The sequence below is a fragment of the Pseudomonas sp. S04 genome (assembly GCF_009834545.1).
In the GTDB taxonomy this organism is placed as follows: domain Bacteria; phylum Pseudomonadota; class Gammaproteobacteria; order Pseudomonadales; family Pseudomonadaceae; genus Aquipseudomonas.
Genome location: NZ_CP019427.1, coordinates 765,001 through 822,671 on the forward strand (window position 1 = coordinate 765,001; position 57,671 = coordinate 822,671).

At 62.5% G+C, this 57,671-nt stretch carries 44 protein-coding genes, 2 rRNA genes and 1 pseudogene (2 of these 47 only partly in view); 29 read left to right on the plus strand and 18 right to left on the minus strand.

What is annotated here, in order from left to right:
* From PspS04_RS03280 to PspS04_RS03315, 8 genes are all read left to right on the plus strand, one after another.
* Nucleotides 1-1,550, plus strand: a 23S ribosomal RNA gene (locus PspS04_RS03280); it begins 1,342 nt to the left of the window's first position.
* Nucleotides 1,551-1,720: 170 nt separating this feature from the next.
* Nucleotides 1,721-1,836, plus strand: a 5S ribosomal RNA gene (gene rrf / locus PspS04_RS03285).
* A 156-nt stretch (nt 1,837-1,992) separates the two neighbouring features.
* On the plus strand, nt 1,993-5,442 hold the full coding sequence (recC, locus tag PspS04_RS03290; protein WP_159993623.1) for an exodeoxyribonuclease V subunit gamma: 3,450 nt from the start codon (nt 1,993-1,995) through the stop codon (nt 5,440-5,442).
* The gene (gene recB, locus PspS04_RS03295) at nt 5,442-9,131 is read left to right on the plus strand and encodes an exodeoxyribonuclease V subunit beta (RefSeq protein WP_159993625.1); all 3,690 of its coding nucleotides are present in this window, start codon (nt 5,442-5,444) and stop codon (nt 9,129-9,131) included. The genes recC and recB overlap by 1 nt, the downstream gene beginning before the upstream one ends.
* Complete coding sequence (gene recD / locus PspS04_RS03300) at nt 9,128-11,230, plus strand: exodeoxyribonuclease V subunit alpha (protein WP_159993627.1); 2,103 nt, start codon at nt 9,128-9,130, stop codon at nt 11,228-11,230. Before recB ends, recD begins: the two co-directional genes overlap by 4 nt.
* 146 nt (nt 11,231-11,376) lie before the next feature.
* Entirely contained in the window at nt 11,377-11,952 is a 576-nt protein-coding gene (locus PspS04_RS03305) for a YfiR family protein (protein WP_159993629.1), read from the plus strand.
* Nucleotides 11,949-13,217, plus strand: a complete 1,269-nt coding sequence (locus tag PspS04_RS03310; protein WP_159993631.1) for a diguanylate cyclase domain-containing protein — start codon at nt 11,949-11,951, stop codon at nt 13,215-13,217. Before PspS04_RS03305 ends, PspS04_RS03310 begins: the two co-directional genes overlap by 4 nt.
* Nucleotides 13,218-13,221: 4 nt before the next feature.
* Entirely contained in the window at nt 13,222-13,725 is a 504-nt protein-coding gene (locus PspS04_RS03315) for an OmpA family protein (protein WP_095171300.1), read from the plus strand.
* Here PspS04_RS03315 and PspS04_RS03320 read toward each other — a convergent pair.
* A complete protein-coding gene (locus PspS04_RS03320) occupies nt 13,722-14,669 on the minus strand; it encodes a LysR family transcriptional regulator (RefSeq protein WP_095171298.1) in 948 nt (315 codons plus the stop codon). The two genes, PspS04_RS03315 and PspS04_RS03320, sit on opposite strands and share 4 nt — an antisense overlap.
* Before the next feature lie 149 nt (nt 14,670-14,818).
* Here PspS04_RS03320 and PspS04_RS03325 point away from each other — a divergent pair, with 149 nt between their 5' ends.
* Together PspS04_RS03325 and mmsB are read left to right on the plus strand one after the other, a co-directional pair.
* The gene (locus PspS04_RS03325; RefSeq protein WP_095171296.1) at nt 14,819-16,345 is read left to right on the plus strand and encodes a CoA-acylating methylmalonate-semialdehyde dehydrogenase; all 1,527 of its coding nucleotides are present in this window, start codon (nt 14,819-14,821) and stop codon (nt 16,343-16,345) included.
* 13 nt (nt 16,346-16,358) lie between these two features.
* On the plus strand, nt 16,359-17,246 hold the full coding sequence (gene mmsB, locus PspS04_RS03330; RefSeq protein WP_095171294.1) for a 3-hydroxyisobutyrate dehydrogenase: 888 nt from the start codon (nt 16,359-16,361) through the stop codon (nt 17,244-17,246).
* A 283-nt stretch (nt 17,247-17,529) separates the two neighbouring features.
* Here the strand turns inward: mmsB and PspS04_RS03335 are convergent, their stop codons facing one another.
* From PspS04_RS03335 to PspS04_RS03345, 3 genes are all read right to left on the minus strand, one after another.
* Complete coding sequence (locus PspS04_RS03335) at nt 17,530-17,874, minus strand: cupin domain-containing protein (protein ID WP_095171292.1); 345 nt, start codon at nt 17,872-17,874, stop codon at nt 17,530-17,532.
* 104 nt (nt 17,875-17,978) lie between these two features.
* Entirely contained in the window at nt 17,979-18,350 is a 372-nt protein-coding gene (locus PspS04_RS03340; RefSeq protein WP_095171290.1) for a MerR family transcriptional regulator, read from the minus strand.
* Nucleotides 18,351-18,405: 55 nt separating this feature from the next.
* Nucleotides 18,406-18,981: an NAD(P)H-dependent oxidoreductase gene (locus PspS04_RS03345; RefSeq protein ID WP_095171288.1), complete on the minus strand. Its 576-nt coding sequence runs from the start codon at nt 18,979-18,981 to the stop codon at nt 18,406-18,408.
* 223 nt (nt 18,982-19,204) lie between these two features.
* On the opposite strand from PspS04_RS03345, the gene kynB reads away from it, so the two are divergent.
* Both kynB and kynA read left to right on the plus strand, forming a co-directional pair.
* Nucleotides 19,205-19,870 (plus strand): arylformamidase, encoded by a 666-nt coding sequence (gene kynB, locus PspS04_RS03350; RefSeq protein ID WP_095171286.1) that lies wholly within the window; start codon nt 19,205-19,207, stop codon nt 19,868-19,870.
* Entirely contained in the window at nt 19,867-20,721 is an 855-nt protein-coding gene (gene kynA, locus PspS04_RS03355) for a tryptophan 2,3-dioxygenase (protein ID WP_095171285.1), read from the plus strand. Before kynB ends, kynA begins: the two co-directional genes overlap by 4 nt.
* Before the next feature lie 78 nt (nt 20,722-20,799).
* On the opposite strand, the gene PspS04_RS03360 is transcribed toward kynA, so the two are convergent.
* The 4 genes from PspS04_RS03360 to antA form a co-directional block, all read right to left on the minus strand.
* Nucleotides 20,800-22,203: an amino acid permease gene (locus tag PspS04_RS03360; protein ID WP_159993633.1), complete on the minus strand. Its 1,404-nt coding sequence runs from the start codon at nt 22,201-22,203 to the stop codon at nt 20,800-20,802.
* A 77-nt stretch (nt 22,204-22,280) separates the two neighbouring features.
* A complete protein-coding gene (antC, locus tag PspS04_RS03365; protein ID WP_159993635.1) occupies nt 22,281-23,303 on the minus strand; it encodes an anthranilate 1,2-dioxygenase electron transfer component AntC in 1,023 nt (340 codons plus the stop codon).
* A gap of 112 nt (nt 23,304-23,415) precedes the next feature.
* Nucleotides 23,416-23,907 carry an anthranilate 1,2-dioxygenase small subunit gene (antB, locus tag PspS04_RS03370; protein ID WP_159993637.1) on the minus strand — a complete coding sequence of 164 codons (492 nt, stop codon included), beginning with the start codon at nt 23,905-23,907 and terminating at the stop codon, nt 23,416-23,418.
* A 2-nt stretch (nt 23,908-23,909) separates the two neighbouring features.
* Complete coding sequence (antA, locus tag PspS04_RS03375; protein ID WP_095171278.1) at nt 23,910-25,298, minus strand: anthranilate 1,2-dioxygenase large subunit; 1,389 nt, start codon at nt 25,296-25,298, stop codon at nt 23,910-23,912.
* 399 nt (nt 25,299-25,697) lie between these two features.
* On the opposite strand from antA, the gene PspS04_RS03380 reads away from it, so the two are divergent.
* Nucleotides 25,698-26,711: an AraC family transcriptional regulator gene (locus tag PspS04_RS03380; protein ID WP_095171276.1), complete on the plus strand. Its 1,014-nt coding sequence runs from the start codon at nt 25,698-25,700 to the stop codon at nt 26,709-26,711.
* A gap of 12 nt (nt 26,712-26,723) precedes the next feature.
* Here PspS04_RS03380 and PspS04_RS03385 read toward each other — a convergent pair whose 3' ends face one another.
* The gene (locus PspS04_RS03385) at nt 26,724-27,197 is read right to left on the minus strand and encodes an Lrp/AsnC family transcriptional regulator (RefSeq protein ID WP_095171274.1); all 474 of its coding nucleotides are present in this window, start codon (nt 27,195-27,197) and stop codon (nt 26,724-26,726) included.
* A 186-nt stretch (nt 27,198-27,383) separates the two neighbouring features.
* Here PspS04_RS03385 and kynU point away from each other — a divergent pair, with 186 nt between their 5' ends.
* Nucleotides 27,384-28,634, plus strand: a complete 1,251-nt coding sequence (gene kynU, locus PspS04_RS03390; RefSeq protein WP_159993639.1) for a kynureninase — start codon at nt 27,384-27,386, stop codon at nt 28,632-28,634.
* A 183-nt stretch (nt 28,635-28,817) separates the two neighbouring features.
* The gene (locus tag PspS04_RS03395) at nt 28,818-30,221 is read left to right on the plus strand and encodes an amino acid permease (RefSeq protein ID WP_095171271.1); all 1,404 of its coding nucleotides are present in this window, start codon (nt 28,818-28,820) and stop codon (nt 30,219-30,221) included.
* 8 nt (nt 30,222-30,229) lie between these two features.
* Here the strand turns inward: PspS04_RS03395 and PspS04_RS03400 are convergent, their stop codons facing one another.
* A complete protein-coding gene (locus tag PspS04_RS03400) occupies nt 30,230-31,114 on the minus strand; it encodes a LysR substrate-binding domain-containing protein (RefSeq protein ID WP_159993641.1) in 885 nt (294 codons plus the stop codon).
* A 139-nt stretch (nt 31,115-31,253) separates the two neighbouring features.
* Between PspS04_RS03400 and PspS04_RS03405 the strand changes: the two genes are divergently transcribed.
* A complete protein-coding gene (locus PspS04_RS03405; protein ID WP_095171267.1) occupies nt 31,254-32,018 on the plus strand; it encodes a sulfite exporter TauE/SafE family protein in 765 nt (254 codons plus the stop codon).
* Here the strand turns inward: PspS04_RS03405 and PspS04_RS03410 are convergent.
* Nucleotides 32,008-32,322, minus strand: a complete 315-nt coding sequence (locus PspS04_RS03410) for a putative quinol monooxygenase (RefSeq protein ID WP_159993643.1) — start codon at nt 32,320-32,322, stop codon at nt 32,008-32,010. The two genes, PspS04_RS03405 and PspS04_RS03410, sit on opposite strands and share 11 nt — an antisense overlap.
* Before the next feature lie 203 nt (nt 32,323-32,525).
* On the opposite strand from PspS04_RS03410, the gene PspS04_RS03415 reads away from it, so the two are divergent.
* The 4 genes from PspS04_RS03415 to PspS04_RS03430 all read left to right on the plus strand — a co-directional run bounded on the left by PspS04_RS03415 (nt 32,526) and on the right by PspS04_RS03430 (nt 36,420).
* Complete coding sequence (locus PspS04_RS03415) at nt 32,526-33,122, plus strand: NAD(P)H-dependent oxidoreductase (RefSeq protein ID WP_159993645.1); 597 nt, start codon at nt 32,526-32,528, stop codon at nt 33,120-33,122.
* 44 nt (nt 33,123-33,166) lie between these two features.
* Nucleotides 33,167-34,078: a LysR family transcriptional regulator gene (locus PspS04_RS03420; RefSeq protein WP_159993647.1), complete on the plus strand. Its 912-nt coding sequence runs from the start codon at nt 33,167-33,169 to the stop codon at nt 34,076-34,078.
* A 139-nt stretch (nt 34,079-34,217) separates the two neighbouring features.
* Nucleotides 34,218-35,885 (plus strand): gamma-glutamyltransferase, encoded by a 1,668-nt coding sequence (gene ggt / locus PspS04_RS03425; protein WP_159993649.1) that lies wholly within the window; start codon nt 34,218-34,220, stop codon nt 35,883-35,885.
* A gap of 67 nt (nt 35,886-35,952) precedes the next feature.
* The gene (locus PspS04_RS03430) at nt 35,953-36,420 is read left to right on the plus strand and encodes a Fic/DOC family protein (protein WP_159993651.1); all 468 of its coding nucleotides are present in this window, start codon (nt 35,953-35,955) and stop codon (nt 36,418-36,420) included.
* 36 nt (nt 36,421-36,456) lie between these two features.
* Here the strand turns inward: PspS04_RS03430 and PspS04_RS27490 are convergent, their stop codons facing one another.
* A complete protein-coding gene (locus PspS04_RS27490; protein ID WP_174244563.1) occupies nt 36,457-36,618 on the minus strand; it encodes a hypothetical protein in 162 nt (53 codons plus the stop codon).
* Nucleotides 36,619-36,771: 153 nt separating this feature from the next.
* Here PspS04_RS27490 and PspS04_RS03435 point away from each other — a divergent pair, with 153 nt between their 5' ends.
* A complete protein-coding gene (locus tag PspS04_RS03435; protein WP_159993653.1) occupies nt 36,772-38,241 on the plus strand; it encodes an N-acyl-D-amino-acid deacylase family protein in 1,470 nt (489 codons plus the stop codon).
* A 517-nt stretch (nt 38,242-38,758) separates the two neighbouring features.
* On the opposite strand, the gene gliR is transcribed toward PspS04_RS03435, so the two are convergent.
* Nucleotides 38,759-39,787, minus strand: a complete 1,029-nt coding sequence (gene gliR, locus PspS04_RS03440; RefSeq protein WP_095171252.1) for an AraC family transcriptional regulator GliR — start codon at nt 39,785-39,787, stop codon at nt 38,759-38,761.
* A 211-nt stretch (nt 39,788-39,998) separates the two neighbouring features.
* On the opposite strand from gliR, the gene PspS04_RS03445 reads away from it, so the two are divergent.
* The 7 genes from PspS04_RS03445 (at nt 39,999) to PspS04_RS03480 (ending at nt 52,012) form a co-directional block, all read left to right on the plus strand.
* The gene (locus tag PspS04_RS03445; RefSeq protein WP_095171250.1) at nt 39,999-41,594 is read left to right on the plus strand and encodes an FAD-binding oxidoreductase; all 1,596 of its coding nucleotides are present in this window, start codon (nt 39,999-40,001) and stop codon (nt 41,592-41,594) included.
* Nucleotides 41,595-41,598: 4 nt separating this feature from the next.
* Nucleotides 41,599-43,182: a glycerol-3-phosphate dehydrogenase/oxidase gene (locus tag PspS04_RS03450; RefSeq protein ID WP_159993655.1), complete on the plus strand. Its 1,584-nt coding sequence runs from the start codon at nt 41,599-41,601 to the stop codon at nt 43,180-43,182.
* A 75-nt stretch (nt 43,183-43,257) separates the two neighbouring features.
* Nucleotides 43,258-44,826 carry an FGGY-family carbohydrate kinase gene (locus tag PspS04_RS03455; RefSeq protein ID WP_095171246.1) on the plus strand — a complete coding sequence of 523 codons (1,569 nt, stop codon included), beginning with the start codon at nt 43,258-43,260 and terminating at the stop codon, nt 44,824-44,826.
* Nucleotides 44,827-45,157: 331 nt separating this feature from the next.
* A complete protein-coding gene (locus PspS04_RS03460) occupies nt 45,158-46,333 on the plus strand; it encodes an integrase core domain-containing protein (protein ID WP_159993658.1) in 1,176 nt (391 codons plus the stop codon).
* Nucleotides 46,334-47,256: 923 nt separating this feature from the next.
* Nucleotides 47,257-48,573 (plus strand): phospholipase, encoded by a 1,317-nt coding sequence (locus PspS04_RS03470; RefSeq protein WP_159993662.1) that lies wholly within the window; start codon nt 47,257-47,259, stop codon nt 48,571-48,573.
* Nucleotides 48,574-48,623: 50 nt separating this feature from the next.
* Complete coding sequence (locus tag PspS04_RS03475) at nt 48,624-50,579, plus strand: DUF1302 domain-containing protein (RefSeq protein WP_159993664.1); 1,956 nt, start codon at nt 48,624-48,626, stop codon at nt 50,577-50,579.
* Between the two features lie 59 nt (nt 50,580-50,638).
* Nucleotides 50,639-52,012 carry a DUF1329 domain-containing protein gene (locus tag PspS04_RS03480; protein ID WP_095169523.1) on the plus strand — a complete coding sequence of 458 codons (1,374 nt, stop codon included), beginning with the start codon at nt 50,639-50,641 and terminating at the stop codon, nt 52,010-52,012.
* A 51-nt stretch (nt 52,013-52,063) separates the two neighbouring features.
* Here PspS04_RS03480 and PspS04_RS28035 read toward each other — a convergent pair whose 3' ends face one another.
* Both PspS04_RS28035 and PspS04_RS28040 read right to left on the minus strand, forming a co-directional pair.
* Nucleotides 52,064-52,927, minus strand: coding sequence for a methyl-accepting chemotaxis protein (locus PspS04_RS28035; RefSeq protein ID WP_401129984.1), 864 nt, complete (start codon nt 52,925-52,927; stop codon nt 52,064-52,066).
* Nucleotides 52,928-52,969: 42 nt separating this feature from the next.
* Nucleotides 52,970-53,983: pseudogene (locus PspS04_RS28040) on the minus strand (methyl-accepting chemotaxis protein); the annotation flags it as partial.
* Nucleotides 53,984-54,246: 263 nt separating this feature from the next.
* Between PspS04_RS28040 and PspS04_RS03490 the strand changes: the two are divergent.
* Entirely contained in the window at nt 54,247-55,080 is an 834-nt protein-coding gene (locus tag PspS04_RS03490; RefSeq protein ID WP_159993666.1) for a phosphatase PAP2 family protein, read from the plus strand.
* A 100-nt stretch (nt 55,081-55,180) separates the two neighbouring features.
* Here PspS04_RS03490 and PspS04_RS03495 read toward each other — a convergent pair whose 3' ends face one another.
* The 3 genes from PspS04_RS03495 to PspS04_RS03505 all read right to left on the minus strand — a co-directional run.
* Complete coding sequence (locus PspS04_RS03495) at nt 55,181-55,564, minus strand: hypothetical protein (protein WP_159993668.1); 384 nt, start codon at nt 55,562-55,564, stop codon at nt 55,181-55,183.
* 232 nt (nt 55,565-55,796) lie between these two features.
* Nucleotides 55,797-57,251, minus strand: coding sequence for an ArnT family glycosyltransferase (locus PspS04_RS03500; protein ID WP_159993670.1), 1,455 nt, complete (start codon nt 57,249-57,251; stop codon nt 55,797-55,799).
* Between the two features lie 230 nt (nt 57,252-57,481).
* Nucleotides 57,482-57,671, minus strand: the 3' end of a protein-coding gene (locus tag PspS04_RS03505; RefSeq protein WP_159993672.1) for a DUF2252 domain-containing protein. It continues 1,220 nt past the right edge of the window; the window shows 190 of its 1,410 coding nt (coding positions 1,221-1,410); the start codon falls outside the window, past its right edge — the gene reads right to left on this strand; it ends in the stop codon at nt 57,482-57,484.

Below are 57,671 nucleotides of genomic sequence, written 5' to 3' on the forward strand. Positions count from 1 at the left end.
GGCGAGGCTGAAAAGCGTAGTCGATGGAAAACAGGTTAATATTCCTGTACTTCTGGTTATTGCGATGGAGGGACGGAGAAGGCTAGGCCAGCTTGGCGTTGGTTGTCCAAGTTTAAGGTGGTAGGCTGGAATCTTAGGTAAATCCGGGATTCTAAGGCCGAGAGCTGATGACGAGTGTTCTTTTAGAACACGAAGTGGTTGATGCCATGCTTCCAAGAAAAGCTTCTAAGCTTCAGGTAACCAGGAACCGTACCCCAAACCGACACAGGTGGTTGGGTAGAGAATACCAAGGCGCTTGAGAGAACTCGGGTGAAGGAACTAGGCAAAATGGCACCGTAACTTCGGGAGAAGGTGCGCCGGTGAGGGTGAAGGACTTGCTCCGTAAGCCCACGCCGGTCGAAGATACCAGGCCGCTGCGACTGTTTATTAAAAACACAGCACTCTGCAAACACGAAAGTGGACGTATAGGGTGTGACGCCTGCCCGGTGCCGGAAGGTTAATTGATGGGGTTAGCTAACGCGAAGCTCTTGATCGAAGCCCCGGTAAACGGCGGCCGTAACTATAACGGTCCTAAGGTAGCGAAATTCCTTGTCGGGTAAGTTCCGACCTGCACGAATGGCGTAACGATGGCGGCGCTGTCTCCACCCGAGACTCAGTGAAATTGAAATCGCTGTGAAGATGCAGTGTATCCGCGGCTAGACGGAAAGACCCCGTGAACCTTTACTATAGCTTTGCACTGGACTTTGAATTTGCTTGTGTAGGATAGGTGGGAGGCTTTGAAGCGTGGACGCCAGTCTGCGTGGAGCCAACCTTGAAATACCACCCTGGCAACTTTGAGGTTCTAACTCAGGTCCGTTATCCGGATCGAGGACAGTGTATGGTGGGTAGTTTGACTGGGGCGGTCTCCTCCTAAAGAGTAACGGAGGAGTACGAAGGTGCGCTCAGACCGGTCGGAAATCGGTCGTAGAGTATAAAGGCAAAAGCGCGCTTGACTGCGAGACAGACACGTCGAGCAGGTACGAAAGTAGGTCTTAGTGATCCGGTGGTTCTGTATGGAAGGGCCATCGCTCAACGGATAAAAGGTACTCCGGGGATAACAGGCTGATACCGCCCAAGAGTTCATATCGACGGCGGTGTTTGGCACCTCGATGTCGGCTCATCACATCCTGGGGCTGAAGCCGGTCCCAAGGGTATGGCTGTTCGCCATTTAAAGTGGTACGCGAGCTGGGTTTAGAACGTCGTGAGACAGTTCGGTCCCTATCTGCCGTGGACGTTTGAGATTTGAGAGGGGCTGCTCCTAGTACGAGAGGACCGGAGTGGACGAACCTCTGGTGTTCCGGTTGTCACGCCAGTGGCATTGCCGGGTAGCTATGTTCGGAATAGATAACCGCTGAAAGCATCTAAGCGGGAAACTAGCCTCAAGATGAGATCTCACTGGGACCTTGAGTCCCCTGAAGGGCCGTCGAAGACTACGACGTTGATAGGTTGGGTGTGTAAGCGCTGTGAGGCGTTGAGCTAACCAATACTAATTGCCCGTGAGGCTTGACCATATAACACCCAAGCAATTTGACTTCTTCGAAAGAAGCATCAGATTGCGGTGTGTGAAGACGAAACGAACCGAAAGTTCGAATCTGCTCAAAGCAACGCACAACACCGAAAGCTATCACCTACCCAATTTGCTGAAGCGAGGCCATCTGGCCACGACTCAGTACCCGAATTTCTTGACGACCATAGAGCATTGGAACCACCTGATCCCATCCCGAACTCAGCAGTGAAACGATGCATCGCCGATGGTAGTGTGGGGTTTCCCCATGTGAGAGTAGGTCATCGTCAAGATTAAATTCCGAAACCCCTATCTGCGTATGCAGGTAGGGGTTTTGTTTTTGTCCGCGAGAAAGTGCGCACCCTACTGTGCCCGTTTCGGGCGGCACCAGGCTGCCACAAAATGCTAAGGTTCGGCCCTGGCTCAGGCACTTATCCAAGGAAGCATTCATGGCGGACGGCTCGCTACTCAGTACTGGTTTTATGGTGGTTCACGGCAACCGCCTGGATGAACTGCGTAGCCTGGTGGTCAGTTGGATGCGGCGTTATCCGCTGGCGCCCCTGGAAAACGAAATCGCCCTGGTGCAGAGCAACGGTATTGCCCAATGGCTGAAGCTGGCATTGGCCGAAGACCCGGAAGAAGACGACATGGGCGGTTGTGGCATTGCCGCAGCCATTGATGTGCAATTGCCCGGCAGCTTCATGTGGCAGTTGTACCGCCTGGTCCTGGGGCGTGCCGAGATTCCCGCCAAGTCCTTGCTGGACAAGGCCCCGCTGACCTGGCGCCTGATGCGCCTGCTGCCCGAACTGATCGATCAGCCACATTTCGAACCGCTGCAGCGCTTCCTGACCCACGATACCGACCTGCGTAAACGCTACCAACTGGCCGAGCGCCTCGCCGACCTGTTCGACCAGTACCAGGTGTACCGAGCAGACTGGCTGGAAGACTGGGCCGCCGGGCGCCATCAATTACGCAACGGCAGAGGCGAGAGCAAGCCGCTGACCCCCGCCAACTGCTGGCAGGCGGAGTTGTGGCGTGCGCTATTGCTCGACGTCGGAGCGCAAGGCATGGCGCAGAGCCGCGCCGGGGTTCACCAACGTTTCATTGAGACCATCACCCGGCTCGACACCGCGCCTGCCGGCCTGCCGTCCAGGGTGATCGTTTTTGGTATTTCCTCGCTGCCGGCCCAGGCCCTGGAAGCACTCGCCGGGCTGGCCCGTTTCAGCCAGGTGCTGCTCTGCGTACATAACCCTTGTCGACACCATTGGGCGGACATCGTCGCCGATAAAGACCTGTTAAGGCATCAATACAAGCGCCAGGCGCGCAAGGCCGGGATGCCGGTGGTGCTCGATCCGCAAACCCTGCATCAGCACGCGCACCCGCTGCTGGCGGCGTGGGGCAAGCAAGGCCGCGACTACATCAACCTGCTCGACAGCTATGACGATCCCAACAGCTATCGCTCGGCCTTTCGCGACGGACGTATCGACCTGTTCAGCGAAAGCCAGCCACTGACGCTGCTCAACCAACTGCAGGACGACATCCTCGAATTGCGTCCGCTGAGCGAAACCCGCGAACTATGGCCAGTCGTGGATCTGGCGCAGGATGAGTCGATCCGTTTTCACATAGCCCACAGCGCGCAACGGGAGGTCGAGATCCTCCATGACCAGTTGCTCGCGCGCTTTAGTGCCGACCCCCAGTTGCGCCCGCGGGATGTGATCGTGATGGTGCCGGATGTCGACAGCTATGCGCCGCACATCAGCGCGGTATTCGGGCAGCTGGAGCGCACTGATCCGCGCTTCATTCCGTTTACCCTCACCGACCAGGGCCAGCGCGGCCGTGATCCGCTGCTGATTGCCGTGGAGCACCTGCTGAAGTTGCCCGACAGCCGTTTCCCGGTCAGCGAAATCCTCGACCTGCTGGACGTGCCCGCCTTGCGCGCGCGATTCGGGGTACAGGAGCGCGACCTGCCGACCCTGCATCGCTGGATCGAAGGCGCCGGGATCCGCTGGGGCATGAGCGCCGAGCAACGCGCCGGCCTCGGCCTGCCCGACGCACTGGAGCAGAACAGTTGGCGCTTCGGCTTACGGCGCATGCTGCTCGGCTACGCGGTGGGCAGTGGCCAGGCCTGCGACGGCATCGAACCCTACGATGAAATCGGCGGCCTGGATGCGGCCTTGATCGGGCCCCTGGTGGCCTTGCTCGATGCCTTGCAAATCGCCCACGATGAACTCAGCCAGGCCGCTTCCCCCGAACAATGGGGTAGCCGGTTGCAAGCGCTGATGCAGCTGTTTTTCCTGGCCAGCAACGAACACGATGACTACCTGCTGGCCCAGCTCCAATTGCTGCGTGAAACCTGGCTGGAGACCTGTGAGTCAGTTGGCCTGCACGATCCGCTGCCCCTGACGGTGGTGCGCGAAGCCTGGTTGGCCGGCCTCGATCAGGGCCGCCTGTCCCAACGCTTCCTCGCCGGTGCGGTGAATTTCTGCACCCTGATGCCGATGCGCGCCATCCCCTTCAAGTTGGTGTGCCTGCTGGGCATGAACGACGGCGACTACCCGCGCGCCCAACCACCGCTGGACTTCGATCTGATGGGCAGCGACTACCGCCCCGGCGATCGTTCACGGCGCGAGGATGACCGTTACCTGCTGCTCGAGGCCTTGCTCTCGGCGCGGGACCAGCTCTACATCAGTTGGGTCGGGCGCAGCATCCGCGACAACAGCGAGCGTCCGGCCTCGGTGCTGATCGGACAGTTGCGTGACCACCTGGCCAATGGCTGGAAGCTCGCTGGCGAGCCAGATGCACTGCTCGAAGCGCTGACCCAGGAACACCCGTTGCAACCCTTCAGCGCCCGTTATTTCCATGAAGGCGATGGACTGTTCAGCTATGCCCGGGAATGGCAACTGCTGCACGAGCAGCACGCGGCCCAACCAGCGTCGACACTGCTGGACCCCTACGTGCAAGAAGAGCCGTTGTCCCTGGGCCAGCTCCAGGATTTCCTGCGCAACCCGGTCCGGCACTTTTTCAGCCAGCGCTTGAAAGTATTTTTCGAAGCCGCCGAAGCGCCGCTGGCTGACGAAGAACCTTTCGTCCTCGATGCCTTGCAGCGCTACAGCCTGAGCGACAGTCTGCTGACCGCCGCCCTCGGCCATCTGGATCAACCCGAGCCCGCGTTGCTGGCCCAGGCCAAGCGCCTGCAGGACAGCGGCTTGCTGCCCATGGCCGGTTTTGGCGAGTGCCTGCAGCGTGAATTGATCGAGCCACTGCCGGACCTGTTGCAGCGTTATCAACACCTGCTGCAGTTGTGGCCTACGCCACTGACCAGCGCCTTGCCCGTATCGCTCAACCTGCAGGGCGTGAGCCTGGAAGGTTGGCTGGGTGGTCTGCATCAGCGCAGCGATGGTGGGTTGCTGACAATCACCAGCATTCCCAACAGCATCGGATCGCCCAAGACGCGTAAGTGGCATCGCCTGATCCGGCCCTGGGTCAATCACCTGGTGGCTTGTGCCAGCGGCCTGTCGATGACCACCGGGTTGGTGGCCAGTGATGACAGCCTGCTGCTGGACCCGTTGGATCAGCCCCATGCCGAGCAGCTCCTCGGTGAACTGATGCAAGCCTGGCAAGCGGGCATGCGCCAGCCCCTGCCCATCGCGGTCAAGACCGCCTTCGCCTGGCTCGGCCAGACCGACCCGCTCAAGGCGGATGCCGCTGCCCGCAAGGCCTACGAAGGCGATGGCCAGACTTCCGAGGGTGAGCGCCGCGAAAGCCCGGCCCTGGCGCGCCAGTTCCCCGACTACAACGCCCTGTTGGCCGACGAGACCTTTGACGGCTGGTGCGACGCGCTCTACCGGCCATTGCTCGTGGCACCCTGGCGCTCACTGACCGGCGAGGAGTCAAATTGATGACCGCGACATTGCCCCTGGCCCTGGCGTTTCCCCTGCGCGGCAGCCAATTGATCGAAGCCAGCGCCGGCACTGGCAAGACCTTCACCATCTCCGCGCTGTACCTGCGCCTGGTGCTTGGCCACGGTGACGCCACCAGCGGCTTTGGCCGCGAATTGTTGCCGCCGCAGATCCTCGTCGTGACCTTCACCGACGCGGCCACCAAGGAACTGCGCGAGCGAATCCGCACACGCCTGGCCGAAGCCGCACGGTTTTTCCGCGACGAGACCCCGGCCCCCGACAGCCTGATTGCCGACCTGCGCGACGAATACCGCGCCGAGCAATGGCCCGCCTGTGCCAACCGCCTGGACATCGCCGCGCAGTGGATGGACGAGGCAGCCGTCTCGACCATCCACAGCTGGTGCCAGCGCATGCTGCGCGAACATGCTTTCGACAGCGGCAGCCTGTTTACCCAATCCCTGGAAACCGACCACAGCGATCTGCTCGGCGAAGTGGTGCGTGACTACTGGCGCCTGTATTGCTATCCCATGCAGGGCGATGCGCTGAACTGGGTCCGTGCCAACTGGGGCGGACCTGCCGCGTTGCTCGCGCGAGTGCGCGGCCTGTTCGACAGTGAGCGCGACAGCATCGAAGGCGAATCGCCGCAGCAGTTGATCGCCGCCTGTCTTGAACAGCGGCGCGAGGCCCTGGTGACGCTCAAGGCGCCCTGGCTGGTCTGGGCGCAGGAGCTGCGGGACATCTGCCTGCAAGGCGTCGCCAGCAAGGCGGTCGACGGGCGCAAGATGCAAGCGCGTTACTTCGAGCTCTGGTTCGAGAAAATCAGCGCCTGGGCCGAAGATCCAGCCCTCGAGCAACTGGACATTGGCACCGGCTTCATCCGCCTGACACCCGAGGGCATGGCCGAAGCCTGGAAAGGCCAGGCGCCGGACCATCCCGGGCTGGACGCGATGGCCGGCCTGAAGGCCCGGCTCGATGCGCTGCCGACCCCGGACGCCGCCGTGTTGAAGCATGCGGCGCAGTGGGTGGGCGGGCGTTTTGAGGAAGAGAAACGCCGGCGTGCCGAAATGGGCTTCGACGACATGCTGCTGCGCCTGCGCGCAGCGTTGCAGGCCGATGGCGGCGAGCGCCTGGCGACCTTGATCCGCGAGCAGTTCCCGGTCGCCTTGATCGATGAATTCCAGGACACCGACCCGGTGCAGTACCGCATCTTCGAGCGCATCTACCGCATCGAAGACAACGACCCGGAGTGCGGGCTGTTTCTGATCGGTGACCCGAAGCAGGCGATCTACGCCTTCCGTGGCGCCGACATCTACACCTACCTGCGAGCGCGCCAGGCCACCACCGGCCGCCTGCACACCCTGGGCACCAACTTTCGCTCCAGCCACGGCATGGTCGCGGCGGTGAACCATGTGTTCCAGACTGCCGAACTGCGGGAGCAGGGCCGGGGCGCGTTTCTGTTCCGCGAGCCCAACGGTGACAACCCGGTGCCCTTTGCCCCGGTCGAATCCCAGGGGCGCAAGGAGTCGTTGCAGATCGACGGCCAGGCCGTGCCGGCGCTGAACCTCTGGCATCTGCCCAGTGAACAGGCGCTTTCCGGGGTGGTCTATCGCCAGCAACTGGCCGCGGCCTGCGCCAGTCAAATCACCGCGTTGCTCAATGGCGGCCAGCAGGGGCGGGCGGGTTTTGTCCACGACAGCCAGGCCCTCAAGGGCTTGTTGCCGGCCGACATCGCGATCCTGGTGCGCGACGGCAAGGAAGCCCAAGCGGTGCGCCATGAGTTGTCGGCCCGCGGTGTGCGCAGCGTCTATCTCTCGGACAAGGACTCGGTGTTCGCCGCCCAGGAGGCCCATGACCTGCTGAGCTGGCTCAAGGCGTGCGCCGAACCGGATGTCGAGCGCCCGCTGCGGGCGGCCCTGGCCAGCACCACCTTGAACCTGCCGCTGAGCGAACTGGAGCGCCTGAACCAGGATGAGCTGGCCTGGGAAACTCGGGTCATGCAGTTCCGCCAATATCGCGAGGTCTGGCGCAAGCAGGGCGTGTTGCCGATGCTACGGCGCCTGCTCCACGACTTCCAGTTGCCGCAAGTGCTGATCGCCCGCAGTGATGGCGAGCGGGTGCTGACCAACCTGCTGCACCTTTCGGAACTGTTGCAACAGGCCGCCGCCGAACTCGACGGCGAGCAGGCACTGATCCGTCACCTGTCCGAGCACCTGGCGTTGTCCGGGCAGGCGGGTGAGGAACAGATTCTGCGCCTGGAAAGCGACGAGCAACTGGTCAAGGTGGTGACCATCCACAAGTCCAAGGGCCTGGAGTACCCGCTGGTGTTCCTGCCCTTCATCTGCTCGGCCAAGCCGGTGGATGGCAGTCGCTTGCCGTTGCACTACCACGATGAGCGCGGCAAACCCCAGGTCACCCTGAACCCGACGCCCGAGCTGATCTCCCTGGCCGACCATGAACGCCTGGCCGAAGACCTGCGCCTGCTCTATGTGGCCCTGACCCGGGCCCAGCATGCGTGCTGGCTGGGTGTCGCCGACCTCAAGCGTGGCAACAGCAACAGCTCGGTATTGCACCTGTCGGCCCTGGGCTATGTGCTCGGCGGCGGTGCTGCGCTGGCGCAGTCCAGTGGCCTGTCCGCCTGGCTACATGCGCTGGAGCAAGGTTGTGCGGCGTTGCAGCATCAGCCGATGCCCGCCGCCAGCGACGAGCAGTACCAGCCGCCGCGCAACGCCGCACGGTTGCTGGCAGCGCTGAGTCCCAAGCGCAAGGCCGCGGAAAACTGGTGGATCGCCTCCTACAGTGGGCTGCGCATTGGCGACAGCCTTGCTGCCGCCAGCGAGGAAGCCCCGGAAAGTGCCCAGGCGCAAAAACTGTTCGATGACGAACGCCTCGACCCCGATGCCCCCCGTGAAGTGCAGGCCAGTGGCGGCGATATCCATCGCTTCCCGCGTGGGCCCAACCCCGGCACCTTCCTCCACGGCCTGCTGGAGTGGGCCGGTGACGAGGGATTCAGTGCCGACCCGCAGGCGATCGACGACGCCATTGCCCGGCGCTGCAACCGTCGCGGCTGGCAGGGCTGGATCGTCACGCTGAGCGACTGGCTGCAGCACTTGCTGCAGGTCCCACTGCGCCTGGGTGCCGAGCAACCGCCGGTGGTCCTCGAACACCTGCGCGAATATCGGGTCGAGATGGAGTTCTGGTTCGCCAGCCATAAAGTCGATGTGCTCAAGCTCGACGAACTGGTGCGCCAATACACCCACGGCGGCGTCGCCCGGGTGGGTGCCGAGTCGATGCTGCTCAACGGCATGTTCAAGGGCTTTATCGACCTGACCTTCGAGCACGCCGGGCGCTACTACGTGGCCGACTACAAATCCAACTGGCTGGGCAGCGACGATTCGGCCTACACCGAGCAGGCAATGGAGCAGTCGATTCTCGACCATCGCTACGACCTGCAATACGTGCTGTACCTGCTGGCCCTGCATCGCCAACTCAAGGCGCGCCTCGCCGACTACGACTACGACCGGCACATGGGCGGCGCCCTGTACCTGTTTTTGCGCGGTACCCGGGCGGCGAGCCAGGGCGCCTATTTCGCCCGCCCGCCGCGCGAACTGATCGAACGCCTGGACCGCTTGTTCCAGGGCAAACCAGAAGCCAAGCCTGAACCGGCCTGGGAGCAGGGTGTATTGCTATGAACCGTTCCTTTGCCGACCTGTTACCCACGCCGCTGACGGCCGAGAGCCTGGCGCAACTCCAGCCCCTGAGCAGCGCCGGCGATTTGTTGCTGCTGCTGGAGCGTTGGGTCGAGCGCGGCTGGTTGCGCGCGCTGGACAAAGCCTTCGTCGCCTTCCTTCACGAGCGGGCGCCGCAAGACGATCCACTGGTGCTGCTGGCGGCGACCTTGACCAGTCACCAACTGGGGCATGGTCACGTCTGCCTCGACCTGTTCGAGACCCTCAAGGCGCCGGACTTCGCCCTGTCCTTGCCACCGGAAGGCGACGTGCAGACTGGCGCCCAGTTGTTGCCCTCGCAATTGCTCGAAGGCCTGGACGGCGCGCACTGGTGCAAGGTGCTGGCCTCCAGCCCGTTGGTGGCGCTGGCCGCCGATGGACGTGAAGAAACCCTGCAGCGCCCGTTGGTGCTGTCCGGCAAACGCCTGTACTTGCGCCGCTACTGGGCCTACGAACGGCGCATCGACCAGGCGCTGCGCCAGCGCCTGGTCGCCGCCGAACCGACCCCGGTCGACCTGCCCGAGCGCCTGGGCGGGCTGTTCGGCCAGGCGCGCGCCGGTGCGCCGATCGACTGGCAGAAGCTCGCCTGTGCCCTGGCCACCCGCAGTGCCTTCAGCATCATCACCGGCGGGCCGGGCACCGGCAAGACCACCACCGTGGTGCGCTTGCTGGCGTTGCTCCAGGCGCCTGCCGTGGAGGCGGGCAAGCCGCTGCGCATTCGCCTTGCGGCTCCGACGGGCAAGGCAGCCGCGCGCCTCACCGAGTCCATCAGCCAACAGGTACGCAGCCTGCAGGTCGCCGACGCGGTGCGGGACAAGATCCCCGCTGACGTAACCACGGTCCACCGCCTGCTGGGCAGCCGTCCCGGCACTCGGCACTTTCGCCATCACGCTGGCAATCGCCTGCCGCTGGACGTGCTGGTGGTGGATGAGGCGTCGATGATCGATCTGGAAATGATGGCCAATCTGCTCGACGCCTTGCCGCTCCATGCCCGCCTGGTGCTGCTGGGCGACAAGGACCAACTGGCGTCGGTGGAAGCCGGTGCCGTGCTGGGCGACCTGTGCCGGGATGCCGAAGCTGGCTGGTATAGCCCGCAGACCCGGGCCTGGCTGGAGTCGGTCAGCGCTGAGGACCTGGGCAGCAGCGGCTTGCAGGAAGACCTCGACGCCAGCCACCCGCTGGCGCAACAAGTGGTGATGTTGCGTCACTCGCGGCGCTTTGGCGAAGGCAGTGGCATCGGCCAACTGGCGCGCTGGGTCAACCAGCAGCAGGCCGAGGAGGCGCGCAAGCTACTGGCGGCCCGCAGTCACGCCGACCTGTTTGTCCTGGCGCTCAAGGGCGAGCAGGACCGGGCCCTGGAGCGCCTGTTGCTGGAAGGTCACGGTGACGGGCCGCAGGGTTACCGGCATTACCTGAGCCTGTTGCGCAACCAGCGCCCCAGCCCGGACGCCGCGCCTGAAGATCAGGTGTGGACGGATTGGGCGCGGCAGGTGTTGCAGGCCTTCGATGCGTTCCAGCTGCTGTGCGCGGTGCGCAAGGGACCCTGGGGCGTCGAAGGACTCAATCAGCGCATCACCGCGGCGCTGCTCAAGGCCCGGCTGATCGACAGCGACCAGCAGTGGTACGAAGGTCGTCCGGTGCTGATGACGCGCAACGACTACGGCCTGGGCCTGATGAACGGCGACATCGGCATCGCCCTCAAATTGCCTGAGCGCGATGCCCTGCCTGGCGGCAAGCAGGTGCTGCGCGTGGCCTTTGCCCGCAACGACGGGCAGGGCGGGGTACGGTTCGTGTTGCCCAGTCGGCTCAACGATGTAGAGACCGTCTACGCCATGACCGTGCACAAATCCCAGGGCTCGGAATTCGCCCACACCGCGCTGATCCTGCCGGACGCCCTCAACCCGGTGCTGACCAAGGAACTGATCTACACCGGCATCACCCGGGCCAAGGATTGGTTCAGCCTGATCGAGTCGCGCAGCGGGGTGTTTGAAGAGGCGGTCAAGCGCAAGGTCAAGCGCTTGAGCGGGCTGATGCTGGAATTGGCGGACGCCAGCAATAGGTGACCGATCGGTCAGCTTCCTGAGCGTCACGCCAGTGCTGCAACAAACGGCATAGCCCCGCGGGCTGGCAGGCGGGGCGTCCTCGCCGGGGTATCGGCGCTGTGCTATCGTTGCGGCATCATTTTGTCGAAATCAACGAGAATCCCCGCATGAAGCTGGCTGTCTGGACGACAGAATCCATGATGAGCTGCAAGCGCTTGGTGCTGGCTGGGATTCTCTGTCTGTTCAGCGTGCAACTGTTCGCCGAAAGCCGATTGCCGGCCAGCATGGCCGACCAGCGCGCCCGCTCGGTGACCCAGGTGGTGCTGGGGATTCTCAGCTACGCCCGCTGGCCGGTCGAACCCGACAAATTGCGCCTGTGCCTCCTCGGCCCCACCCAATACACCGACGACCTGGTCAAGGGCACCACCCAGGCCGCCGGCCGTCCGGTGTTGGTGCGCCGACTGTTGGCGAGCTACCCGGCTATCGCCACTGAATGTGATGCGGTCTATATCGGCGAACTGAGCGCCGAGGAACGCAGTGGCTTGTTCACCTCGTTGATCGGGCACCCGGTGCTCAGCATCAGCGAGGCCGACGAGCATTGCGCGGTGGGCAGCCTGTTTTGCTTGCGAGTCAGCGACCAGCAAGTGTCGTTCGAGGTCAACCTCGACTCGGTGGCGCGCAGCGGCGTGCGCATTCACCCCAGCGTATTGCAACTCTCGCGTCGCAAGTCGGTAACGCCATGAACCTGTTCAACCGAGACGGGCGTCCGACCCTGCGTTCAGTCATTGGCCGTGGCAACCTGATCGTGGCGCTGGTCGGGGTGGCCATGACCAGCTTGTCCCTGACAGTGCTCGGTGTGCTGGCGTTGCGGGTGTATGCCGATCACAACCTGCACCTGATCGCCCGTTCCATCAATTACACCGTGGAAGCGGCGGTGGTGTTCAACGACAAGGCCGCCGCCAACGAAGCGCTGGCCTTGATCGCCTCTACCGAAGAAGTGGCCGACGCGCAGGTGTTCGATGCCCAGGGCCAGTTGTTGGCCCGCTGGCAGCGTGGGGAACACGGGCTGGTCTCGGCATTGGAAGTGCAGATCGCCCGCCGCGTGCTGGAAGAACCGATCCGCATGCCCATCGTCCATCAGGACCGGGAAGTCGGCAGCATCCTGATCATCGGCCATGGCGGCAGCCTGATGCGCTTCCTGCTCAGCGGCCTGGCGGGGATTATCCTGTGCAGCGCCCTCAGCGCCTGGGTTGCGCTGTTCCTCGCGCGGCGCCAACTCAAGGGCATCACCGGGCCGTTGCGCAGCCTGGCGCGAGTGGCGCACGCGGCCCGCAGCGAGCGCGCCTTTGACCAGCGCGTGCCGCCGGCGCGCATCGCCGAGCTGGACAGCCTGGGCAACGACTTCAATGCCTTGCTCGACGAACTGGAGTCCTGGCAGACCCACCTGCAGAGCGAAAACGAAAGCCTGGCGCACCAGGCCAATCACGACAGCCTCACCGGGTTGCCCAACCGGGCCTTCTTCGAAGGACGGCTGGCGCGGGCCGTGCGCAGTGCCAGCAAGTACAACGAACGAGTGGCCGTGCTGTTTCTCGACAGCGATCGGTTCAAGGGCATCAACGACAACTACGGGCACGCGGCCGGCGATGCGGTGCTGGTAGCGGTGGCCACCCGGGTACGTGCGCAACTGCGCGAAGAAGACCTGGTGGCGCGGCTCGGTGGCGATGAGTTTGCTGTGCTGCTGACCCCTCTGCACAAGATCGAAGATGCCGAGCGCATTGCCGGCAAGATCATCGCCAGCATGGCACTGCCGGTGCAGTTGCCTGATGGCTCCTCGGTCCAGACCTCGCTGAGTGTCGGGATCGCGCTTTACCCGGATCATGGTGCCACCCCTGGCACCTTGCTACATGCCGCCGACGCGGCGATGTACCAGGCCAAACGCCTCTCCCGAGGCGGGCAATACACGGCACGGTCGGAGCACCTTGCCGCCAATCTTAAAACCAGGAGCTAACCTCGTGTTCTCAGTTACCCAGCGTTCCCTTCGATTCTTCACCCTGACCCTGTTCATGGCCCTGCTGGCCTTGACCGGGTGCCAGACGGCGCCGCAAAAGGGCCTGACCCCCGCGCAAATCGCCGTGCTCAAACAGCAGGGGTTCGAACTGACTGACGAAGGCTGGGCGTTTGGCTTGTCGGGCAAGGTGCTGTTCGGCAGCGACGTGGAAAGCCTCAACGCGCAGAGCACGGAAATTGTCGAACGCATCGGCAAGGCGCTACTGGGAGTTGGCATCGACCGCGTGCGAGTCGACGGCCACACCGATGCCTCCGGCAAGGAAGCCTACAACCAGCAACTGTCCATGCGCCGCGCCAAGAGCGTGCGCAACGTACTGACCCGCGTCGGCATGCGTGAAGAAAACGTCCAACTGCGCGGCCTCGGCAGCAGCGTACCGGTAGCCTCGAACAAAACCGCCAGCGGCCGCACCGAAAACCGCCGCGTGGCCATCGTGGTCAGCGCCGACTAATCGGCAAAGTGTATCTGGCGGGTCTCACCCATCAACAACCCCTGGTTCTGCTCGGTCACGTTACGGATGTAATCCCAGAGCAGGGTGATCCGCTTGAGCTTGCGCAGGTCCTCGCGGCAGTACATCCAGAACTGTCGGGTGATGTTGATTTCTGCCGGTAGCACCGGCAGCAGCCGTGCATCCTGGGCTGCCAGGAAGCACGGCAGGATCGCCAGCGAGCGGCCTTGCTGGGCGGCGACGAATTGGGCGATCACGCTGGTGCTGCGCAGGTTGGCGCTGGCGCCGGGCAGGACGTTGGCCAGGTACAGCAGCTCCGAGCTGAAGGCCAGGTCGTCGACATAACTGATGAACTGATGCTGGGCCAGGTCCGCCGGGCGACGGATGGGCGGGTGTTGGTCGAGGTAGTCCTGGGTCGCGTACAGCTGCAGGCGGTAGTCGCAGAGTTTGCAGCAGACATACGGCCCGTGTTCCGGACGCTCAAGAGCAATGACGATGTCCGCTTCGCGCTTGGACAGGCTGATGAAGTGCGGCAGCGGCAGGATGTCCACCGAGATCGCCGGGTAGGCATCGACGAAGTGGCTCAACTGCGGCGTGATGAAAAAGCTGCCGAAACCTTCGGTACAGCCCATGCGCACATGCCCGGACAACGCCACCCCCGAACCTGACACCTGCTCGCACGCCATGTGCAGGGTGCTTTCTATCGATTCGGCATAACCCAGTAGACGCTGGCCCTCGGCGGTGAGGACAAAGCCGTTGGTCCGCGACTTCTCGAACAGCAGGGTGCCCAGGGCGCCTTCCAGCGAACTGATGCGCCGCGACACCGTGGTGTAATCCACGGCCAGGCGTTTGGCGGCCGTGCTGGCCTTGCGGGTACGGGCCACCTCGAGGAAAAACTTCAAGTCATCCCAGTTCAGGGAGCCCAGCGATGTGATGTTTTTTTGCATGTTGGACCGGCTTTTATGTGCGTTCTTATTAGAAGTTTGCACATCTATACTCCAAAAACAGTCCGCCCACCACGTCGCGGTCCACGCCTCATCTCAAGGCGGCTTGTTCGCCTTGGCTCCCAGCATAACTATAAGTCCCGGAGACCAGCATGAACGCATCCCTCACGCCCAACGAAACCACCGTGCAAACGGCCAAGCTGTTGATCGACGGTCAATGGGTCGAGTCCAAGACCACCGAATGGCACGACATCGTCAATCCGGCGACCCAGCAAGTGCTGGCCAAGGTGCCGTTTGCCACCGCTGAAGAAGTCAACGCTGCCATTGACGCCGCCCATCGTGCGTTCCAGACTTGGAAGCTGACCCCGATCGGCGCGCGGATGCGCATCATGCTCAAGCTCCAGGCCTTGATTCGCGAGCACTCCAAGCGCATCGCCGTGGTCCTCAGTGCCGAGCAGGGCAAAACCATCGCCGACGCTGAAGGCGACATTTTCCGTGGCCTGGAAGTGGTCGAGCACGCCTGTTCCATCGGCACCCTGCAAATGGGCGAGTTTGCCGAGAACGTCGCCGGCGGCGTCGACACCTATACCCTGCGCCAGCCTATCGGCGTGTGCGCGGGCATCACCCCATTCAACTTCCCGGCGATGATCCCACTGTGGATGTTCCCGATGGCCATCGCCTGCGGCAACACCTTCGTGCTCAAGCCGTCCGAACAGGACCCGCTGTCGACCTTGCTGCTGGTGGAACTGGCGATCGAAGCCGGCGTACCGGCCGGTGTGCTCAACGTGGTGCACGGCGGTAAGGACGTGGTGGATGCGCTGTGCACCCACAAGGACATCAAGGCGGTGTCCTTCGTCGGTTCGACCGCGGTTGGCACCCACGTCTACGACCTGGCCGGCAAGCACGGCAAACGCGTGCAATCGATGATGGGCGCCAAGAACCACGCCGTGGTACTGCCGGATGCCAACCGCGAGCAAACCCTCAACGCCCTGGTCGGTGCCGGTTTCGGTGCGGCCGGGCAACGCTGCATGGCCACCTCGGTAGTGGTCCTGGTAGGTGCGGCCAAGCAATGGCTGCCGGACCTTAAGGCGCTGGCGCAAAAACTCAAGGTCAATGCCGGCAGTGAGCCAGGCACCGATGTCGGCCCGGTGATCTCCAAGCGCGCCAAGGCACGGATCCTCGACCTGATCGAAAGCGGTATCAAGGAAGGCGCCAAGCTGGAACTCGATGGTCGCGAGATTAGCGTCCCGGGCTTCGAGCAAGGCAACTTCGTCGGCCCGACCCTGTTCTCCGGGGTGACCACCGACATGCAGATCTACACCCAGGAAATCTTCGGCCCGGTGCTGGTGGTGCTCGAAGTCGACACCCTTGACCAGGCGATCGCCATGGTCAACGCCAACCCGTTCGGCAACGGCACCGGTCTGTTCACCCAGAGCGGGGCAGCGGCGCGCAAGTTCCAGAGCGAAATCGACGTCGGCCAGGTGGGTATCAACATCCCGATCCCGGTGCCAGTGCCGTTCTTCAGCTTCACCGGTTCCCGTGGCTCCAAGCTCGGCGACCTGGGCCCGTATGGCAAGCAAGTGGTGCAGTTCTACACTCAGACCAAGACCGTCACCAGCCGCTGGTTTGATGACAACAGCGTCAACGACGGTGTGAACACCACGATCAACCTGCGCTAAGGAGCCCGACATCATGAAGATTGCGTTTATTGGTCTGGGCAACATGGGCGCGCCGATGGCGCGCAACCTGATCAAGGCCGGCCATTCGTTGAACCTGGTCGACCTGAACAAGGCGGTGCTGGCCGAGCTGGAGCAACTGGGCGGGCACATCAGCGCCACGGCCCGTGAAGCCGCGCAGGGTGCCGAACTGGTGATCACCATGCTGCCGGCCGCGGTGCATGTGCGCAGCGTCTGGCTGGGTGAAGACGGCGTACTGGCGGGGATCGGCAAAGGGGTCCCGGCGGTGGACTGCAGCACCATCGACCCGCAGACCGCCCGCGATGTCGCCGCAGCGGCAGCCAAGCAGGGCGTAACCATGGCTGACGCACCGGTGTCCGGCGGCACCGGTGGTGCGGCGGCCGGCACCCTGACCTTCATGGTCGGCGCCACGGTGGAGCTGTTCGCCACCCTGCAACCGGTGCTGGCGCAGATGGGCCGCAACATCGTGCACTGCGGTGAAGTCGGCACCGGGCAGATCGCCAAGATCTGCAACAACCTGCTGCTGGGCATTTCCATGGTTGGCGTCAGTGAAGCCATGGCCCTGGGCGACGCGCTGGGGATCGACACCGGCGTGCTGGCGGGAATCATCAACAGCTCGACCGGCCGTTGCTGGAGTTCGGAGATGTACAACCCTTGGCCTGGGGTGGTGGAAACCGCGCCAGCTTCGCGCGGCTACACCGGTGGTTTTGGTGCCGAACTGATGCTCAAGGACCTCGGCCTGGCCACCGAGGCAGCACGCCAGGCGCATCAGCCTGTGGTAATGGGCGCGGTGGCCCAGCAGCTGTACCAGGCCATGAGCCTGCGCGGTGAAGGTGGCCAGGATTTCTCGGCCATCATCAACAGCTACCGCAAGCCGCAGTAAAACAGGCACCGCCACACACACAAAAGCCTGTGGGTCCGGGCTTGCCAGGGATGGTGGTGTGTCAGTGGCCGTAAATGCTGGCTGTGCCGGTCCCATCGCGGGCAAGCCCGCTCCCACATTGGATCTGTGGTACACACAGATCCCGCATACGCATAAAAAACCTGTGGGAGCGGGCTTGCCCGCGAAGAGGCCGGCACAGTCAATATCAACGTTGACGGTGCTGGCGCATTCGCGGGCAAGCCCGCTCTCACAGTGGTTTTGCACCCATTACCGGATGCAATGCTCAAGCAAACACGAAGTACTTACGCACAGTCTCCACCACTTCCCAGGTGCCTTTCATCCCCGGCTCGACCACAAAGATGTCACCCGCACGCAGATGGATCGGCGCCATGCCGTCCGGGGTGATCACGCAGTAGCCTTCCTGGAAATGGCAGTACTCCCACTTCACATAGTCGACTCGCCATTTGCCTGGCGTGCAGATCCAGGTGCCCATGATCTTGCTGCCATCCTCGCTGGTGTAGGCGTTGAGGTTGACGGTGTGCGGGTCGCCTTCGAGCTTTTCCCATTTGCAGGCGTCGAGCACTGGCAACGGGTGGGTATCACGAAGGACGGTAATGGGTTGGGACATGCTGACTCCGGGCGTTGGGCAGGAATGAAGTCCCACCCTATAGCGCCCGGCGCAGGCTCGGTTGTCTGTGCTCGACACTCAGCTGTCCAGAAACGCGCTGGGCCTCAGACCCGCTCCAGCGTGCACTGGTCCTGCACCTGGGCCAGGCTGGCCTGCAACGCGCTCAATTGCTGGTGTTGGCGGGTCAGTTGCTTGATGGTGTCGGTCAGTTGCCGCTTCTTGTCCGTGATCGCCTGGTGCGCCAGGTTCCAGGGCGGAGTCTGGCCACGGTGCGGCTCGAACATCGCCTGCATTTCCTTGAGCTTGAAACCCAGTTGCTGGGCGCACTTGATGAAACTCAGCAACTCGACGCTCTGCTGGTCGTAGATGCGGTACTTGCCCTGGCGCTGGGCAGGCGGCAACAGGCCGATGTCTTCGTAGTGACGAATGCTCTTGATGGTGGTGCCGGACAGTTTCGCCGCTTTACCGATGTACATGAAAAGTCCCTTTTTCGTGGATGTCCCGGATAACGCGGCGGATTATCCCTGAGACTTACCCCTGAGCGATAGCCTTGGCGCGTGCCAGCCAGGTCTGGCGCTGACGTGCGGTCGAGTTCAGCAGCGGGCCGAAGGTCAGGGTGGTGCGCGGGCGGATGCCGCAGAACGCCAGGGTGGTCTTGCGCACCTGGTGCAACCCGGGCATGCGATACACCCAGCGGTAGTACCAGGGCGGGGTGTCCATGGTCACCAACAGATCGGCGGTGCGCCCCTGCAGCAGCTTTTGTGGAAAGGCTTTGCCCGGGCGGTACTTGAAGGCAAAGCCGGGAAGCAGCACTCGGTCGAAAAAGCCCTTGAGCAACGCCGGAATGGCCCCCCACCAGATCGGGTAGACCAGTGTCAGGTGCTCGGCCCAGGTGATGTCTTCCTGCGCCTTGAGCAGGTCGGCTTCCAGTGGCTGGACCTGCTGGTAGCCTTCGCGCAGGATCGGGTCGAAACTCAAGGTGCCCAGGCGCAGCTCGCGCACTTGATGCCCGGCCTCCCGGGCTGCCTGCACGTAGTGATCGGCGAGGGCGCCGCAGAAACTCTGGCTCGAAGGATGGCCGAGAATCACCAGTATCCGTTTGCTCATGTGCTTACCCCGCGATAGTCGAGGCGCGAGGATAAAGTCGACCCCACGGGGGAGAGTCAAGGGGCGCGGCGAATGCTGCTGGCGTAGCGTGAAATATCTATCGGCTAAACGGTGATTTTTTAGCATTAAGTGCGAAACATTTGCTGAATGCCGAAGTTTTTCGCAAGAAAGTTCAGGGGTTTCGCTCGTATCATTCACGCGTGAGCAAGCCGAGATTTGAACAATGAAAAAAACACCATCCTGGTGGGACATCAGCCCACCCTTGAGCACCGCGACACCCACCTGGCCGGGTGATACACCCTTCCAGGAAGAGCGGGTCTGGACGTTCGGTCCCGAGTGCCCGGTCAACGTCGGGCGCATTACCCTGTCGCCGCACACCGGCGCCCACGTCGACGCGCCCCTGCATTACAGCCCGGACGGTGCGCCCATCGGCGAGGTGTCGCTGGAGGTCTACATGGGCCCGTGCCGCGTCCTGCATTGCCTGGACAGCGGCGCCCTGGTGCAGCCCGAGCAGCTTGCCGGGCGTCTGCAACAGTTGCCGGAGCGGGTGCTGTTGCGCACCTACCGCCAGGTACCGCTGGCCGCCTGGGACCCGGACTTCACTGCCGTGGCCAAGGACACCGTGGACCTGCTGGCCAGCCTTGGCGTGCGCCTGATCGGTATCGATACACCGTCCCTCGACCCGCAACAATCCAAGACCATGGACGCGCACAACGCCGTCGCTCGCCATGGCATGGCGATCCTCGAAGGGATCGTCCTCGATGACGTGCCGGAAGGTGACTACGAGCTGATCGCCTTGCCGCTGCGCTTTGCCAATCTTGACGCCAGCCCGGTCCGGGCGATTTTGCGTCCGCTGAATACATCGCCACTTGAGGAGCCTGCGCAATGAGCCAATGTCCCTATTCCCCGGGCAACCAGACAGACGAATGGCATAACGCCGAGCTGAATTTTTCCGACTCCATGAGCTACGGCGACTACCTGGACCTGGGGCGGATTCTCAGCGCCCAGCACCCGTTGTCGCCGGACCATAACGAAATGCTGTTCATCATCCAGCACCAGACATCCGAGCTGTGGATGAAACTGATGCTGCACGAACTCAAGGCGGCCCGTGAACACGTGCGCCTGGGCGAGCTGCCACCAGCGTTCAAGATGCTGGCGCGGGTGTCGCGGATCTTCGACCAACTGGTGCATGCCTGGACCGTGCTGGCGACCATGACCCCCACCGAGTACCACGCGATCCGGCCATTTCTCGGGCAGTCGTCGGGCTTCCAGTCGTTCCAGTACCGCGAGATCGAATTCATCCTCGGCAACAAGAGCGCCACCCTGTTGCGCCCCCATGCCCACCGTCCGGAACTGCTGGCCGAACTGCAGCAGTCGCTGGCCACGCCATCGCTGTACGACGAGGCGATTCGCCTGATGGTCAGCGCCGGCCTGGCGATCGACCCGCAGCGCCTGACCTGCGACCCGACCCAGCCAACCGCCCATGACGCCTCGGTCGAAGCCGCCTGGCGAGTGGTCTACAAGAACCCGACGCAATACTGGGACCTGTACCAGTTGGCCGAGAAGTTCATCGACCTCGAAGACTCGTTCCGCCAGTGGCGCTTCCGCCATGTGACCACGGTCGAGCGGATCATCGGCTTCCAGCCAGGCACCGGCGGCACCGAAGGCGTGGGTTACCTGCGCAAGATGCTCGACACCGTGCTGTTCCCTGAACTGTGGCGCGTACGCTCCACCCTCTGAACACAGGGATTGTGGTTTACGCAGACAGTAAAAAGCCCCGGCATTCAGCGAATGCCGGGGCTTTTTAGTGGCTGACGGTTATCGCGCGACCGACAGCGCTCGTGTGCGGGCAACCCGCATGCGGTAGGCCACGTACAGGATCGCGACCCAGACCGGAATCGCGAACACCGACGCCCGTATGCCCGGGATCGCCAGCATCACGCAGACGATCATGAGCATGAAGGCCAGGCACAGGTAGTTGGTGTAGGGCGACCAGAATGCCTTGAAGCCCGGGACGATGCCTTTGAGGTGCATGGCCTTGCGGAACTTCAGGTGCGTCAGGCTGATCAGCGCCCAGTTGATCATCAGCGAAGCAACCACCAGGGCCATCAACAGCTCCAGCGCACCGTGGGGTGCCACGTAGTTGACCACCACGCACAGCAGGGTGACCAGCGCCGAAACGCTCAACGCCAGCAGTGGCACGCCTTGCTTGGTCAGCTTCATCAACTGCTTGGGTGCATCGCCCTGTTCGGCCAGGCCGTAGAGCATGCGGCTGTTGCAGTAGACGCCGCTGTTATAGACCGAGAGTGCGGCGGTCAGGACCACGAAGTTGAGGATCTGCGCCGCCGTGTCGCTGCCGATCAAGGCAAAGATCTGCACGAACGGGCTGCCACTGTAGGCATCGCCGGAAGCGCCGAGGGTCTGCAACAGTTGGTCCCAAGGGTACAGCGAGAGCAGCACGGTGAGTGCGCCGACGTAGAAGATCAGCACCCGGTAAACCACCTGGTTGATCGCCTTGGGAATCACTTTGCGCGGCTCGCTGGCCTCGGCAGCGGTGATGCCCACCAGCTCCAGGCCACCGAAGGAGAACATGATGAACGCCATCGCCATCAGCAGGCCGGTGGTGCCATTGGGGAAGAATCCGCCGTGCTCCCACAGGTTGCTCACCGAGGCCTGCGGGCCGCCGGTACCACTGAACAGCATGTAGCAACCAAGGGCGATCATGCCGATGATGGCCACGACCTTGATGATCGCGAACCAGAACTCCATCTCGCCGAACACTTTGACGTTCATGGTGTTGATCAGGTTGACCAGCACAAAGAACACCGCCGCGCTGACCCAGGTCGGCACCTGCGGCCACCAGAACTGGATGTACTTGCCGACGGCGGTCAGCTCCGCCATGCCCACCAGCACGTACAGCACCCAGTAGTTCCAGCCGGACAGGAAACCGGCAAACCCGCCCCAGTAATTGTGGGCGAAGTGGCTGAAAGAACCGGCGACCGGTTCCTCGACAATCATTTCGCCGAGCTGGCGCATGATCAGGAAAGCGATGAACCCGGCAATCGCATAGCCGAGAATCATCGAGGGGCCCGCTGACTTGAGTACACCTGCGGAGCCGAGGAACAACCCTGTGCCAATGGCACCACCCAAGGCGATCAGCTGGATATGTCTGTTCTTCAGCCCTCGCTTGAGTGTGCCCTGTTGCTGTATTTCATCCGCCATCTGGTTACCTTCTAGTTGTTTTGGTCCGGCTGTGTTGCACCCCGACAGCTTATTCAATTACCGCCCGTTTGTGAGCGTCAGACGTTGCTTTCGGTGAATTTTTCGTAATATAGCTGCACCTTTTCCAGGCTTTGCGCCGCCAGCCAGGTCTTGATCGACTCGACCATCGGCGGTGGTCCGCAGACGTACATGTCGGCGGCGCTGTCGCGCCATTGGCTGGCATCGAAGTGCTCGGCGATGTAGCCGCGCTTGCCGGTCCAGGCTGGCGTGGGTTCGCTGACCACCTCGGTGTAGCGAAATCCCGGCAGGTGCTGGGCGTAGGCCTGGATGCGCGCGGCCTCGCACAGATCGGCTGCATCGCGCACCCCGTAGTACAGGTGCACCGGCTGATCACAACCGCGTGCGGCCATTTCGTCGAGCATCCCCAGCAGCGCCGACAAACCGGTGCCGCCGGCCACCAGCACCAGTGGCCGGGTGATGTGGCGCAGGTAAAACGCCCCCAGTGGCGCTTCCAGTTCGATGCGATCGCCGACCTGGCAACGCTGGCGGATGTAGTTGCTCATGGCGCCGTCCGGCAGCAGGCGAATCAGGAACTGCAGCTGATTGCTGGCGTCGGGGCGGTTGGCGAACGAGTAGGAACGTTTGCTGCTGGTGCCGGGAATCAGCAGCCGCGCGTATTGCCCCGGGAGGAAGTCCAGCAGCGGTGCGCCGGGCTCCAGCGCCAGGTGCAGGATCGCGGTGCTGGCCGAGACCTGGGTGACCTGGCTGACGGTGCCGCTGAGCTGGCCCGGCCCGGCGGCGTTGCACAGGCTGGACGCGAAGTCGAAGTAGAAGGCGGCATCGGACTTCACCCGGGTCTGGCAGGTGAGCATCTTGCGCTGTTGCAGGTCCAGGCTGGAGAGGGCTTCCTCGTCCACATAGTCCTGGCTGTAATCGCCGGATTCACAGCGACCCTGGCACGTGCCACAGACCCCTTCGCGGCAATCCAGGGGAATCTTGATGCCATTGCGCAGCGCGGCATCGAGCAGTATTTCGTTGGCCTGCACGGGAAAGAACAGGGTCTTGCCGTCGGCAAAGCTGAACGCGACCTTATGGTTCATTCACAACTCCAAAAAAGCCGTAGCAGCTGTCGAGCCCGCGAGGCTGCGTTGCGTGTTCGCAGGACCGCCCTCGGGGATTGGCGCGCCTCGTGGGCTCGGCAGCTGCTACAGGTCACAAGTGGTAGAAGTCGAGCACCGAGTTGATGGTGTCGTTGAGCAGCAGCACGTGCTTGCGGGTGATCAGCCAGCTGTCGTTGTGCGGCGTCAGGCGATAAGTGGCATTGCCATAGAACTGCTCGGAAGTGGCCAGGCGGTAGAACAGGGTGTGCCAGTTCAGGCGCACCTCCAGTTCGCCTTGGGGCAGCTCGCTGATCCGCACGTTATTGATCAGGTGCAGGGTGCGCGGCATGGGCGTGGCCGAGGCGGCCTTGCCGGTGCGCAGGCGAAACACCCGGTCTTCCAGGCCAGAACGGTTGGCGTAGTAGATCAGCGACATCTCGCGCTTGGGGTCCTGGGTGTAGACGTGCTCGGAGTCCCATTGCGGCAGGTGGAACTCGCTCTGCTCAGCGAACAGCTGGAGATAGGCGTCCCAGTCCTTGGCGTCGCACAACTCGGACTTGCGGTAGAAAAACTGCTCGATCTGATACTGCAATTGCGCATTCATGGTCACACCTCACGCAGCTTCAGGGATTGTTTGTCCAGGCCGTCGAGCAGGAACTTCTGCCAGTTGGCATGCTGGTTGACGTACAGCCCTTCGTGGGTGAACTCGGTGCCGGTCATGGCCGGAGAGATGCCGATGGCCTCGCTGTTGGGCGTGGCGCCCGTGGCCCAGCGATGGCTGCCGCGGGAGATATCGCTCCAGCGCTCCAGGCGTGCCTGGAAACCGCGCTGGGCTTCACGGAACTCCACCAGGTCGTCTGGAGTGCCAAGGCCGGAGACGTTGAAGAAGTCCTCGAACTGGCGAATGCGGTTTTCGCGGTCGGCGTCCGACTCGTTTTTCACCCCCAGGCACTGGCTGATGATCTCGGTCTTGTTCCACGCCACCGGGCGGATGATGCGCAACTGCGAGCTGATCTGGTCGAGGAAAAACAGGCTCGGGTAGACATTCAGGTTGCGCAGGCGATGCATCATCCATTCGGCCTTTTGCTGGCCGTGTTCTTCGATCAGGCGCGGCATGATGGTCGCGTAGCCGGAGCGTACCGAGGGGTTGGGCATGTCACTGAACAACACGCTGTGCCCGTTGTTGAAGGCGAACCAGCCGTCATCGGTGTTGGCATCGCCGGCACCGAGCTTGCTGTAGTCCAGGGTGCTGCCGCCGGCGCTGCCGTTTTCGCTGTTGACCTGCTGGCGATGCTGCACCGTGGCCACGTAGTTATAGTGAACCGTGCTGACGTGGTAGCCATCCAGGCCATTCTCGTTCTGCAGTTTCCAGTTGCCATCGTAGGTGTAGGCCGACTTGCCGGGCAGCACCTCCAGTTCGCCGGTGGGCGACTGCGCGACCATCATGTCGAAGAACACCCGGGCGTCACCCAGGAAGTCTTCCAGGCTGTCGCTGCCCTGCACATCGAGGCTGATGAACACAAACCCCTTGTAGCTCTGGATGCGCGCCTTCTTCAGGCCGCGAGTGGCCTTGTCGAAGCCTTCCGGGTACTCGCCCGGGGCCTTGACCTTGACCAGGCGACCGTCGCTTTTGTAGCACCAGGCATGGAATGGGCAGGTGAAGGTCGACTGGTTGCCCTTGCCGACCCGGGTCAGGGTGGTGCCGCGATGCTGGCAAGCGTTGATCAGTGCATTGAGCTGGCCGTCACCGTCGCGAGTGATGATCATCGGCTGGCGTCCGGCACGCATGGTGACGAAGTCGTGGTTATTGGCCAGCTCGCTTTCGTGGCAGGCGTAGATCCAGTTCTTCTCGAAGATCAGCTCCATTTCCAGGTCGAACAGCTGCGGTTCGGTGAACATCTCCCGGGCAATGCGAAACACGCCCTCCACCGGACGGAAGTCCAGGCAACCTTCGATAAACGTTTTCCACTGCTCGAGGTTTTTCTCGCCACTCATGGGTCTGCGCCTTTTTTTATTCAAGCTAATCGGTGCGCACATTAGAGAGAGCGGGGCGGGGCAGGGTCTATCCGGTTACTCGACGAAGGCAATCCACAAAATCCGCTGGGGCCGACAACGGGCAGTGGGTGCGGGTAACACCTGGGCAGCGAATACCCATCGCTGCGCCCCAAACGATGAACGGCTGCCTCAACCGGCAGCATTGAGGTACTGTTTTGCCCAGTTTGGAGGACTGTGCCAGGGCGACTATCCTGCTCTGCTGCGCCGGGTTATCCGCTTATTCGGCGATTGCTATCCATCGACTCAGGGAGCGGGTCGAGTGGTCTGGAACTTGCTCCGTCCAAACCAGAGGTGCGCCGTCAGAGTGCACTGAAAAAATATTGCCGTGGGTGTGCCGTGATGAGTAGCAAAGCCGATCCGCAGAGTCGCGATATTCGTATCGATCACTATGACCTTGAAGGGGCCAGGACCTGGATGTCCGGTATCTGTGGCCCTCATCGCCTGGAAACCGCCACCCCCGAGCGGATCCGTTTTCACCACAGTGCCAATGTCTTCAAGTCGATGGCCACCACCCTCGGTACCATCGAGTACGGCACCGACGTGACGGTGGATATCGAAGACGCCGAGCACTTCAGCAGCTACAGCCTCAGCCTGCCGCTGGTGGGTGAGCAGGAGCTGCGCAAGAACGGCAGCCTGCTGCGCTCGGATCGTGACCAGGGGGTGATCATTTCACCGAACGAAAACCAGGTGCTGGCGATTTCCGGCGACTGCCGCAAGGTCCAGGTGGTGATCACCCGAGCGGCCATGAGCGAGTCCCTGGAAGGCATCCTGCAACGTCCGCTCGACGCACCGCTGCGCTTTGAACCGTTGATGGATGCGGTGGATGGCGCATCGGCCGCGTGGTGGCGCATGGCGCGCTATTTCATTGCGGAGCTTGAGCGCAGCAGCTCGCTGTTTGACCAGGTGACCTTCACCCGCGACATCGAAAGCTCGTTGATCAAGGGCCTGATCCTCGCCCAGCCCAATAACTACTCCGAGGAGCTGCGCGGGGTGCTGGGGGTGAAGGTGCCGCACTACCTGGTGCGGGCCAAGCAGTACATCCACGACAACGCCCGCGAAGCCTTGCACCTGGAAGACATCGAGGCCGCGGCGGGGGTGTCGCGGTTCAAGCTGTTCGAGGCGTTTCGCAAATACTTCGCCCTGTCGCCCATGGCCTACCTGAAAAAACACCGCTTGAATGCAGTGCGCCAGGACCTGCTCGAACACGGTCAGGCGCGCAATATCTCCGAGGTTGCCATGGCCTGGGGTTTTACCCACATGGGGCGTTTTTCCGCCGAGTACCGCAAGCTGTTCGACGAGTCCCCCAGCGCGACCGTGCAGCGCAACGAAGCCCGGCGCATGCGCGGGCTGTGAGCTGTTGCCGGGCTACTTGCGCGCGACCAGGTCGAGCAGGTCGTCGCGCTCCTTGATCTTCTGCAGGACGATTTCCGAGCGGATATCGGTGACCCCCGCCGTGCGGTTGAGCTTGTTGACGATGAAATCCGAGAAGTGCTTGAGGTTGCGCGCCTGCACCCGCAGCACGTAGTTGCTGGCGCCGGTGATCACGTAGGCGGTGGCCACTTCCGGCCACGACTGGACCTTCTTGATAAAGGTCTCGTGCCAGTCCTCCGTGTCCTGGCGCAGGGACACATGGACAATGGCCTCAAGCTCCACCCCCAGGCGCTCGGCGCTCAGTTCGGCGCGATACCCGGTGATGATTCCCTCGCTCTCCAGCAGGCGTAAACGACGCAGGCAGGCCGAGGGTGACAGCGAGACCTTTTCCGCCAGTTCCTGGTTGCTGATGCGCCCATCCTGCTGCAGGTGATGGAGGATCCGCAGGTCTGTGGAGTCGAGATTCATGGTTTGAATAAATCCGCGTTTTTATCGGTTGGATTCGAATAATCTTCGAGATAACTACTATATGACCTCGCACTTTGCACGAAAATTCTGCAAGCCTTCGTTCATTATTTGCTCATCGTGCAAGTGCGAAAACCTCCGGAAATCGGTGCTCGCCGGCCGCATGCCACTTAAAGAACAGGACCGACAATGACCACAAGAAACGCTTGCCTGGCGCTCGATGCCGAGGACTCCCTGGCCCCTTTGCGTGAACAGTTTACCTTGCCAGCCGGGGTGATCTACCTCGACGGCAACTCCCTGGGTGCCCGCCCGGTCGCCGCTTTGGAGCGTGCCCAGGCAGTGATCGCCCAGGAGTGGGGTGACGGCTTGATCCGCAGCTGGAACAGCGCCGGCTGGCGTGACCTGCCGCAACGCCTGGGCAATCGCCTGGCCAGCCTGATCGGCGCGGGCGACGATGAAGTGGTGGTCACCGACACCACCTCGATCAACCTGTTCAAGGTGCTCGGTGCAGCGCTGAAAGTGCAGGCCGGTCGTGCACCGGAGCGCAAGGTGATCGTCAGCGAGTCGAGCAACTTCCCCACCGACCTGTACATCGCCCAGGGCCTGATGGACCTGCTGCAACAAGGCTACAGCCTGCGCCTGGTGGACACCCCCGAGGCGCTGGCGCAGGCCATCGACCAGGACGTCGCGGTGGTGCTGCTGACCCACGTCAACTACAAGACCGGCTACATGCACGACATGGCGGCCATGACCGCGCTGATCCACGAATGTGGCGCGCTGGCCATCTGGGACCTGGCTCACTCGGCGGGTGCGGTGCCGGTGGACCTGCGCCAGGCCGATGCCGACTACGCCATCGGTTGCACCTACAAATACCTCAATGGCGGTCCGGGTTCGCAGGCGTTTGCCTGGGTCTCCCCGAAGCTCTGCGACCTGGTTGCGCAACCGTTGTCGGGTTGGTTCGGCCACGTCCGCCAGTTCGACATGGAGTCCGGCTACGAGCCGAGCAAAGGCATTGCGCGCTACCTGTGCGGCACCCAACCGATCACCTCGCTGGCCATGGTCGAGTGCGGCCTGGACATCTTCGCCCAGACCGACATGCCCAGCCTGCGCCGCAAGTCCCTGGCCCTGACCGACCTGTTCATCCAGTTGGTCGAGGAGCGCTGCGCGGCCCACGACCTGACGCTGATCACCCCGCGTGAACACGCCAAGCGTGGCAGCCACGTCAGTTTCGAACACCCGCAAGGCTACGCGGTGATTCAGGCACTGATCGCCCGGGGCGTGATCGGCGACTACCGTGAGCCGCGGATCATGCGGTTCGGCTTCACCCCGCTGTACACCAGCTTCACTGAAGTGTTCGATGCGGTGCAGATCCTCGGCGAGATCCTCGACCAGGAAACCTGGGCCCAGGCGCAGTTCCAGGTGCGCCATAGCGTGACCTGACTCATAGATTCACCGGATCCCTGTAGGAGCGAGCCTGCTCGCGATGAACGTCAACGATAACGCGTGCTGCCTGAAACAACGCGTCGCCCTCAGGTTCTTCGCGAGCAGGCTCGCTCCTACAGGGTGGTGGCGAACCTCTATCGACGATGTGCTCTAAAAAAATAATATCCAGAGGACAGATACATGAGCGAAGCCGGTGGCTTTGACACGATTTCCAAGCGCGAGCAGGGCCTGCGGCGGCAGTTGACCTCGGGGCAGATGAGCATGATCGCCATTGGCGGAGCGATCGGTACCGGGTTGTTCATGGGCAGCGCCTACGCCATCGGCTATGCGGGGCCCAGCGTGCTGCTGAGCTACGCGATCGGCGCGATCATTACCTTGCTGTTGATGGGCTGCCTGGCGGAAATGACCGTGGCCCATTCCACCTCCGGTTCATTCGGCGCCTACGCCGAGTTCTACGTCAGTCCGCTGGCCGGGTTCCTGGTGCGGTACGCCTATTGGGCGGCGATTGTGCTGGCGGTCGGCACGGAAGTAACGGCGGTGGCGATGTACATGAAGTACTGGTTCGCCAACGTGCCGGAGTGGATCTGGATCGTCTCGTTTTCCAGCGTGCTGATCGTGCTCAACGCGATCAGCGTGAAGACCTTCGGCACCTTCGAGTACTGGTTCTCGACCATCAAGATCGGCGCGATCGTCGGCTTCATCATCCTTGCGGTGTACGTGGTGTTCGGCTCTGGCAACCCGGAGTACGGGGTGCAGCATTACACTGCCCATGGCGGCTTTTTCCCCAATGGCCTGCAGGGCATGTGGGTGGCGGTGATCGTGTCGATCTTCAGCTACCTGAGCGTGGAAATGATCGCGGTGGCGGCCGGCGAGGCCGAGGACCCGGAGCGGGCGGTGAAAAAAGCCTTTCGCGCGACCATCGTGCGCCTGGTGGTGTTCTACCTGCTGACCCTGGCCCTGATGTTGGCGATCGTGCCGTGGGTCCAGGCCGGGCAGGCGCAGAGCCCGTTCGTTACCGTGATGCAGACCATCGGCATTCCCGGGGCGACCGGGGTGATGAACTTCGTGATCCTGATTGCCGCGTTGTCGGCGATGAACAGCCAGTTGTACATCACCACGCGAATGATGTTCAGCCTGTCCCGTGGCGGTTACGCACCCAAGGCCATGGGCGCGCTGAGCAAGAGCGGGATCCCGCTCAACGCCCTGTTGCTGTCGAGCTCGGGCATCGCCCTGGCGACGCTGCTGAACCTGTTGTACCCAGAAAGTTCGTTCACCCTGATGATGGCGATCTCGATGTTCGGGGCGATTTTCACCTGGTTCATGATCTTCCTCACCCACTACTGCTTCCGTCGTTATCACCAGCGTCACGGTGAGAAAAAGCTGTCCTTTCGCATGCGCTTTTTTCCCTACAGCACCCTGCTGGGACTGGTGTTGATGGCCGCGGTGATGATCACCACCTACTTCACCGATGCGTTCAAGATGACCCTGGTGTTCGGCGTGCCGTTCCTGCTGATCCTATCGGCGGTGTATGGGCTGTTCTTCAGAAAACCCAAGCCGGCCACCGCCAATCTCGAAAACGCCTAACCCCCAGATCAATCTGCCGATAGCGCTTGGAGCAAGGCACTGGCATACCGTGGCAAGGCCTCGAACGAGCGGGCGCACAGCAGCAACTTGCGCTGCGCCCAGGGCTCATCCAGGGCGCAGCATTTCAAACCCTGCCCGGCGGCAAAGCGCTGCACCGCCGCCTGCGGCACAATCGCCAGTCCTGCGCCATGGGCGACCATGCGCATCACCCCGTCAAACCCCTCGGCCCGGATGCGCATCGACATGCGTTGCCCGCTGTGCAAGGCCTGCTCTTCCAGATAGATCGCCAGCGCGTTGTGGGCATTGAGCCCAACGTACTCATGGGCCAGGGTCTGGCTGAAACTCGGTGCTCGAACGCTGGCGAGAGGGTGGTCGTGGGGCATGACCAGCACCAGCGGATCGTCGCGAAACGGCCGGGTGTCCAGGCCCGAAGTGTCCACCGCATCGGACACAATGCCCAACTCGGCCGTGCCTTGATGCAGGGCGTGGGTGATGCGCAGGCTCGGCAGCTCTTGCAGGTCGATGTCGAGGTTGGGGTGAGCGCGCAGAAAATCCGCCAGTAACTCGGGCAAGTACTCGGTAATCGCCGTGGTGTTGCACAGCAAGCGCACCTGGCCTTTGACACCCTTGGCGTATTCCGCGAGGTCCTGTTGCAGGTGTGCGGCCTGTTGCAGCATCAGCCGCGCATGTTGCGCCAGTGCCTTGCCGGCGGGCGTCGGGCTGACACCCCGGCGCCCGCGCTGGAAAAACGCGGTGCCCGCCGAAGCTTCCATCCCGCGGATCCGCGCACTCGCCGCCGCCAGTGACAAATGACTGCTCGCGGCGCCGGCGGTGATGTTGCCGGCTTCGAGGATGTTCAGGTACAGCCGCAGATCAACCAGATCGAAATGCATGGGTGGGACACCCTGTAGGAGCGAGCTTGCTCGCGATGACGGCATCAGCCGCGATGAAATCTTTGACTCTGTTAAAACAAGAGGCAACCTCAGTATATGGCAGATTTTCACAAGCCCGCGAACACGCCACGATAAGCCCATGAACACACTTCTGGCGTTTTACCAAAACCTCGGTCTGGCCCTTTCATTGCTGGTGATCGTGACCTTCCTGATGGCCGGCATGATCAAGGGGGTGATCGGCCTTGGCCTGCCGACCATCGCCATGGGCTTGCTGGGCCTGGCTATGGCGCCGGCGCAGGCTGCGGCGTTGCTGATCATCCCGGCGACCCTGACCAACCTCTGGCAACTGGCGTTCGGCGGACACTTGCGCGCCCTGGTGCGGCGCTTGTGGCCGATGCTGTTGGCAATTTTTCTCGGCACCGGCGCAGGCACCCTGTGGCTGGGGATCGACGGCGGGCAGTGGGTGGTGCGGGCGTTGGGCGGCGCATTGTTGCTCTACGCCCTGAGCGGCTTGCTGTTGCCCGCCTTGCGGGTCGGCGCCGGCCACGAGCGTTGGCTGGGACCGTTGTGTGGCGTGCTGACCGGGGTCATCACGGCGGCCACCGGGGTCTTTGTGATTCCGGCGGTGCCGTACCTGCAAGCGCTGGGGTTGGGCAAGGATCAATTGGTGCAGGCGCTGGGCCTGTCATTCAGCGTCTCGACCCTGGCCCTGGCCGCCGCGTTGCTGTGGCGCGGCGCACTCGGCGGCGGAGAGCTGAGTGCGTCGCTGCTGGCGCTGATTCCCGCGGTGCTCGGCATGTGGCTGGGGCAATGGCTGCGCCAGCGGATCAGCGCCGTGCTGTTCAAACGGGTGTTTTTCATCGGCCTGGGCTTGCTTGGCGCTCACCTGCTGGTCAACGGGTAGCGGATGACGGGCTGAGCATGTCGATCTGGCGGATCTCGAAATCGCGCTCCAGGTAATCCATGCGCTTGGCAAAGAATGCCTGCATGTGCGGCAGGTTCGAGTGCCGGTCCAGATCAGCCTGGGACGCCCAGATCTCGTAGAAGATGAACAGTGTCGGGTCCTGCTGGTCGCGCAGCATGTGGTACTCGATGCAGCCCGGCTCCGCGCGACTCGGTTCGACGTAGGCGTGGAACAGCGCGGCAAAGGCCTCGGCCTGCTCCGGGCGGGTTTTGGCGTGCAGGATAAAGCCTTGTTGCTGGTTCATGGAGAACTCCTCTTGAGTGGATGAGGAGAATTTTACGGCAACAATCAGCGGCTAATTCGTGCGTATAGGTCAAATGTATTTTGCCGCAACAGGGCTTATTCAGCAGGGGGGCGATCTATAACCTGCCGTCATCGAATCAAACCTTACTGACCCCGCCACCTGTTCCAGGCAGCGGTGGATCAAACCCAGATGACGAGGCTTGCATGAAAAAAGTTCTGTTGCTCAACGGTGGCAAACAATTCGCCCACTCCGACGGTCGCTACAACACCACCCTGCATGAAGCCGCGATGAGCGTGCTGGATCGGGGCGGTATCGACATCAAGGTGACCCACATCGACGAGGGGTACGACATCGCTGAAGAAGTCGCGAAGTTCCTCTGGGCCGATGTGATCATCTACCAGATGCCGGGCTGGTGGATGGGTGCCCCCTGGACCGTGAAAAAGTACATCGACGAAGTCTTCACCGAAGGCCATGGCAGCCTCTACGCCAGTGACGGTCGCACCCGCTCCGACGCCTCGCAGAAATACGGCAGTGGCGGCCTGATCCACGGCAAGCAGTACATGCTGTCGCTGACCTGGAACGCCCCGCAGCAAGCGTTCGACGACCCCACTGACTTCTTCGAAGCCAAGGGCGTGGACGCGGTGTATTTCCCGTTCCACAAGGCCAATCAGTTCCTCGGGATGAGCGGCTTGCCGACCTTCCTCTGCGTCGACGTGATGAAACGTCCGAACATCGAAGCCGACGTGGCCCGCTACACCCAGCACCTGCAGTCCGTGTTCAACTTGCCGGCAGCTGCATGAGCTAGTATCGGCAGCCAGAAGCGCTGCCGAGAACGAGGACACACGTGAAAGCCAGATCCGATGAGTTGCAGATTTTTGTCTGCGTGATCGAGTGCGGTTCGATATCCGCGGCGGCCGAGCAGGTCGGGCAAACGCCGTCGGCGGTCAGCCGCACGCTGTCGCGTCTGGAGGCCAAGCTCGACACCACGTTGATCAATCGCACCACGCGGCGCATGGACCTGACCGAAGAGGGCAAGTATTTCTTCGAGCAGGCCAAGCGCATCCTCGATCAGATGGAGGAACTGGAAGAACGCTTGTCGTCACGCCACAGCACGCCGTCCGGGCGTCTGCGGATCAACGCGGCGTCACCCTTCATGCTGCACGCCATCGTGCCCTACATCGATGAGTTCCGCCGGCTGTACCCGGACATCCAGCTGGAGCTCAACAGCAACGACCTGATCATCGACCTGTTGGAGCAGAGCACCGACATTGCCATCCGCATCGGTGCCCTGGCCGACTCGACCCTGCACGCGCGTTCGCTGGGCTGCAGTCCGCTGCACATCCTCGCCAGCCCCGCCTACCTGGAACGACACGGCACCCCGACCACCGTGGCCGAACTGGCCGGGCATACGCTGTTGGGGTTCACCCAGACCGAAACCCTCAACCACTGGCCGCTGCGCCATGTGCACGGCGACCGCTGGCAGATCGAACCGGGCATCAGCGCCTCCAGCGGCGAAATCCTGCGTCACCTGGCGCTCGAAGGGCAGGGCATCGCCTGCCTCTCGCACTTCATGACCATCGCCGACCTCAAGGCCGGCCGCCTCAAACTGCTGCTGGCCGAAGCCAACAGCGGTTACCGTCAGCCGATCAACGCGGTGTACTACCGCAACTCGCAACTGGCCTTGCGCATCCAGTGCTTCCTGGACTTTATCCAGGGCAAGCTGGCGGGCTACGCCAACGAGGTGTTCGACGGCTGATTCACCCCCAGGGCACGGTCAGTGCAACGCATCACAAAACGGCTACCTGCGGGTGGCCGTTGGCGTTTTTGGATTGCTCAACACCCACGCTAGGGCCTATGGTTCCACCTGCCTCAATAACAAGAAAAGGATGGATCTCATGCGTTATGTTTTGTTCAAGACCCTGACGCTCGCCGTGGCGATTGCGGCCAGCTCGTCATCATTCGCGGCGCTGCTCGAGGGGGGCGCCGTGGCGGCGCCGAACCAATATGGCGCCGACGTCGCCGCACAGATCCTGAAGAAGGGCGGCAACGCGGTCGACGCTGCGGTAGCAACCGCCTTTACCCTGGCGGTGACTTACCCGGAAGCCGGCAACATCGGCGGTGGCGGCTTCATGACGATGTTCATCGACGGCAAGCCGTACTTCCTCGACTACCGCGAAACCGCCCCGAAGGCGGCGACCCGTGACATGTACCTGGACGACAAGGGCGAAGTCATCGAGAACCTCAGCCTGGTAGGATCCCGCGCAGCCGGCGTGCCGGGCACGGTGATGGGGCTGTGGGAAGCGCACCAGAAGTTCGGCAAGTTGCCCTGGAGCGAACTGATCACCCCGGCCATTGGTTACGCCAAGACCGGCTTCAAGGTCGCCGACAAGCAGTACCAGTACCGCGAAGATGCGCTGAAACTGTTCAACGGCACCACCAACTTCGCCGACTACTTCGGCAGCATGAAACCCGGCGAGACCTTCCGTCAGCCGGAGCTGGCCGCGACCCTGGAGCGCATCGCCGACAAGGGCGCCAACGAGTTCTATCAAGGCCAGACCGCCGACCTGCTGATCGCCCAGATGAAGGCCGACAAGGGCTTGATCACCAAGCAAGACCTGCACGACTACAAGGTCAACTGGCGCGAGCCGCTGACCGTCAACTGGCGTGGCAATACCCTGTACACCGCGCCGCCACCGAGTTCCGGCGGGATCGCCCTGGCGCAACTGATCGCCATCAAGGAAGACCGCGCCGCGGACTTCAAGGGCGTCGAGCTGAACTCGGCGAAGTACATTCACCTGCTCGCCGAAATCGAAAAACGGGTATTTGCCGATCGCGCCGACTACTTGGGTGACCCGGCGTTTTCCGATGTGCCGGTCAAGCAGCTGACTGATCCGGCCTACCTGAAAAAACGCGCGGCCGAGGTCAACCCTACGGCCATCTCGCCAACCGAAAAAGTCCGTCCAGGCCTGGAGCCCCACCAGACCACGCACTTCTCCATCGTCGATGCCGACGGCAACGCGGTGAGCAACACCTACACCCTCAACTGGGACTACGGCAGCGGTGTAGTGGTCAAGGGCGCAGGCTTCCTGCTCAACGATGAAATGGACGACTTCAGCTCCAAGCCCGGCGTGGCCAACGCCTTTGGTGTGGTCGGCGGCGACGCCAATGCCATCGCCCCGGGCAAGCGCATGCTGTCGTCGATGAGCCCGAGCCTGGTGACCCGCGATGGCAAGGTCACCCTGGTCCTGGGGACCCCGGGCGGCTCGCGGATCTTCACCTCGATCTTCCAGGTGCTGAACAACCTCTATGACTACAACCTGCCGCTGGAAAAAGCCGTGGCCGCGCAACGCGTCCACCATCAGTTGCTGCCCAAGGACACTATCTACTACGACGCCTACGCGCCACTCACCGGCAAGGTCGCCGACGAGTTGAAAGCCATGGGCTACACCCTGGAAGACCAGGGCTGGGAGATGGGCGACATCCAGGCCATTCGCATCAACGGCAGCCAACTGGAAACCGCCTCCGACCCACGGGGGCGTGGGGTTGGCAGTGTTGTGAAATAACCTGGCGTGACCCGGCGGCCGCACAGTCGCCGGATTACTGATATCAACGGGTATTTGGGGCGCGCGGATGAATAACCGTTATGAGGCCGCAGGTGCGCAAAGCTCCTATGAGCCAGGCTCGGACGATCAGGTGTTGGCCAATAAACTGGCAATTACTGATCCCCGGGATATGGATGATGCCGAATTGGTTCTGTTGGAAAAAATCTACCAGTCAGTCTTGATTGAACATCTACCTGACAGGTCGTTGACGGTTCAGGACCTGAAGGATTGGCATCGTCGATGGCTGGGAAACATCTACCCCTGGGCGGGGGATGTGCGCTCCGTCAATTTGGGTAAGGACGGGTTTTTCTTTGCGGCCGCGCCACAGATTCCCCGATTGCTGGCCGATGTCATGGCCGTCCAGGCCGGGCGTATGCCCTTGGACTACAGCGTTTGGGAGGCGCATAAGGACGAGTACTTTGCGGCGATCAAGCAAGGGCTCAACTGTTGTTATGCGCCAATGCAGCACTGGGTCCGTCTAGCCTTATCGACATGAGTGACCACTGCGCTTGCGCAGGCTTGAGCGATGGTTTCAGGGCGCGAGATTGAGATGCAGGAATTTGCTGGTCCTGCTTTTGAGTTTGCGCTCGATCTGTTCAATGCTCTGCCCGGTCTCGATGGCTGTCGAGCTGGCGATGGCACGAATAACGATGTCGACATCGGGTTTTTTGTTACTGCGGCGTGATGCGGCCATAAAAGTGGCTCGATGAAGGAACGTCGGCTGAGCACAGTGCTAATTGTTATGCGCAAACTTCATGAAAATCCCGCCTACGCATTTTCATTCATCACGATATGACATATCCATGAGCGACACCTCTTGTCTGCCATCTGCCGCAGGGAGACTGACATGCAGTACCACACGCTGATCCGCAACGCCTCGATCATCGATGGCAGCAACCGCCCCGCGTACCCGGCTGACGTGGCCATTTTCAACGGCCGGATCGAAGCCATCGGCGACTTGCGTGATGCCCATGCCGATGAGGTCATCGACGCGGCCGGACGGGTGCTGGCGCCAGGGTTCATCGATGTGCACACCCATGACGACACGGTGGTCATCCGCCAGCCGCAGATGTTGCCCAAGCTCAGTCAGGGAGTGACCACGGTGATCGTCGGCAACTGCGGGATCAGCGCGTCGCCGGTGAGCCTGCGCGGCGATCCGCCGGACCCGATGAACCTGCTGGGCACCGCGGCCGCCTTCGTCTATCCGCGTTTTCGCGACTACCGCGCGGCCGTCGAAGCGGCGCACCCGAGCGTCAACGTGGCGGCGCTGGTAGGCCATACGGCGCTGCGCAGCAACCACCTCGACGACCTGTTGCGCACCGCCACGGCGCAGGAGATCAGCGCCATGCGCGGGCAATTGCGCGAAAGCCTGGAGGACGGTGCGCTGGGCCTTTCCACGGGACTGGCGTATGCCAGTGCGTTCAGTGCGTCTACCGACGAAGTGCAGCAACTGGCCGAGGAGCTGGGCGCGTGCGGTGCGGTCTACACCACCCATTTGCGCAGTGAGTTCGAACCGGTGCTGGAGGCCATGGACGAGGCGTTCCAGATCGGTCGGCATGCACGCAGCCCGGTGATCATTTCCCACCTCAAGTGCGCCGGGGCTGGCAATTGGGGGCGCAGTCCGCAACTGCTGGCGGCGTTGGAGCAGGCGGCGAAAACCCACCCGGTGGGGTGTGATTGTTATCCCTATGCGGCCAGTTCCTCGACCCTGGATCTCAAGCAGGTCACTGATGCCCATCGCATCACTATCACCTGGTCGACGCCGCACCCGCAGGTCAGTGGGCGTGATCTGCTGGACATTGCTGCCGAGTGGCACGTGCCGCTGCTGGAGGCGGCGCGCCGCCTGCAACCGGCGGGCGCGGTTTACTACGGCATGGATGAGGCGGATGTGCGGCGGATCCTGGCTCATCCGTTGTCGATGATCGGTTCCGATGGTTTGCCTGAGGATCCGTTTCCGCATCCGCGGTTGTGGGGGGCGTTTCCTCGGGTGCTGGGGCATTTCAGCCGGGATGTGGGACTGTTTCCATTGCACACCGCGATGCACAAGATGACGGGGTTGTCGGCGGCGCGCTTTGGCTTGCAGGCGCGGGGGGAGATTCGCCAGGGGTATTGGGCTGACCTGGTGTTGTTTGATCCGTTGTTGGTGCGCGATGTGGCGGATTTCAGTGATCCGCAGCGGTCGGCGGTGGGGATTGATGGGGTGTGGGTCAATGGGGTTCGCAGTTATGTGGATGGGCGGGCGAATGGGCGGCGGGAGGGGCGGTTTCTGGCGCGTGAGGGGGATTTGCGGGGTGGGTTTGGGGTGTCGGTGAGTTAGGGTTTTTTGGGGCATATCCGTTGCTGCGGTAATGGCGGCTTAGGGTTTCGCCCTTACGGCGAGGCACTTTTGTCAGACGACACAAAAGTACCCAAAAAGTCTTGCCCCAGCGTTCGGCCCCTCGCTAAGGCTCGGGGTACCTTCGCTACGGTATCCATCAGGGGGCATCGCCTACGGTTTGCTTCGCTGCACCTCCTCTCGATGCATGCGGCTTCGCCGCACGGCGCTACGCGCCTGCCCCCTGATGGACACCTTCGCTCAGCCTGCCGAAGGGGCAGGTGGATCAAGATCAAAAGCAAGAGCACGGCGACCTGGCAGTCGGCCTGAGTGGTAAGAGCGGGCGAGGCGGCCTGCCGGCCGACCTGTTTGCCCTGGTGTCGCGTTCCCTTGTGGGAGCGGGCTTGCCCGCGATGACGATCTGCGCCACACCGCATATCTCGGCAATACCCCAATCCCCTGTAGCAGCTGCCGAGCCCGCGAGGCTGCGTTCGAGGACGCAGTCCTCGCCGCCTTCGACTCAGTCTCCATCGGCCTCGCGGTGCATCTGGCGGAATTCGCCGGGGGGCATGCCTCGGCGGCTTTTGAAGGTGCGGTGGAAGGAGCGTGGTTCGGTGAAGCCCAGGTACTGGGCGATGTCCTGGATCGGCAGGGTGCTGTGCAGCAGGTAGTGCTCGGCCAGTTCCTGGCGCAGGTCATCGAGGATCTGCTGGTACGAGGTACCGGCCTGGTGCAGTTGGCGCTGCAGGGTTCGTACCGAGATGGCGAACTGTTCCGCCACCTGTTCCTTGCGCGGTAGGCCTTCCTTGAGCAGTTGGCGCAGGATGTTTTTCACCCGTTGTTCCAGCGAGGCGTCTTCCAGTGTGGCCATCAGGCCCAGGGCGTGTTCTTCCAGGGTGCGCAGTAATTGTGCGTCGGCCTGGCGCAGTGGCAGTTGCAGGTACGGCAGGGGCACGACCAGTGCGGAATAGGGCTGGCCGAACAGTACCGGGCAGTCGAAGAATTGCTGGTAGGACGCCGGGTCGGTGTCGCTCGGCAGCGCATGTTCGAACCACACCGCGGCGGGCGAGAGGTGGGTGTCGGCGATCCAGCGTGCATATTGCAGCCACGAACCCAGCACGTTTTCCACCAGGTGGCGGCGGATGCGGGGGCGCTGGTGGCGGCAGTTCCAGATCAGGTGCACGTGCTCGCCCTGCAGCTCGGCGCGGCTGACGCCCATGTCGCCTACCAGTTTCTCGAACGGCATGATGCGATTCATGGCGTCGCCCAGGGTCGCGCAGTTCATGGTGATGTAGCCCAGCACGCTCCAGGAGTTGGGCAACACGAAGCGCGCCGAATTAAGGCCGAACAACGGGTCGCCGGAGTGTTCGCAGAAATAATCCAGCAGGCGTTCATGGGCCTCGCCCGGCAAGCGCAGGCTGTTGTCGCTCAATTGCTCGACCTGCAACCCGGCCGCCGCCAGCGCCGGTTCGATGGCCAGACCCAGCTGTTCGGCATGGCGCACGTACTTGAGCAGCGGGGGGAGCGAGGTGTAGCCGAGGGATTGCATGATCGGGGTCCTTTGATCGGGGCAGACTGGCGCGGGTCAAGACCCTGAAAGGTAGTTTGAAAGCACAGCTAAAGTAAATGCCTGGAGCCGGGTTCGCGTGTTGGCTCAATTGGCTACTCGCGCTGGCCGGATGCGACCGTGACAGGCGCGGGGGGCTGGCTAGTATAGGCGCCTGAAATGTCACTTATAAGAACCGCAAAAGGACACACACATGCGACGCTGGAACGGCTGGGGGGATGCAACCACGGTGGTCGAATTGCCGGCCCAGGGCGCGGGGTTTCTCGCCGCACGGGTGGGCACCGGACGGGCATTGCCCGACGCCACACTGGAAACAGCCCTGGCCCGGGTTCCGGCTTCGCGCCTGGCGGAGCACCCGCTGTATAGCGTGCAGGCCCATGACCGGCTGATGCATGCCCGTGGCCAGAGCCTGCCGGACTGGCTGGCGCTGCGTGAGGGCGCGTTGGGCGTCTACCCCGACGGGGTGGCCTTCCCGCAGAGTGCCGAGCAGATCCGCGAGTTGCTGGCGCTGGCCCAGGAGCGCGACCTGTGCCTGATTCCCTACGGTGGCGGGACTTCGGTGGCCGGGCACATCAATCCCCCGGCCTCCACCCGCCCGGTGCTGACGGTGTCCCTGGCCCACATGAACCGTTTGCTCGACCTCGACGAGCAGAGCCTGCTGGCCACTTTCGGCCCCGGCGCCAGTGGGCCACAAGTGGAAAGCCAGTTGCGTGCCCGGGGTTACACGCTTGGGCATTTCCCGCAGTCGTGGGAGTTGTCGACCCTCGGCGGCTGGGTGGCGAGTCGCTCCAGCGGCCAGCAGTCGCTGCGTTATGGGCGGATCGAGCAATTGTTCGCCGGCGGCACCCTGGAAACCTTCGCCGGGCCGCTGCAGATCGCGACCTTTCCGGCCTCGGCCGCGGGCCCCGACCTGCGTGAGGTGGTGTTGGGGTGTGAAGGGCGGTTCGGAATCATTTCCGAGGTCAAGGTGCGGATCAGCCCGCTGCCGGCCGACGAACGTTTTTATGGGGTGTTCCTGCCCAACTGGAGCCAGGCCCTGCAAGCCATCCGCCAGTTGACTCAGGCCCGTGTGCCCCTGTCGATGCTGCGCCTGTCCAATGCCGTGGAAACCGAAACCCAGCTGGCCCTGGCTGGTCATCCGCAACAGATCGCCTGGCTGGAGAAGTACCTGTCCCTGCGCGGGGCGGGTGCCGGCAAATGCCTGCTGACCTTCGGCGTGACCGGCAATCGGCGGCAGAATGCCCTGTCCCTGAGCCAGGCCCGCCAGCACTTGAAAGCCTTTGGCGGGGTGTTCACCGGGACCTTGCTGGGCAAGAAGTGGGCCCAGAACCGTTTCCGTTTTCCCTACTTGCGCGAGAACCTGTGGAACGCCGGCTACGTGGTGGACACCCTGGAAACCGCCACTGACTGGAGCAATGTCGACAACCTGCTCAATCGCATCGAAACCAGCCTGCGCGACGGTCTGGCGGCCGAAGGCGAGCAGGTGCATGTGTTTACCCACCTGTCCCATGTCTATGGCGAAGGCTCGAGCATCTACACCACCTACGTGTTCCGCCCGGCGGCGACTTACCCAGCCACCCTGGCGCGCTGGCAGGCGCTCAAGCACGCGGCCAGCCAGACCATTGTCGAACACCACGGCACCATCAGCCACCAGCACGGCGTGGGCAAGGATCACGCCCCCTACCTGTTGCGCGAGAAGGGCGCGCTGGCCATGGACACCCTGCAGGCGCTGAGCCAACACTTCGATCCGGCCGGGCGCCTGAACCCCGGCACCCTGCTGCAGGAGTGAGGGCATGACCCAGGACTGGAATGCCGCGTGGCGCCAGCAGGTCTTGCCGACCCTGACGCAGCAGAGCTGGGACCTGATCGTTATCGGCGGCGGCATCAGCGGCGCCGGAATCCTGCGCGAAGCGGCCCGTCGCGGTTGGCGTTGCCTGCTGCTGGAGCAGCGCGACTTTGCCTGGGGCACTTCCAGCCGCTCCTCGAAGATGGTCCATGGCGGCTTGCGCTACATCGCCAAGGGCCAGTGGCGCCTGACCCGCGACTCGGTCCACGAGCGCCAGCGCCTGCTCGACGAAGCGCCGGGGTTGGTGGAGCCCATGAGTTTCATGATGCCGCACTACCGTGGCGGGTTTCCCGGGCCGCGGCTGTTCGGCGGGCTGTTGACGGTGTACGACGCCCTGGCCGGGCGGCGTAACCATCGCTTTCATGACGCCCAGCAACTGCGCTACCTGGCCCCTGGGCTCAAGGAGGACCAGTTACTGGGCGGCACCTGTTTTGTCGATGCGCTGACTGACGATGCGCGCCTGGTGATGCGGGTGCTGGCGGAAGCGCGGGCGGATGGCGCTCTGGCGCTCAATGGCGTGCGGGTCGAGCAATTGCTGCGCGAAGACGGTCGGGTCTGCGGGGTGCAGGTCGCGGACAGCGAGGGCGGCGAGCCGTTGCAGTTGCGCTGTCGCACGTTGGCGGTGGCCACCGGGGCCTGGGCCGAGCGCCTGCGGCCCAATGATGCCCCGGCGCAGTTGCGCCCACTGCGCGGCAGTCATCTGTTGCTGCCGGGCTGGCGCCTGCCGGTGGCCCAGGCCTTGACCTTCCTGCATGCGCGGGATCGGCGGCCGGTGTTTGTATTTCCGTGGGAGGGCGCCACGGTGGTGGGCACCACGGACCTCGATCACCAGGATGATCTGGACCAGAGCGCGAGCATCAGCAGCGAAGAACTCGAGTACCTGCTGGCCGCCTGTGCCCAGCAGTTTCCCCAGGCCGAGGTGGTGGCAGACGATGTGCTGTCGACCTGGTCGGGGGTGCGTCCGGTGGTGGGCAGCGCCCGTGGCGAGCAAGCGGGCAAGCCGTCCAATGAAACCCGCGAGCACGTGTTGTGGCTCGAACCCGGCTGCGTGACCCTGGCTGGCGGCAAGCTGACCACGTTCCGCCCGCAGGCCCTGGAAGTGCTAAAGGCCTGTGGGCAGATGCTCGGGCGCAACGTCAGCGATGACGGCGCGCCGGTGTTTGCCAGCGTGCCGACATTGTCCATCCCCGGACTCAGCGCCAGCCAGTGGCGGCGCCTGGCCGGACGCCATGGCCGCGACTTGCCGCGCCTGGCGCGGTTGCTCGAGCAACTGGGCTGCGCCAGCGTCGGCGCGAGCGACACCCTGTGGGCGGAACTGGCGTTCGCCTGCGACGCCGAACTGATCCTGCACCTGGACGACCTGTTGCTGCGCCGCACCCGGATTGGCCTGTTGCTGGCCCAAGGGGCGGCGGACTATCTGCCGGCCATTCGCCGTCTGTGCCAGCCCCGCCTGGGCTGGGACGATGCCCGTTGGCAGGCGGAAGAACAGCGTTATCGTGCCTTGTGGCAACGCCATCACGGTTTGCCATGAATCTCCCGTCACGGCTGTTACGGGGCGTCAGTTGCCAACGATGTGTAGATATCAGTGCCCATTCAAGAGAGCTCCATGGATAACGACAAGAATAAGCGCTACCTGCTGGCAATCGACAATGGCACCCAGAGCGTGCGCGCGTTGCTGTTCGACCTGCAGGGCAATCTGTTGGGCAAGGGCAAGGTCGAGCTGCAGGCCTACTACTCCAGCCAGCCCGGTTGGGCCGAGCAGGACCCGGACTACTACTGGGCCAAACTGGGCGAGGCCTGCCAGTTGTTGTGGCAGCAGACCGGCGTCGACCGCTCGCAGATCGCCGGGGTGTCGCTGACCACCCAGCGTGGCACCCTGATCAACGTTGATGCCCAGGGCCAGGCTCTGCGCCCGGCCATCCTGTGGCTCGACCAGCGCCAGACCGAAGTCGAAGGCGGGATCAAGGGGCCCTGGGGCTGGCTGTTCAAACTGGTCGGCGCCCAGGCCACCGTGGACTACTTTCGCGCGCAGGCCGAAGCCAACTGGATCGCCCGGCATCAACCCCAGGTGTGGGCGGCGACCGACAAGTTCCTGCTGCTCTCGGGGTTTCTCACCCATCGCCTGTGCGGGCGGTTCGTCGACTCGGTGGGCTGCTGTGTCGGTTACCTGCCGTTTGACTTCAAGCGCCTGCGTTGGGCCGCGCCTGCCGACTGGAAATGGCAGGCGCTGGCGGTCCGTCCGGAGCAGTTGCCGAGCCTGCTCAAGCCTGGGGAAACCCTGGGCCACATCAGTGCCGAGGCCAGCCGGCACACCGGTATTCCCGAGGGCGTGCCGCTGATCGCCGCGGGAGCCGACAAAGCCTGTGAAGTGCTGGGCGCCGGCGTGGTCGACCCAGCCACGGTGTGCCTCTCCTACGGGACCACGGCCACCATCACCACGACCCGCTCGCGCTACCTGGAAATCGTCCCGTTGATTCCGCCGTACCCCGCCGCGGTGCCGGACCAGTACAACTGCGAAGTGATGATCTACCGCGGCTACTGGATGGTCAGCTGGTTCAAGAATGAGTTCGGCCTGCGGGAAATGCAGCAGGCCAAGGAGCAGGGGCTGGAACCGGAGCAACTGTTCGACGCCCTGGTCAACGCGGTGCCGCCTGGCTCCATGGGGCTGATGCTGCAACCCTACTGGTCGCCGGGCATCCGCGAGCCGGGGGTGGAGGCCAAGGGTGCGATGATCGGCTTTGGCGACGTGCACACCCGGGCGCATATCTACCGGGCGATCCTCGAAGGCCTGGCCTATGCCTTGCGCCAGGGCAAGGAGAATCTCGAGCGGCGTTCCAAACAGCCGATCCAGCGTTTGCGGGTGGCCGGTGGCGGGTCGCAGAGCGATGCGGCGATGCAGCTCACGGCGGACATTTTCGGCCTGCCGGCGGAGCGCCCGCATGTCTATGAAGCTTCTGGGCTGGGGGCGGCCATTTGCTGTGCGGTGGGGCTTGGCCTGCATGCCGACTTCCCCTCGGCAATCGCGTCGATGACCCGGGTTGGAACGGTGTTTTATCCACAGCCTGAGGCGCAGCAGATGTATGAGCGGTTGTACAAGGAGGTTTACCTGCGCATGTACCGTCAGCTCAAACCGCTGTACCAGAGTATTCGGCAGATCACCGGGTATCCTGCCTGATGTGTGGGCGCGAGCCTGCTCGCGATAGGGCCCGCACAGCCAACACCAGTGCAGCCTGGCACTGCGCTATCTTTGCTGGTGTCCGAATTTCCCCTGTGGGAGCGGGCTTGCTACCGTGGCGGCCTCTGGGGTATTGGATTAGGCAGAGTACATATCCATTTCTGCGGTAACGGCTTCCTATGGTTCCGCCTGACGGCGGCTCACTTTTGAGAAGCGCAAAAGTAAGCAAAACGCTCTTTCCGGTATGACTCACCCACATGGGTTACAAATCAGTTCACGCACATAGGTAACAGTTATTAACTGGCATGGTCGATTTCGCGAGGATCTGACCATGCCCTGGAGAGAGCTGAAACCTATGGATCGAAAAGTGATGTTCATCGCTGCCTATCTGGCGGACAAACACACCTTCAGCAAGCTGTGCAGTGACTACGAGATCAGTCGAAAGACTGGCTATAAATGGGTCGAGCGATACAAAGCTGAAGGGCCTAGTGGGCTTGAGGAACGCAGCCGTTGCCGGCACAACCAGAGCTACGTGGTGCCTGTCGCTGTTAGGCAGGCAATCATCGAGCTTCGGTCTATCGGAGAAACAACTCCAGGGCCTAAGAAGATCCAAAATGACTTGCTCAAGCGCTTTCCCGATCAGGATCCGCCGTCAAAAACGACCATCTACAACATCCTTAAAGCAGCCGACTTAATTACGCCGCAGCGTGTACGACGGCGTGTCGCGGTCTATCCCAAACCTTTGAGCAAGGCAGAAAAACCTAATCAGCTCTTTAGCGCGGACTACAAGGGCCAGTTTCTGACGGGCGCCGGAGTTTGGTGCTATCCACTGACGATCATGGATCACGCCAGCCGTTTTCTACTGGCCTGCCAGAGTATGTCCAGTACCAATCTGAAGGAGACCCAACAGACCTTTGAGCGAGTTTTCCGCGAGTACGGGTTGCCGGAGCGTATTCGAACTGACAATGGTGTGCCATTTGCCAGTACCGGCCGTGCCGGGCTGTCGCAGCTGTCGATATGGTGGCTGCGACTAGGGATTATTCCTGAGCGAATTGAGCCTGGCCGTCCGGACCAGAATGGGCGTCACGAACGCATGCACCGAACGCTGAAAAGTACCTTGCCTCAACCGCCCGCCATTCCTTGGGAGGCTCAGCAGAGACAGTTTGACCGCTTTATGCAGCACTACAATTATGAGCGGGGGCACGAGGCGCTTGACCAGAAAACGCCTGCTTCCTGCTATTCACCCTCGACTCGGACTTACCCGGAAAAGTTGCCTGAAATGGGGTATGCGAGCCACGTGGAGTGTTACCTGGCTGATAGTAATGGAATCATTAATCGAGCAGGTCTGCGGATTTATATAGCCAATGTGCTTAAGCATCAGACCATTGGAATGGAGATGATCAGTGATGATGTGTGGGAGGTGATATTCGGTCCGGTAATCCTAGGCCGGGTCTATGCTAGAGAGGCAAAGAACGGGTACGTGTCGATAAAAGTGTTACCTATGTAAAGGTACTTTTTTGTAACCCATGTGGTTGTCCCGTACATTCCCCACCACTTGGCACCTCGCTTGGGCTCGGTGTGCCCTCACTCCGGCTTGAATCCGTGGGCCGCCGCCACGCGCCATCCATGGCGCGGGGCGGCTAACCCGGCGTCCTGCCGGGTTACCCACGGCTTCAAGCCTGCGTTCGGCCAGCGTGGTTAACGGGGCGCCCAGGATCAAAAGCCAGAACCAAAGCAAAAGCCAGAGCCAGATCAAAAGATGGCTGACTTCGTCAGCGTCTTACGAAGTAGAAGCTACACCGCGCATGCCCTAGCGATCAGGTCGGCTTTCAGGCCGCCTCGCTTTGTTTTTGATCCTGGGGCGCCCCGTTAACCACGCTGGCCGGAGTCCGATATTGATTTGGGGGGTAAACCGGCAGGACGCCGGTTTAGCCGCACTGGGCCAGGGACGGCCCATTGCGGCGGCCCCCCAAATCAATGTCGGAGTACGGGCATGCCGAGCCTAAGCGAGGCACCGAGTGGTGGGGGTAAGAGCGTTTTGCTTACTTTTGCGCTGTTCAAAAGTGAGCCGCCGTCAGGCGGAACCATAGGAGGCCGTTACCGAAGAAATGGATATGTACTCGGCCTGATCCAACACCCCAGAGGCCCAGAGGTGCAACGTCGCACCACAGTTGTGTAGATACCTATGCCGCGATGGGGCCAGCTCACAGCCAACATTTATCGACCTGACACACCGCCATCCCGGGCAAGCCCGGTCCCACAGGCTCGCTCCCACAATGGATTTTAGCTGTTCGCAGATTGTGTATACCGCCACCCAACCTGCTCGCGATGGCGCTATCGGAGAGTTTTTTTGGCCAGATTGGACAGTGTCAGGGCCGGGGTCGGTTGTTAGGCTCAGTGCTCGAATTCAGCCAATAAGAACCAAAAGCTATGAAGCTGACAATTCTCCTGCTGCTGCTCTGCGGCACCGCTCCGGCGGCGTGGGGTTGGTCCAACCATACGGTCGGCAGCTACCTGGCGTTGCAGGAGTTGCCGGCCCTGCGCGAGGCACCCCAGGTCACGGTCGAGCCGCTGGAGCAGTTCCTCACTGAGCAATATGGCGCCATCGCCGAGTTGTTCGAGCAGCAGGAGCAATTCGCTCGTCAGCACTTTGCCCAGTACCCGCCACGTCCCGACAACCTGAAGTTGCCCGCAACCCGGGGGGACAATGTGCGCCAGGCGTTTCTCAACGCCCTGCGGGTCAATCCGCAGATCCACCTGGCCATGGTGATCCAGCCGATGCCCGGGCAGGACCAGCCACAGCGCGCGCACCTCAAGGCTGAACAGGTAATGGTCGAGCAGACCCTGTCGCCGTGGAATCGCCAGCGCTTTATCTTGCTCGAGCAGGGTGAACACGTCGCGCCCCTGGCCGTGCTGGCCAGCGCCGCCGACGAGCCGGATTACGGGCACGACATCAACCTGTTCAGCGACAACCCCGGCGAAGTGGCCGCGGTCTACGGCTTCGGTCCGCAGCCGTTCGGCGATGAGCGATTCCAGTACAGCTCCCAGGCGCCGTTCCATATGGGCTTCTTCCACGAGAGCCCAGTGGTCTATGCCGCCGCCGGTTTTCTGCAGCGCAGTTGGCCGGATTGGCGCGCCTATCAGTACCTGGGCCTGGCGCGGCTAGCGTTCGCCACGGGTCATTCCTACTGGGGCTACCGCTTTCTGGGCTGGGGCCTGCACCACATTCAGGACCTGACCCAGCCCTATCACGCCAAGCCACTGCCGGGCGTCGAGCTGGCGAGCATGCTGCTGATGGAAGGCCAGGCCCTGGCCGGTTACGACAGTGACAAGCGCGCGGCCATCGAGCGGGTTGCCAGTCGCCATATGGAGGTGGAGAAGTATCAGGCCGCCTGGCTCTACAGCCTGTTGCGCAGCGGGCAGCCCGTGCATCCGATGCTCCAGGCCTACGCCGATACCGCACAAGACACCAGCTACCCGCCCTATTCGGTGGACTACCTGCGCGACGTGGTCAGCGCCCAGTCCGCCGAGGCCGGCGCCATGTTTGACCAGGCCATCGGTGAATGGCTGGAGACGGCGCCGGCTACCAGCAATTTCAGCAGTGGCAATCAGCTGCAAACCGAAGACTACGACCACCCATTACTCAACCAGCAGCTGTTCCAGTTGTTGGGGCATTTCGGTGCGCACAGCCGGATTTATGTCGGTGCCGGACTCGCGCCAGCGGTGGCAGGCAACGCAGCGCCTTAACCGCTGCCCGAAAACAAAAACAACAAGATCAGGGAAGGGAGGAACACCGCATGAGGATTCGATTACGCCATTCGGGCGCGGCGATATCCGGGGTAGGCCTGGCAGGGCTGTTGCAGCTATGCGTGGTCGATGGCGCGTTGGCTGCCGAGTTCAAGGTGCTGGACAACCAGGTCACGGGCTCGTTCGACAGCACCTTGTCCTACGGTCGCTTGTGGCGGGTCCAGGGACGGGACAAGAGCAACGACGACGTCAACACCAACGACGGTAATCGCAACTTCGACACCGGGCTGGTATCCGAGGTGTACAAGATCACCTCGGAGCTGGAAGCCAACTACCAGAACTACGGGGTGTTCATGCGCGGCACCGCGTTCTACGACACTCAGTTGATGGACAAGCGCAACGATTACTACCGCAACAACAGCCCCTCGCAACCGAGCCAGAGTTACCCCGACGACGACCATTTCACCGACGAGACCCGCGACATCGCTGGCAGCCGGGTCGAGATGCTCGACGCCTACGTCTATGGCAACTGGGACGTGGCGCAGATGCCGGTGACGGCGCGCCTGGGTCGCCAGGTATTCAACTGGGGCGAAGGCATTTTCTATCGCGGCGGGATCAACACCACCAACCCGGTGGACGCGGCCAAGTACCGCCTGCCGGGTGCCGAGGTCAAGGAAGTGCTGATGCCAGTGGAGGCGGTCAGCTTCAACATCGGCCTGAGCGACAACCTGACCATGGAAAGTTTCTACCAGACCAACTGGAAAGAAACCCGCATCGATCCGGTCGGCACCTTCTACTCCCAGGGCGATCTGTTCGCCGACGGCGGCAACACCGGCTACAACAACTTCAGCGGCACCGCCCTGGATACGCCAGTGCCGGGCTTTGGCAACGTGATCGGCTTGTACGAAGCGCTGGGCAACAACCCGGCGCTCAACCAGATCCTGGGCAGCACCGGCTTGTACGCCAACGGCGTGACCCCGGCCTACGGCAACACCCTCAAGGTAGCGTCCATCGGCAAGGACATCAACGCGCGTAACGACGGCCAGTTCGGCTTCGCCTTCCGCTACATCGCCGAAGAGCTCAACAGCACCGAGTTCGGCGTGTACATGGTCAACTACCACGCCAAGGAGCCGACCATCGCCGCCAATCTGGGTGGCTACAAGGGCATCGACATGGACGCCCTGACCAATCTGTTGAGCGGTCTGGCCGGTAGCCAGGCCGCTGCATTGGCCAATGGCCTGGCCACCGCCGACGTGATGGGCAACATCCAGGCCAATCGCCGCTACGCCGAAGACATCCGCATGTATGGCTTCAGCTTCAACACCACTTTGGGCCAGGCTTCGGTCTTCGGTGAGTTGGCCTACCGGCCGAACCTGCCGATTGGCATCGCGGCGACCAACGACCTGATCGGTGACCTGGCCAACGGCGCAGCCGCTGCGGTAACCGGCCAGTCGATCAACGTCGGCGGGCAGATGGTCACCCTCGACAGCCAGATCAACAACGCCGAGCGCGTGGAAGCGTTCAATACCTCGCTGGGCAGCATCTACAACTTCGGCCCGAACCTGTCGTTCGATTCGATGTTTGGCGTATTCGAGCTGGCCTCCGAGCACTTGCGCGGCAGCAGCCTGCAGTACACCGCCTTCGACGGCAGCAACCGCTACTACGCCGGCACCGGCAACACCTCCTATGTCTCGGGCGGTGATCGGGACGATCAGATCAATCGCGACTCCTACAGCTACACCCTGATGGTCAACGGCACCTGGAACGACGTGTACGCCGGGGTCAACGTTTCGCCGTACGCGGTCTACAAAGACGACTTCAAGGGCAACAGCTACCAGGCCGGCAATACCATCGAAGGGCGCAAGGCCTACACCCTGGGGATCAAGGCCAACTACCAGAACAAGCTGGAAGCGGAGCTGCAATACACCGAGTTCTACGGCGGTGGCCAGAACAACAGCATTCGTGACCGCGACAACGTCGGTTTTAACCTCAAGTATTTCCTGTGACGGTTCAGGCCCCCTGGCATGCGGGCGCCGTGGCCCTGCCTTTGATTCGGAGAACATCCATGCTTCACACACCACGATTGCTCAAGACCAGCCTGGCGCTGGTCCTCAGCCTGGCAGCGGGCAGCGCGCTGGCCGCGCTGTCACCCCAGGACGCGCAACAACTGAAAACCAGCCTGACGCCCCTGGGCGCCGAGCGTGCGGGTAACGCAGCCGGCACTATCCCGGCCTGGGATGGCGGCATCACTCAGGCGCCCAAGGGCTATGTGCCGGGCAAGCATCACCTGGACCCATTCCCCACCGACAAGCCGTTGTTCACCATCACCAAGGCCAATCTGGAGCAGTACAAGGGGCAGTTGACGGCGGGTCAGATCGCGTTGTTCAACAGCTACCCCGACACCTTCCAGATGCCGATCTACCCCAGCCGTCGCTCCGGCTCGGCGCCGCAGTGGCTGTACGACAACACCTTCAAGAACGCCACTTCGGCCAAGTTGCTGGACGGTGGCAACGGCTTCAGCGATGCCTATGGCGGCGTGCCGTTCCCGGTGCCCAAGGACGGCGTCGAGGCGTTGTGGAACCACATCACCCGCTATCGCGGAATCTATGTGGTGCGGCGCGCTTCCGAAGCACCGGTGCAGCGCAATGGCAGCTTCGCCCTGGTGACTTCGCAACAGGAAGGGCTGTTCACCTACTACCGTCCGGGTGGGCAGTTCGCCGACCTGAAGAACATCCTGTTCTACTACCTGGCCTTCGTGAAGAGCCCGGCACGCCTGGCCGGTGGTGCGGCGCTGGTGCACGAGACCCTGGACCAGATCAAGGACCCACGCCAGGCCTGGGTCTACGACGCCGGGCAACGTCGTGTGCGGCGGGCACCGAACCTGGCGTACGACACCCCGATCGCTTCTTCCGATGGCTTGCGCACGGCGGACGACACCGACCTGTTCAACGGCTCGCCAGACCGCTACAACTGGAAGTTGGTGGGCAAGAAAGAGGTCTACATTCCCTACAACAACTACAAGGTCACCAGCCCTGAAGTGAAGTACGCGGACCTGCTCACGCCGGGGCACCTCAACCCGAAATTCACCCGCTATGAGCTGCACCGGGTGTGGGTGGTGGAGGGCACGCTGAAGCCGGGCTCGCGGCACATCTACTCCAAGCGTGTGCTGTTTCTCGACGAGGACAGCTGGGGTGCGGCCGTGGTGGATCAGTACGACGGGCGAGGGGAGTTGTGGCGGGTGTCGATGGGCTACCTGAAGAACTTCTACGACCTGCCCACCACCTGGAGTGCGCTGGACGTGTTCCACGACTTGCAGGCGCGCCGTTACTACGTGCAGAACCTGGATAACGAAGAGTCGGAAACCGTGGACTTCGCGCAACCGGTGCCAGAGGACTCCTACTTCATGCCGTCGGCGTTGCGCCAACGCGGTACGCGGTAAGGCAAAGCCGCGCGTCAACGATGACGCGCGGCTGTGGTTTAACGCGTAGGCCTACACCCGGAAATGGCTGACCATCATCTGCAACTGGTTACCCAGGCGTGCCAGTTCAATGCTCGAGGCGGCGGTTTCGTCGCTGGCGGCGGCGGTCTGTTCCGAGACGTCGCGCACGTTGACGATACTGCGGCTGATTTCCTCGGCGACCGCGCTTTGCTGCTCGGCTGCTGCGGCGATCTGCTGGTTCATCGACTGGATATTCGACACCGTGCGGGTGATGTTTTCCAGCGACAAGCCGGCCTTGCGGGTCAGTTGCACGCTGCTGTCGGTCAGGCTGCGGCTGTTGCTCATCACCGTAGCGACCTGCTGGGTGCCGTTCTGCAATGCGGCCACCAGGCCTTCGATTTCCTCGGTGGATTTCTGCGTGCGTTGCGCCAGGCCGCGGACTTCGTCGGCAACCACGGCGAAGCCACGTCCCGCTTCACCGGCCCGCGCCGCTTCAATGGCGGCGTTGAGCGCCAGCAGGTTGGTCTGCTCGGCCACGGCCTTGATCACGTCCATGACGCTGCCGATCTTGTCGCTTTCCTTCTGCAGGACGCTCATGGCCTCGGTGGAACGCACCACCTCACTGGCCAGGCGCTCGATCTGGGTGATCGCTTCGTTGACCACCCGATCACCTTCACGGGCTTCGCCATCGGCGGCCGCGGCGGCTTGCGAGGCTTGTTCGGCGTTACGCGCGACTTCCTGCACGGTGGCGGTCATCTCGTGCATCGCGGTGGCGACCTGATCGGTCTCGACCTTCTGGCTGTTGACCCCGGCGCTGGTTTCTTCGGTCACCGCCGATAGCTCTTCGGCGGCGCTGGCGATCTGGGTCACGCCATCCCGAATGCCGCTGATCAGGTCGCGCAGGGTCACGCCCATGCGGGCGATGCCTTGCTGCAATACGCCAAGTTCGTCGCGACGGGTAACGCGGATGTCCTGGGTCAGGTCGCCGCTGGCAATCCGTTCGACCACTGCCAGGGTGTCGCGCAGCGGACGGGTGATCTGGCGGGTGATGAGCACTGCGGCGAGCACGCCGACCAGCAAGGCCAGCAAGGTGCTGATCAGTTGCAGGGTGCGGGCCTGGGCGCTTTCGATGTCGCGACGATCGAGCTGGATCTGATACAGCGCGTCGCTGCGGGTCACGATGTCGCTGCCCTGGACGGTCATTTCCTGGCGTGCGGTGATGGCTTGGCTATTGGCTGCCTTGTAGGTCTGCAAGGCACTGCGGTAGCTGCTCAGCACCCGTTCCAGCTGGCGCAGGGCGTCGCCCTGGGTGTCGGCAAAATGCTGGTTGAGGGTTTTCAGGCTGGCAATCGCGGCGTCCAGTTGCACGGCGGCCTTCTGCTCGGTAGCCGGGTTGCTGTCGGCGGTGTAGCCGCGCACTTCGTAGCGGGCCAACAGGAACTGCTCCTTGGCCTCGGTGATCACCTGGAACTGCTCGAAACGCTGGTCGCTGAGGGGCATCTGGCGCACACGGCTGTTGATGTCGTTGATCAGGTTGTTGGCGATTTCCGCGTTGTCGCCCATGGCCTGGCGCGCACTGTTGGCAGCCAGGTAGGCGCTGCGCATTTTGTTCAGCGACTGCTGGTAGGCGTCGATGACCGCGCCTTGCTCGCGGAGCAGCTTGAGGTTGTCCGGGCTCTTGAACTGCGCCAGCAGGGCCTGTTGCTGGGCCTTGAAGTCATCGAGGGAGCTTTGCACGGTCTGGGCCACGCCCTCGTCACCGTTGGCAAGCATGTACTGCAGGCGGGTAATGCGCAGCTTGGTCAGCCCCGCGTTGAGGCGGGTGATATCGCTCATCCAGTTGCTGCGGTCGATCAGCCCGCCCAGGCTGGTCCAGCCCGTCAGGGCGAGCACGCAGGTAAGGGCCAGCACCAGGCCGAAACCCAGGCCCAGCTTGAGGTTGACGCTGATGTTGGCGAACCAGCTATTCATAAACAATTCCTCCAGGAACGTTGCACTACTTAGTCGTCATTGGGCTGGAAGATTGTTTTTTTTGGGAGCCAGCAAGGGGTGTAGATGGCCTGTATCGGCCGCAGTCGCGATAGCTGAACCGATTTTTGTCACAAGCGGATCACCGCTATTCAGCGCGTTGTCGGAGGGCTTGCCTGAGATCAGGTTTTTTTCACATTCATTTCACCAACCACCCACCTGCCGGTCTTTAGTGTCCGGCGATCGATACCGAGTGGGGATCCACGATGCAACTGTTCGCGCGCCAGCGATTCTATTGGATGAACCTGGGAATCGCGCTGCTCTGTGCGGCGCTGGTGTTCCTGTTGTTCGACATGACCCAGGTCGACATAGCCTTCAGTAACCTGTTGTTCGACCCAGTCAGCCAGACTTTCCCACTCGATCACATCCGCTTGTTTGAGCAGTTCACCCACAAATGGGCGCGGATCGTGCCGAACTGGACCGCAGAAATCGCCCTGATCGGCGGGTTGTTGTCGTTTGTCTGGCCGCGGATCAATCGTCAGAAATACCCAGGCTTCAGCGCGATTCTGGAGCGAAGCAAGGTGGCGCCCGTGCTGCGCTTTACCACCGAGTATCGCCGGGACTTCTGGTTCGTGGTGTTTGCCTTCGCCATCTGCACCGGGGTGATCCACTTCCTCAAGGCGCACACCAGCGTGTACTGCCCGATCGAGACCACTCTCTATGGCGGCAAGCTCGCGCATATCGAGTGGTACAGCAACTTCCAGTTGTTCAAGGAAGCGGGCGACGGCCGCTGCTGGCCAGGCGGCCATGCCTCCGGCGGCTTCACCATGCTGGCCCTGTACTTCGTGGCCCGGCGTCATCAGTGGCGCTTTTCCAAGGCCATCCTGTGGGGCTCGCTGGGACTGGGCTTCATCTATGGCACCACACGGGTCCTGCAAGGCTGGCACTACATGTCCCACACCTTTTGGGCGGGGATCTTCGTCTGGCTGACCTGCTTGCTGACGGCTCTGGCGTTCTACGGGCGGGCGCGGCTGGATGTGCCGGTGTTGCAGAAGGTCAAGGCTGCGGACTCTGCGACGCAGGTCGAGGCAGCAGGTTGAGGTCGGTCCTGCAGCGCAGGTCACGACCTACATAGGAGATTGCCAGCGAAGGCGAGCGTGAGATCGACCTCGCTGGCAAACATGAGTACGCCAGTAGTGACTAGATCCAGCCAGCGACTTTGCCGATGCCAGCCACTAGAAAAAGCAGGCACAAAAGCACTAACCCACTCCAATGTAATACGACCAGCGTGCGCTTGAGTGGGGCGGGGAAGTTATGGATATCTTCGGCGCAAATAGCACCTTTGTTGATGTACCGACGAGGAAATGTAACGAAGCCTGCAATCCCCCCTATCAACATTAGCTGCCCCCAAGGTCCGATTCGCCGAGATCCAGACAACCTCATCACCGAGCGACTGTTTTTCAGATGCTCCAGCATGACGTCCATCTTCGCGTACGCCAGGTAGAGCGCGATGACGATCCATATAATCATCAGTAGGAGAACTACGCCGCCGAGCGAGCCAACGAAAAATGCCGACTTGCTCATTCGACTTCATCGCTGTCGTCAGCGGAGGTCTTGGCCCCGACGGTGATGTGATAGCGCTTCATGCGACGTGCGTCCTTGTTGGCTCGAAAGGACGCACGCTAGATGGTGGGGTAAAGGAAGATAAATCAGACGTTTCTTTGGATTATGTAGGCTTTCTCTCTAAGTGATTGGCCTGCTTTGCAAAGTGATGCCTTCCGCTGAAGTCCTGAAAGGCTTACAGCTACTGGCAGTGTTACTCCCCCACAAAGTAATACGCCTGCCGGCTCACCGACATTTTCTGCAGTACCTGCAGCGGCGGCGCGGGCTCCTGGTCGCTGGCGATCAGCGCTACGTGGGAGGGAGAAGTGCCCAGGTAGGCGGTCAACTCGGCTTCTGTCTGTAGATTCCTGAGCATGCTCCGGGTGTAGAACACGGATGCCCCGGCCGTTCGTTCGTTGGCCTGGTACAGCGCCACTTGCCGACCCTCGGCTTGGAGCGCCTGGATCTGTTGCATCAGCGGCAGGAATGACAAGCTCCGGTCTGCGCGCGGCGCGGCCCATTGGGCGGCACCCAGGTACGCCGCAATGACCAGGCTGAGCAGGCCAATGGCGATAGCCCGGCGGCAACGCGCGACCTTGCCCAGCCAATTGCTCGCCGTGGTGTGCTCGCGCAGGCGCTCGAACAGCACTGCGGCATATTCCGCCGCAATCACTGCGGCGGCGGGTGTCATCGACATCAGGTACACCGTGCGTTTGCTCGACGCCAGGGTCAGCATCAGGAACTGCGCCAGCAGCCACAGGGTGAAGAACAGCAGGTAACGGTTGTTCGCCAGGCTTTTGCGAAAGTGCCACAGCCCCAGGTAGACCAGGATGTTCCACGGCAGGAAGGCTTCTGGCAGTTTGCCCAGGTAGTAGTAGAACGGCTCGTAGTGGCCGGCCTCGACGAACGAGCCATTAAAACGCCCGACGCTGTTGGTCAGCAGCACCTCGGCCAGGGCCGATGCGCCGCCGCGCTGGTAGAGCATGCACAGCCAGATCAGCAGCGGAATCAGACCGAACACGGTCATCAGTGCCGGGCGTACCCAGCGCGCCGGTGTGAAGCGCTTGTCGATCAGGCTCTCAGCCACCAGGAAGGCAAAGATCACCACTCCCGGCATCGCCAGGCCGAGCACGCCCTTGCTCAACGTGGCGATGGCGATGCCGAGCGCGAACACCATCCAGCTGGCCTTGGCACTCTGCTGGGCGGCCTGTTGTCGATGGGCCTGATAAAAGGCCAGCAACGCCAGGCTGACCCCCAGGCTCAGCAGCGCATCTTCACCGACTCCGCGCACATTGCCCCAGTAACTGCCCATGGTGGCCAGCATGATCCCGGCGCCGAAGGCGACCACCTTGGGTCGGCCAAAGCGGCGCAGCGCCCCATACAGCAGCATCACGCTGAACAACCCGGCAAAGGCCGACGCCAGGCGCACCGCCCAGGGCGTGCCGCCAAACGTGCGAATCGCCGCCGCATCGAGCCACAGGCTCAGGGGTGGTTTTTCCAGAAAAGCTTGGTCGAGCAGGCGGGGGGTCACCCAGTCATTGTCCAGGTGCATCTGCATGGCAATTCCGGCGACCCGGGCTTCGGTGGAGCCTTGCAGTTGGTGATTGCCCAGGGCGAAGAAAAACAGCAGGGCGGCGAGCAGGAATAACAACGGAGCTGGGCGCGTCATGTGCTGGGGGCCACCGAGGGAAAGAACGGGAGGAGGGCGGCAAAGTATAGGGCGGCGAATCTGAACAATGAGTGAACGGCGTGTGACAGGTGCTTGATGGCGATATCCCCTGCTTGCCGCCGCCGAACCCTGTAGCAGCTGTCGAGTCCCGCGAGGCTGCGTCCGCCATCTCATGAGCATCCAGCGACCGCTTCGCGCTCGGATGCAGCCTGCGGCAGCTGCTACAGGCTTTACGGGAGATGGTCGGCGGCGAAGTCCGCTTCCGAGCGGGCCAGCAGGCGGCCCTTGCGGCAGGCCTGTTGGAAGCGCTCGAAGTCGCGCTCGTTCTGGTCCGAGTAGGCCAGGGCGTACTGGTACAGGGCGTCGGCCAGGGTATCGCTCTTGCCGATGTAGCCACTGATCAGTGCCGCCTGCCCCGAG

Bases quoted from the DNA above. Each gene is read 5' to 3' on its own strand.
- PspS04_RS28035 (WP_401129984.1), bottom strand. From the start codon at position 52,927: ATGGGCGTGACCCTGCGCGACCTGATCAGCGGCATTCGGGATGGCGTG.
- antB (WP_159993637.1), bottom strand. From the start codon at position 23,907: ATGAATGCGCAATTGCAGTATCAGATCGAGCAGTTTTTCTACCGCAAG.
- PspS04_RS27490 (WP_174244563.1), bottom strand. From the start codon at position 36,618: ATGGCCGCATCACGCCGCAGTAACAAAAAACCCGATGTCGACATCGTT.
- recB (WP_159993625.1), top strand. From the start codon at position 5,442: ATGACCGCGACATTGCCCCTGGCCCTGGCGTTTCCCCTGCGCGGCAGC.
- PspS04_RS03430 (WP_159993651.1), top strand. From the start codon at position 35,953: ATGAATAACCGTTATGAGGCCGCAGGTGCGCAAAGCTCCTATGAGCCA.
- PspS04_RS03435 (WP_159993653.1), top strand. From the start codon at position 36,772: ATGCAGTACCACACGCTGATCCGCAACGCCTCGATCATCGATGGCAGC.
- PspS04_RS03385 (WP_095171274.1), bottom strand. From the start codon at position 27,197: ATGAATCTCGACTCCACAGACCTGCGGATCCTCCATCACCTGCAGCAG.
- PspS04_RS03470 (WP_159993662.1), top strand. From the start codon at position 47,257: ATGAAGCTGACAATTCTCCTGCTGCTGCTCTGCGGCACCGCTCCGGCG.
- PspS04_RS03360 (WP_159993633.1), bottom strand. From the start codon at position 22,203: ATGGCGGATGAAATACAGCAACAGGGCACACTCAAGCGAGGGCTGAAG.
- PspS04_RS03325 (WP_095171296.1), top strand. From the start codon at position 14,819: ATGAACGCATCCCTCACGCCCAACGAAACCACCGTGCAAACGGCCAAG.
- PspS04_RS03395 (WP_095171271.1), top strand. From the start codon at position 28,818: ATGAGCGAAGCCGGTGGCTTTGACACGATTTCCAAGCGCGAGCAGGGC.
- PspS04_RS03445 (WP_095171250.1), top strand. From the start codon at position 39,999: ATGCGACGCTGGAACGGCTGGGGGGATGCAACCACGGTGGTCGAATTG.
- PspS04_RS03495 (WP_159993668.1), bottom strand. From the start codon at position 55,564: ATGAGCAAGTCGGCATTTTTCGTTGGCTCGCTCGGCGGCGTAGTTCTC.
- PspS04_RS03380 (WP_095171276.1), top strand. From the start codon at position 25,698: ATGAGTAGCAAAGCCGATCCGCAGAGTCGCGATATTCGTATCGATCAC.
- gliR (WP_095171252.1), bottom strand. From the start codon at position 39,787: ATGCAATCCCTCGGCTACACCTCGCTCCCCCCGCTGCTCAAGTACGTG.
- mmsB (WP_095171294.1), top strand. From the start codon at position 16,359: ATGAAGATTGCGTTTATTGGTCTGGGCAACATGGGCGCGCCGATGGCG.
- PspS04_RS03305 (WP_159993629.1), top strand. From the start codon at position 11,377: ATGAAGCTGGCTGTCTGGACGACAGAATCCATGATGAGCTGCAAGCGC.
- PspS04_RS03410 (WP_159993643.1), bottom strand. From the start codon at position 32,322: ATGAACCAGCAACAAGGCTTTATCCTGCACGCCAAAACCCGCCCGGAG.
- kynU (WP_159993639.1), top strand. From the start codon at position 27,384: ATGACCACAAGAAACGCTTGCCTGGCGCTCGATGCCGAGGACTCCCTG.
- kynA (WP_095171285.1), top strand. From the start codon at position 19,867: ATGAGCCAATGTCCCTATTCCCCGGGCAACCAGACAGACGAATGGCAT.
- PspS04_RS03500 (WP_159993670.1), bottom strand. From the start codon at position 57,251: ATGACGCGCCCAGCTCCGTTGTTATTCCTGCTCGCCGCCCTGCTGTTT.
- PspS04_RS03400 (WP_159993641.1), bottom strand. From the start codon at position 31,114: ATGCATTTCGATCTGGTTGATCTGCGGCTGTACCTGAACATCCTCGAA.
- PspS04_RS03475 (WP_159993664.1), top strand. From the start codon at position 48,624: ATGAGGATTCGATTACGCCATTCGGGCGCGGCGATATCCGGGGTAGGC.
- PspS04_RS03415 (WP_159993645.1), top strand. From the start codon at position 32,526: ATGAAAAAAGTTCTGTTGCTCAACGGTGGCAAACAATTCGCCCACTCC.
- kynB (WP_095171286.1), top strand. From the start codon at position 19,205: ATGAAAAAAACACCATCCTGGTGGGACATCAGCCCACCCTTGAGCACC.
- ggt (WP_159993649.1), top strand. From the start codon at position 34,218: ATGCGTTATGTTTTGTTCAAGACCCTGACGCTCGCCGTGGCGATTGCG.
- antC (WP_159993635.1), bottom strand. From the start codon at position 23,303: ATGAACCATAAGGTCGCGTTCAGCTTTGCCGACGGCAAGACCCTGTTC.
- PspS04_RS03405 (WP_095171267.1), top strand. From the start codon at position 31,254: ATGAACACACTTCTGGCGTTTTACCAAAACCTCGGTCTGGCCCTTTCA.
- PspS04_RS03455 (WP_095171246.1), top strand. From the start codon at position 43,258: ATGGATAACGACAAGAATAAGCGCTACCTGCTGGCAATCGACAATGGC.
- PspS04_RS03480 (WP_095169523.1), top strand. From the start codon at position 50,639: ATGCTTCACACACCACGATTGCTCAAGACCAGCCTGGCGCTGGTCCTC.
- PspS04_RS03310 (WP_159993631.1), top strand. From the start codon at position 11,949: ATGAACCTGTTCAACCGAGACGGGCGTCCGACCCTGCGTTCAGTCATT.
- PspS04_RS03335 (WP_095171292.1), bottom strand. From the start codon at position 17,874: ATGTCCCAACCCATTACCGTCCTTCGTGATACCCACCCGTTGCCAGTG.
- PspS04_RS03450 (WP_159993655.1), top strand. From the start codon at position 41,599: ATGACCCAGGACTGGAATGCCGCGTGGCGCCAGCAGGTCTTGCCGACC.
- antA (WP_095171278.1), bottom strand. From the start codon at position 25,298: ATGAGTGGCGAGAAAAACCTCGAGCAGTGGAAAACGTTTATCGAAGGT.
- recC (WP_159993623.1), top strand. From the start codon at position 1,993: ATGGCGGACGGCTCGCTACTCAGTACTGGTTTTATGGTGGTTCACGGC.
- PspS04_RS03460 (WP_159993658.1), top strand. From the start codon at position 45,158: ATGCCCTGGAGAGAGCTGAAACCTATGGATCGAAAAGTGATGTTCATC.
- PspS04_RS03345 (WP_095171288.1), bottom strand. From the start codon at position 18,981: ATGAGCAAACGGATACTGGTGATTCTCGGCCATCCTTCGAGCCAGAGT.
- PspS04_RS03320 (WP_095171298.1), bottom strand. From the start codon at position 14,669: ATGCAAAAAAACATCACATCGCTGGGCTCCCTGAACTGGGATGACTTG.
- PspS04_RS03490 (WP_159993666.1), top strand. From the start codon at position 54,247: ATGCAACTGTTCGCGCGCCAGCGATTCTATTGGATGAACCTGGGAATC.
- recD (WP_159993627.1), top strand. From the start codon at position 9,128: ATGAACCGTTCCTTTGCCGACCTGTTACCCACGCCGCTGACGGCCGAG.
- PspS04_RS03340 (WP_095171290.1), bottom strand. From the start codon at position 18,350: ATGTACATCGGTAAAGCGGCGAAACTGTCCGGCACCACCATCAAGAGC.